Annotated in this window: 56 protein-coding genes and 5 pseudogenes (1 of these 61 only partly in view); 14 read left to right on the forward strand and 47 right to left on the reverse strand. The window is 54.8% G+C overall.

Going from position 1 to position 56,268, the window contains the following annotated elements; genetic code table 11:
- Together BLO51_RS16070 and BLO51_RS16075 are read right to left on the reverse strand one after the other, a co-directional pair.
- Positions 1-328, reverse strand: a pseudogene (locus BLO51_RS16070) (RNA-guided endonuclease TnpB family protein); the annotation flags it as partial.
- Between the two features lie 4 nt (positions 329-332).
- Positions 333-491 (reverse strand): annotated as a pseudogene (locus BLO51_RS16075) (IS200/IS605 family transposase); the annotation flags it as partial.
- 444 nt (positions 492-935) lie between these two features.
- Between BLO51_RS16075 and BLO51_RS16080 the strand changes: the two are divergent.
- A complete protein-coding gene (locus tag BLO51_RS16080; protein WP_143006902.1) occupies positions 936-1,415 on the forward strand; it encodes a GyrI-like domain-containing protein in 480 nt (159 codons plus the stop codon).
- Positions 1,416-1,480: 65 nt separating this feature from the next.
- Here BLO51_RS16080 and BLO51_RS16085 read toward each other — a convergent pair whose 3' ends face one another.
- From BLO51_RS16085 to BLO51_RS16115, 7 genes and pseudogenes are all read right to left on the reverse strand, one after another.
- Positions 1,481-1,927 carry a DUF6376 family protein gene (locus tag BLO51_RS16085; protein WP_090673512.1) on the reverse strand — a complete coding sequence of 149 codons (447 nt, stop codon included), beginning with the start codon at positions 1,925-1,927 and terminating at the stop codon, positions 1,481-1,483.
- A gap of 173 nt (positions 1,928-2,100) precedes the next feature.
- Entirely contained in the window at positions 2,101-2,364 is a 264-nt protein-coding gene (locus BLO51_RS16090) for an acyl carrier protein (protein ID WP_090673514.1), read from the reverse strand.
- The gene (locus BLO51_RS16095) at positions 2,361-3,419 is read right to left on the reverse strand and encodes an HAD-IIIC family phosphatase (RefSeq protein ID WP_090673515.1); all 1,059 of its coding nucleotides are present in this window, start codon (positions 3,417-3,419) and stop codon (positions 2,361-2,363) included. The genes BLO51_RS16090 and BLO51_RS16095 overlap by 4 nt, the downstream gene beginning before the upstream one ends.
- 19 nt (positions 3,420-3,438) lie before the next feature.
- The gene (locus BLO51_RS16100; protein WP_090673517.1) at positions 3,439-3,897 is read right to left on the reverse strand and encodes a GNAT family N-acetyltransferase; all 459 of its coding nucleotides are present in this window, start codon (positions 3,895-3,897) and stop codon (positions 3,439-3,441) included.
- A 42-nt stretch (positions 3,898-3,939) separates the two neighbouring features.
- Complete coding sequence (locus tag BLO51_RS16105; protein WP_090673518.1) at positions 3,940-5,103, reverse strand: bis-aminopropyl spermidine synthase family protein; 1,164 nt, start codon at positions 5,101-5,103, stop codon at positions 3,940-3,942.
- Positions 5,084-5,378, reverse strand: a pseudogene (locus BLO51_RS31210) (endonuclease MutS2); the annotation flags it as partial. The pseudogene BLO51_RS31210 and the gene BLO51_RS16105, both read right to left, overlap by 20 nt.
- Before the next feature lie 463 nt (positions 5,379-5,841).
- Positions 5,842-7,557 (reverse strand): ABC transporter ATP-binding protein, encoded by a 1,716-nt coding sequence (locus BLO51_RS16115; protein ID WP_090673520.1) that lies wholly within the window; start codon positions 7,555-7,557, stop codon positions 5,842-5,844.
- A gap of 283 nt (positions 7,558-7,840) precedes the next feature.
- Between BLO51_RS16115 and BLO51_RS16120 the strand changes: the two genes are divergently transcribed.
- Entirely contained in the window at positions 7,841-8,824 is a 984-nt protein-coding gene (locus BLO51_RS16120; RefSeq protein WP_090673521.1) for an ABC transporter substrate-binding protein, read from the forward strand.
- Positions 8,825-8,947: 123 nt separating this feature from the next.
- The gene (locus tag BLO51_RS16125) at positions 8,948-10,609 is read left to right on the forward strand and encodes an ABC transporter substrate-binding protein (RefSeq protein WP_090673523.1); all 1,662 of its coding nucleotides are present in this window, start codon (positions 8,948-8,950) and stop codon (positions 10,607-10,609) included.
- A gap of 207 nt (positions 10,610-10,816) precedes the next feature.
- On the opposite strand, the gene BLO51_RS16130 is transcribed toward BLO51_RS16125, so the two are convergent.
- The 12 genes from BLO51_RS16130 to BLO51_RS16185 form a co-directional block, all read right to left on the reverse strand.
- Positions 10,817-11,782, reverse strand: coding sequence for a helix-turn-helix transcriptional regulator (locus BLO51_RS16130; protein WP_090673525.1), 966 nt, complete (start codon positions 11,780-11,782; stop codon positions 10,817-10,819).
- Between the two features lie 189 nt (positions 11,783-11,971).
- A complete protein-coding gene (locus tag BLO51_RS16135) occupies positions 11,972-13,708 on the reverse strand; it encodes an ABC transporter ATP-binding protein (RefSeq protein ID WP_090673526.1) in 1,737 nt (578 codons plus the stop codon).
- Positions 13,705-15,510, reverse strand: a complete 1,806-nt coding sequence (locus BLO51_RS16140; protein WP_090673528.1) for an ABC transporter ATP-binding protein — start codon at positions 15,508-15,510, stop codon at positions 13,705-13,707. Before BLO51_RS16140 ends, BLO51_RS16135 begins: the two co-directional genes overlap by 4 nt.
- Positions 15,511-15,637: 127 nt before the next feature.
- Positions 15,638-16,798, reverse strand: a complete 1,161-nt coding sequence (locus BLO51_RS16145; RefSeq protein WP_090673629.1) for a cation:proton antiporter — start codon at positions 16,796-16,798, stop codon at positions 15,638-15,640.
- 255 nt (positions 16,799-17,053) lie between these two features.
- A complete protein-coding gene (locus BLO51_RS16150) occupies positions 17,054-17,956 on the reverse strand; it encodes a Gfo/Idh/MocA family protein (RefSeq protein ID WP_090673529.1) in 903 nt (300 codons plus the stop codon).
- Positions 17,957-17,960: 4 nt separating this feature from the next.
- Positions 17,961-18,845, reverse strand: a complete 885-nt coding sequence (locus BLO51_RS16155) for a sugar phosphate isomerase/epimerase family protein (RefSeq protein WP_090673531.1) — start codon at positions 18,843-18,845, stop codon at positions 17,961-17,963.
- 15 nt (positions 18,846-18,860) lie between these two features.
- A complete protein-coding gene (locus BLO51_RS16160) occupies positions 18,861-19,919 on the reverse strand; it encodes a Gfo/Idh/MocA family protein (RefSeq protein WP_090673532.1) in 1,059 nt (352 codons plus the stop codon).
- Positions 19,920-19,958: 39 nt separating this feature from the next.
- Positions 19,959-20,828 carry a sugar phosphate isomerase/epimerase family protein gene (locus tag BLO51_RS16165; RefSeq protein ID WP_090673534.1) on the reverse strand — a complete coding sequence of 290 codons (870 nt, stop codon included), beginning with the start codon at positions 20,826-20,828 and terminating at the stop codon, positions 19,959-19,961.
- Positions 20,829-20,875: 47 nt separating this feature from the next.
- Complete coding sequence (locus BLO51_RS16170) at positions 20,876-22,225, reverse strand: helix-turn-helix domain-containing protein (RefSeq protein WP_090673535.1); 1,350 nt, start codon at positions 22,223-22,225, stop codon at positions 20,876-20,878.
- A 107-nt stretch (positions 22,226-22,332) separates the two neighbouring features.
- Positions 22,333-23,535 carry a M20 metallopeptidase family protein gene (locus BLO51_RS16175; protein WP_090673537.1) on the reverse strand — a complete coding sequence of 401 codons (1,203 nt, stop codon included), beginning with the start codon at positions 23,533-23,535 and terminating at the stop codon, positions 22,333-22,335.
- Positions 23,536-23,615: 80 nt separating this feature from the next.
- The gene (locus BLO51_RS16180; protein ID WP_090673539.1) at positions 23,616-24,683 is read right to left on the reverse strand and encodes a dihydrodipicolinate synthase family protein; all 1,068 of its coding nucleotides are present in this window, start codon (positions 24,681-24,683) and stop codon (positions 23,616-23,618) included.
- 3 nt (positions 24,684-24,686) lie between these two features.
- Positions 24,687-25,703 (reverse strand): NAD-dependent epimerase/dehydratase family protein, encoded by a 1,017-nt coding sequence (locus tag BLO51_RS16185; RefSeq protein WP_090673540.1) that lies wholly within the window; start codon positions 25,701-25,703, stop codon positions 24,687-24,689.
- Between the two features lie 226 nt (positions 25,704-25,929).
- Here BLO51_RS16185 and BLO51_RS16190 point away from each other — a divergent pair, with 226 nt between their 5' ends.
- On the forward strand, positions 25,930-26,571 hold the full coding sequence (locus tag BLO51_RS16190) for a hypothetical protein (protein WP_090673542.1): 642 nt from the start codon (positions 25,930-25,932) through the stop codon (positions 26,569-26,571).
- A 99-nt stretch (positions 26,572-26,670) separates the two neighbouring features.
- Here BLO51_RS16190 and BLO51_RS16195 read toward each other — a convergent pair whose 3' ends face one another.
- Together BLO51_RS16195 and BLO51_RS16200 are read right to left on the reverse strand one after the other, a co-directional pair.
- Positions 26,671-27,117: a hypothetical protein gene (locus BLO51_RS16195; RefSeq protein WP_090673543.1), complete on the reverse strand. Its 447-nt coding sequence runs from the start codon at positions 27,115-27,117 to the stop codon at positions 26,671-26,673.
- Positions 27,118-27,401: 284 nt separating this feature from the next.
- Positions 27,402-28,721, reverse strand: coding sequence for a Na+/H+ antiporter NhaC family protein (locus BLO51_RS16200; RefSeq protein WP_090673545.1), 1,320 nt, complete (start codon positions 28,719-28,721; stop codon positions 27,402-27,404).
- Between the two features lie 160 nt (positions 28,722-28,881).
- On the opposite strand from BLO51_RS16200, the gene BLO51_RS16205 reads away from it, so the two are divergent.
- A complete protein-coding gene (locus BLO51_RS16205; RefSeq protein ID WP_090673547.1) occupies positions 28,882-30,114 on the forward strand; it encodes a PucR family transcriptional regulator in 1,233 nt (410 codons plus the stop codon).
- A gap of 19 nt (positions 30,115-30,133) precedes the next feature.
- Here BLO51_RS16205 and BLO51_RS16210 read toward each other — a convergent pair whose 3' ends face one another.
- Positions 30,134-31,546: an amino acid permease gene (locus tag BLO51_RS16210; protein WP_090673548.1), complete on the reverse strand. Its 1,413-nt coding sequence runs from the start codon at positions 31,544-31,546 to the stop codon at positions 30,134-30,136.
- Between the two features lie 313 nt (positions 31,547-31,859).
- Here BLO51_RS16210 and ald point away from each other — a divergent pair, with 313 nt between their 5' ends.
- Positions 31,860-32,990 (forward strand): alanine dehydrogenase, encoded by a 1,131-nt coding sequence (gene ald / locus BLO51_RS16215; protein ID WP_090673550.1) that lies wholly within the window; start codon positions 31,860-31,862, stop codon positions 32,988-32,990.
- 248 nt (positions 32,991-33,238) lie between these two features.
- Positions 33,239-34,426 (forward strand): alanine racemase, encoded by a 1,188-nt coding sequence (alr, locus tag BLO51_RS16220; protein ID WP_090673630.1) that lies wholly within the window; start codon positions 33,239-33,241, stop codon positions 34,424-34,426.
- A gap of 61 nt (positions 34,427-34,487) precedes the next feature.
- Here the strand turns inward: alr and BLO51_RS16225 are convergent, their stop codons facing one another.
- The 4 genes from BLO51_RS16225 to BLO51_RS16240 form a co-directional block, all read right to left on the reverse strand.
- Complete coding sequence (locus BLO51_RS16225) at positions 34,488-34,670, reverse strand: hypothetical protein (protein ID WP_090673551.1); 183 nt, start codon at positions 34,668-34,670, stop codon at positions 34,488-34,490.
- A gap of 249 nt (positions 34,671-34,919) precedes the next feature.
- Positions 34,920-36,122, reverse strand: coding sequence for an MFS transporter (locus tag BLO51_RS16230; protein ID WP_090673553.1), 1,203 nt, complete (start codon positions 36,120-36,122; stop codon positions 34,920-34,922).
- Positions 36,123-36,140: 18 nt separating this feature from the next.
- On the reverse strand, positions 36,141-37,310 hold the full coding sequence (locus BLO51_RS16235; RefSeq protein ID WP_090673555.1) for an iron-containing alcohol dehydrogenase: 1,170 nt from the start codon (positions 37,308-37,310) through the stop codon (positions 36,141-36,143).
- A gap of 175 nt (positions 37,311-37,485) precedes the next feature.
- Positions 37,486-37,878: a hypothetical protein gene (locus BLO51_RS16240; RefSeq protein WP_090673556.1), complete on the reverse strand. Its 393-nt coding sequence runs from the start codon at positions 37,876-37,878 to the stop codon at positions 37,486-37,488.
- Between the two features lie 210 nt (positions 37,879-38,088).
- Between BLO51_RS16240 and BLO51_RS16245 the strand changes: the two are divergent.
- Positions 38,089-38,304, forward strand: a pseudogene (locus tag BLO51_RS16245) (SDR family NAD(P)-dependent oxidoreductase); the annotation flags it as partial.
- A gap of 85 nt (positions 38,305-38,389) precedes the next feature.
- Here BLO51_RS16245 and BLO51_RS16250 read toward each other — a convergent pair.
- Positions 38,390-38,878, reverse strand: coding sequence for a hypothetical protein (locus BLO51_RS16250; RefSeq protein ID WP_090673558.1), 489 nt, complete (start codon positions 38,876-38,878; stop codon positions 38,390-38,392).
- Positions 38,879-39,171: 293 nt separating this feature from the next.
- The gene (locus tag BLO51_RS16255) at positions 39,172-39,423 is read right to left on the reverse strand and encodes a hypothetical protein (protein ID WP_425415814.1); all 252 of its coding nucleotides are present in this window, start codon (positions 39,421-39,423) and stop codon (positions 39,172-39,174) included.
- 58 nt (positions 39,424-39,481) lie between these two features.
- On the opposite strand from BLO51_RS16255, the pseudogene BLO51_RS30385 reads away from it, so the two are divergent.
- Positions 39,482-39,890: pseudogene (locus tag BLO51_RS30385) on the forward strand (ISL3 family transposase); the annotation flags it as partial.
- A gap of 69 nt (positions 39,891-39,959) precedes the next feature.
- Here BLO51_RS30385 and BLO51_RS16265 read toward each other — a convergent pair.
- The 4 genes from BLO51_RS16265 to fucU form a co-directional block, all read right to left on the reverse strand.
- A complete protein-coding gene (locus tag BLO51_RS16265) occupies positions 39,960-41,495 on the reverse strand; it encodes a flotillin lipid rafts scaffold protein FloT (protein ID WP_090673561.1) in 1,536 nt (511 codons plus the stop codon).
- Between the two features lie 24 nt (positions 41,496-41,519).
- Positions 41,520-42,053: an NfeD family membrane protein gene (locus tag BLO51_RS16270; protein WP_090673563.1), complete on the reverse strand. Its 534-nt coding sequence runs from the start codon at positions 42,051-42,053 to the stop codon at positions 41,520-41,522.
- Positions 42,054-42,197: 144 nt separating this feature from the next.
- Positions 42,198-43,007 (reverse strand): hypothetical protein, encoded by an 810-nt coding sequence (locus tag BLO51_RS16275; protein WP_090673564.1) that lies wholly within the window; start codon positions 43,005-43,007, stop codon positions 42,198-42,200.
- Positions 43,008-43,091: 84 nt separating this feature from the next.
- Positions 43,092-43,523: an L-fucose mutarotase gene (gene fucU, locus BLO51_RS16280; protein ID WP_090673566.1), complete on the reverse strand. Its 432-nt coding sequence runs from the start codon at positions 43,521-43,523 to the stop codon at positions 43,092-43,094.
- A gap of 248 nt (positions 43,524-43,771) precedes the next feature.
- Here fucU and BLO51_RS16285 point away from each other — a divergent pair, with 248 nt between their 5' ends.
- Positions 43,772-44,758 (forward strand): YpdA family putative bacillithiol disulfide reductase, encoded by a 987-nt coding sequence (locus BLO51_RS16285; protein ID WP_090673568.1) that lies wholly within the window; start codon positions 43,772-43,774, stop codon positions 44,756-44,758.
- A gap of 60 nt (positions 44,759-44,818) precedes the next feature.
- Here the strand turns inward: BLO51_RS16285 and BLO51_RS16290 are convergent, their stop codons facing one another.
- Positions 44,819-45,547 carry a phosphonate ABC transporter ATP-binding protein gene (locus BLO51_RS16290; protein WP_090673569.1) on the reverse strand — a complete coding sequence of 243 codons (729 nt, stop codon included), beginning with the start codon at positions 45,545-45,547 and terminating at the stop codon, positions 44,819-44,821.
- Positions 45,548-45,696: 149 nt separating this feature from the next.
- Between BLO51_RS16290 and BLO51_RS29270 the strand changes: the two genes are divergently transcribed.
- A complete protein-coding gene (locus BLO51_RS29270) occupies positions 45,697-45,867 on the forward strand; it encodes a hypothetical protein (protein ID WP_167670236.1) in 171 nt (56 codons plus the stop codon).
- Between the two features lie 56 nt (positions 45,868-45,923).
- Here BLO51_RS29270 and BLO51_RS29275 read toward each other — a convergent pair whose 3' ends face one another.
- The gene (locus BLO51_RS29275) at positions 45,924-46,070 is read right to left on the reverse strand and encodes a hypothetical protein (RefSeq protein WP_010495361.1); all 147 of its coding nucleotides are present in this window, start codon (positions 46,068-46,070) and stop codon (positions 45,924-45,926) included.
- Positions 46,071-46,256: 186 nt separating this feature from the next.
- Here BLO51_RS29275 and BLO51_RS16295 point away from each other — a divergent pair, with 186 nt between their 5' ends.
- From BLO51_RS16295 to BLO51_RS16305, 3 genes are all read left to right on the forward strand, one after another.
- The gene (locus BLO51_RS16295; protein ID WP_090673571.1) at positions 46,257-46,427 is read left to right on the forward strand and encodes a Spo0E family sporulation regulatory protein-aspartic acid phosphatase; all 171 of its coding nucleotides are present in this window, start codon (positions 46,257-46,259) and stop codon (positions 46,425-46,427) included.
- A gap of 172 nt (positions 46,428-46,599) precedes the next feature.
- The gene (locus tag BLO51_RS16300) at positions 46,600-46,782 is read left to right on the forward strand and encodes a hypothetical protein (RefSeq protein ID WP_090673572.1); all 183 of its coding nucleotides are present in this window, start codon (positions 46,600-46,602) and stop codon (positions 46,780-46,782) included.
- A 129-nt stretch (positions 46,783-46,911) separates the two neighbouring features.
- Positions 46,912-48,087 carry a M20 family metallopeptidase gene (locus BLO51_RS16305; RefSeq protein WP_090673574.1) on the forward strand — a complete coding sequence of 392 codons (1,176 nt, stop codon included), beginning with the start codon at positions 46,912-46,914 and terminating at the stop codon, positions 48,085-48,087.
- Positions 48,088-48,140: 53 nt separating this feature from the next.
- Here BLO51_RS16305 and BLO51_RS16310 read toward each other — a convergent pair whose 3' ends face one another.
- The 11 genes from BLO51_RS16310 to BLO51_RS16355 all read right to left on the reverse strand — a co-directional run.
- The gene (locus tag BLO51_RS16310) at positions 48,141-48,863 is read right to left on the reverse strand and encodes an amino acid ABC transporter ATP-binding protein (protein WP_090673576.1); all 723 of its coding nucleotides are present in this window, start codon (positions 48,861-48,863) and stop codon (positions 48,141-48,143) included.
- On the reverse strand, positions 48,856-49,536 hold the full coding sequence (locus BLO51_RS16315) for an amino acid ABC transporter permease (protein ID WP_090673578.1): 681 nt from the start codon (positions 49,534-49,536) through the stop codon (positions 48,856-48,858). Before BLO51_RS16315 ends, BLO51_RS16310 begins: the two co-directional genes overlap by 8 nt.
- A gap of 113 nt (positions 49,537-49,649) precedes the next feature.
- Positions 49,650-50,513 (reverse strand): transporter substrate-binding domain-containing protein, encoded by an 864-nt coding sequence (locus tag BLO51_RS16320; RefSeq protein WP_090673580.1) that lies wholly within the window; start codon positions 50,511-50,513, stop codon positions 49,650-49,652.
- A 360-nt stretch (positions 50,514-50,873) separates the two neighbouring features.
- Positions 50,874-51,179, reverse strand: a complete 306-nt coding sequence (locus tag BLO51_RS16325) for an RNA-binding protein (protein WP_090673582.1) — start codon at positions 51,177-51,179, stop codon at positions 50,874-50,876.
- Entirely contained in the window at positions 51,166-51,303 is a 138-nt protein-coding gene (locus BLO51_RS29280) for a hypothetical protein (protein WP_167670237.1), read from the reverse strand. Before BLO51_RS29280 ends, BLO51_RS16325 begins: the two co-directional genes overlap by 14 nt.
- 169 nt (positions 51,304-51,472) lie before the next feature.
- Positions 51,473-51,676, reverse strand: a complete 204-nt coding sequence (locus BLO51_RS16330) for a YezD family protein (RefSeq protein WP_090673584.1) — start codon at positions 51,674-51,676, stop codon at positions 51,473-51,475.
- Positions 51,677-51,755: 79 nt separating this feature from the next.
- Positions 51,756-52,589 (reverse strand): alpha/beta hydrolase family protein, encoded by an 834-nt coding sequence (locus tag BLO51_RS16335; RefSeq protein ID WP_090673586.1) that lies wholly within the window; start codon positions 52,587-52,589, stop codon positions 51,756-51,758.
- A gap of 32 nt (positions 52,590-52,621) precedes the next feature.
- Positions 52,622-53,686 carry a sulfate/molybdate ABC transporter ATP-binding protein gene (locus BLO51_RS16340; RefSeq protein WP_090673587.1) on the reverse strand — a complete coding sequence of 355 codons (1,065 nt, stop codon included), beginning with the start codon at positions 53,684-53,686 and terminating at the stop codon, positions 52,622-52,624.
- Positions 53,687-53,688: 2 nt separating this feature from the next.
- Entirely contained in the window at positions 53,689-54,582 is an 894-nt protein-coding gene (gene cysW / locus BLO51_RS16345) for a sulfate ABC transporter permease subunit CysW (RefSeq protein ID WP_090673589.1), read from the reverse strand.
- Between the two features lie 21 nt (positions 54,583-54,603).
- Positions 54,604-55,440 (reverse strand): sulfate ABC transporter permease subunit CysT, encoded by an 837-nt coding sequence (cysT, locus tag BLO51_RS16350; RefSeq protein WP_090673590.1) that lies wholly within the window; start codon positions 55,438-55,440, stop codon positions 54,604-54,606.
- A 21-nt stretch (positions 55,441-55,461) separates the two neighbouring features.
- Positions 55,462-56,268 carry the 3' portion of a sulfate ABC transporter substrate-binding protein gene (locus tag BLO51_RS16355; protein ID WP_090673592.1) on the reverse strand. The gene runs 291 nt beyond the window's last position, so only the last 807 of its 1,098 coding nucleotides appear in the window; its start codon lies beyond the right edge, outside the window — the gene reads right to left on this strand; the stop codon is at positions 55,462-55,464.

A 56,268-nucleotide genomic window follows, 5' to 3' on the forward strand; every position in this document is an offset into this window, starting at 1 on the left:
TTCCGTCTAACATCACAGGAAATGCAACGCTATGGTCCCCAAGCGAATAGTTCTGGTTATTTACGTAGTAGGCTCTACGCTTTAGAACCGGACGTTTTCCTTGCTTTTTCGTCTTGTTATGAATGCTTCGCGCATCTCGAATGGCTTGGTTCTTTACTGCGGATGGAAGTTTGGCATCGACATCCTTGGAGGTGAGCTTTGGAAAGGTGCCCGATGTTTCCGCTTGTTCGGTGAGGAGATTGACCGTTTTGATGTATTCGTCCCCCATCTCCTTCAGCAGGGAAACATCGTTTGGGCATATTCGAATTTGAACGGTTACGGTTTGCATCGCTTCACCCCCTTGTCTTTTGTTCTTCAACATAACGTTGGATGGTTTCGCTCGAAACATTCCCTGCCGTGCTGACAAAATAGGAACGTGTCCAAAGGCTTGGCAGCTGCTTCATGTGCTTAAATTCTTGGCGCAAACATCGCGAAGTTGTACCTTTCAATTTTACCACACAAAATGATAGTTGATGAGTGATACGGTTGTTGTCGTTCTTCTATATTGTTGTCCCATACACCGATTGCATCAGTTAAACATACAACTGCAACAACATGAAGGAATGTAGGACAATGCAGCTTTCTAAAGACAGCCCTTGTCCTAAGCCGACTCATCCCATGCCTAAAGGTAAGGGCTTTCTCGGCTAAGATCTGTAACGCCTGTCTAAAGCAAAAAACCATTGATTCCGGAAAAACCTCGGATTCAATGGTTTGTTTTTTCTGTAAGTTCGAATTGCAAGAGGGACTGGAATACGGTAGACTGTTTCGTGAGTTGAGCTTGTCTCATTTCCGGAGTTTATTTGCGACGTGCTGACGACGGGCATCGCGTGGGGCTTGGCACTAAATAAGGTAAGCATAAAGATACTAATGTACAAAGATGGAGAGTGAGTATAATTTTGAATCATGTCAAACCAATGGTTTATGAAGCAAAAACACTTTATGGTATCAGCCTGAAACACAGTTTAAAGGAAGACCAGACCGAGCATCTTGTGGATGCCATGAAGGCATATGTTAAGCAGTATGCAGAACCGAACTATCTCATTCAAATTTACATTTCAGATGATTTTACCGAAAACACAGATTTTATTACGTTTGTAGGAAGCGATCAAAGTGGACATTCCGACTTGAATGTATTGAATATTCCGAAAGGGGAGTATCTGGTTTTTGAGCATCTTGGCGACGAGTCGGAAATCGATCTGACTCATGCCGAGATCCAGCAATATCTGAAATCTCAACCGATAACCGTGACTTCCAATTTCGATTTTGAAAAATGGGAACCATCGACAGGCAAAATATTTGTATTTATTCCTTTAGACACTGCCGTGATCGAAGCCCCAGATACTATCGATAAAGTGCAACTGTTGGACATACCGTAAAACCCATTCCCCGCTTATACAATAAAGGATGCCTTCACCTCGTGTGAACGGCATCCTTTATTTCTCTATGGAGATAAGCTCTTCACTTTATCCAGGTTTTGAGTGACCTGCTTCAGCGTGTCGATGAATTGGGAATCTTCGATCGCCTTCCAGTCGATAGCACCGTTGTTGATCTGCTCTAGGTAGCCGTTAATCTCCTTCGTCATTGTCTCGTTATAACCGACCAACTGCTTATGAACGTCCTTGGCAAAATCGGGAGCTTGAAGCGTGTTGAATTTTGTAATCCGCTCCTTCATACCGGTTAATTCGTTCTTCAACGTCGTTCTGGCTTCGGGATCGGTGACCGCCTGCCCGGCAAGCGTCGGTAATTGCTCCGCAAACCGCGTCGTATCGTTGATAAAGTTGGTTGCTTCTTCCACATAGTTTAACGAATTGCTTACCTTGTCGACAATCCCGCAGCCTGACAACAGACCGACCGCAAACACAAGCAAAAGCATGACTTTAAGTTTCATACCCGGGCCTCCAACTTTTTTACAAGGTAATACTGCTCCAAGCCGGCTCCGGTTTCAAAAAACTATAAAGATTTCGATTCCTGAACCGGCCGTTAAAGCCCGTTGAGACAGTCACACCAAAAAGCCGACCATCCGTATGGGACATCGGCTCTTCGATGCTCAATGAGTTCTGCCTAATTAAGCCCGCGCGGCAAGTTCGCGCGCTCCACGATAAACGAGACGATATGGTCTACGCTCGATAACGATTCGATCATCAGGTCCTCCTCATCGAATGCTACTTGAAACTCCTGCTCCAGCCAGGCGATCAATCGGACCACCATAACGGAATCCAACACGCCCTGCGGGCCCAACAGCCGCGCAGAACGCTCCACGTCCGACGTACCGAGCAATTGAGCTACGATGGCCGTAACCTTTCGTTCAATTTCTTCACGATTCATTCTAAGGTTCTCCCTTCCGCTTGCTTAAAATGCCCCATCTTCACGCCAATCCAATCCGGTACGCAATAGGAGAGCGGTAACGGCAGAACATAGATCGAATCGTGCTCCCGCCTCTCCTTCCTTGTAAACCCCAAAAGCTGCAAAAGCATCAGCGCGGGCCGGTTGCGCCCTGTGGCCCGGTAGCTGCAAACCGCTTCAAGCATTGCCGGATGCTCCCGCTGCGCCAGCTTCAGCACCGTCCCGAGAAACGCGGTTCCAATGCCGCGCCCTTCAATGCGGCAAGAGATGCAGAACAACCGGATGACCAGCCGTTCCTCCTCATAGTCCAGCATGGCTGCCCCGACAAGGCCGTGGTCGCCGAACCTGTCCTTCAGCTCCGCGACATAAAGCCCCTTCGCCGGCGATTCCAGATAAGAGCGGACGACGTCCTCCGACATCCGCTCCGTGAAATTATTGAATTGATTCGTTCTTGCAGCCAACTCGAAGGCCCGGTCAAGATCCTCCTCGCGTGCAGTGCGTACCTCCAGCTCCATGAAGCAGGAGCGCAAAAAGTCTTCCCGCGTTCCGGCGAACCACTGCTCCGCCGTTTTCCGCTCCAGCCGGGAAAGCATCATCTCGCGTCGTTTCCCCGCCTCCTTCGTCAGCTTCTCGACTTGGAACTCGGGATATCCGGCGAGCTCCAGCGCCTCATGCGCACCGTAGACGGTCAGCTCCGGCAGATACGTTCCCGCCTCATAGCGTTCGAACGGATTGTCATCGATGAACGCTACCGCATCCAGCCCGATATTCAACTCGTTCGCGATCCGTCGGATGCCCTCCGCCTTGGTCCCCCAACCGATCTGGGGATACAGAAAATAACGGCCGATGCCTAGTTCCTCCAATTTCGCCATAGCTAGATCATGGTCGTTCCGGCTCGCTACGCTCTGCAAAATGCCGCGCCCGTCCAACTGCTCCAGCACCTCGCGAATGCCGGGATGCAGCGACACCTCTTCATCGTCGGCCAGCGTTCCGTGCCATAACGTTTCGTCCAAATCCCAAATCAGACATTTGATCATGCTACCTATCCTCCGCAGCCTAAGCTTCCTGATCCTGCACCTTGTACTCCATCGTCAGATGGGTCGGCGCGAAGCCGTAATTTTTATACAGCACGCGCATGGGCAGGTTGCTGACGTGTACGTGTCCGACGATGCGCCGGGCCTCCTGTCTGCCGGCAAACTCCATCCCCGCTTCGAATAAAGCCGTTACCGCCTCCGTACCGCGGCACGATTCGGCAGCGTAGAAGCTTTTGAACTGGATATATTTTTCTTTCGTCACGAAATTCTCTTTGAGCGTCATCCAGAGCCAGCCGGCCACCCGGCCTTCCAGCTCCAGAACGAGCATGCCTTCCCTTTCACGAGGAATCGCTTTTTCCAGCTTGCGCTGGTGGAATTCCAGATCCGTTACCGCCTCGCTGCCAAACGAAATGACGGAAATTTCCTTCTCAAATTCGGCTACCTGAACCAAATCCTCCTGCTTGATCGGTCGGATATTCATCTTGTCTTCTTCTCCTTTTTGAGCCATAAATTCGCCGTATGCTTATACGCTCTTCTTTTCGATCAATTGAAACGTATCGTTCTTACAATGGGGACACCCTTGATTTTTAAGCTGCTCGATCGTAGGCACGTCGCCTTGGAAACCGACCTGGACCGTTCCCCCGCACTGCTTGCAGCGGTAAGTGCGCAGCGTCCGCTTGACTTCGCCCGTATACAGCGCATCCTCGAAAGCGTCGGCGTATTCGGAACGCGTCTGCTCCGTCGTCTTCAGCACGATCATTTGGCTCTGGTTCGCGATCATTTCCGCGCCTTCGTACTCGTTAAAGCGCGGGTACGCCGCGCTGACCATGAGCCCCATCTGCACGAACTCCCGCTGCATCGCCAGCATGAACTCCGGCGACTTATGGGCAAAAGAAAAGAAGATCGGAGCCCCTTTCCTCTTCTTCAAGCCGCTGATGCCGCGGGAAAGAAACAGCGTCATGCCCTGCAGCGTATACGGCGGATCGGTGAAGAAGCAGTCGTATTGTCCCTGCCATTCCTCGGCCAGCGGCTGCCGCAAATCCCAGTGGCGGCATTGGATGGGCAGCCCCCCCCTGGCTGCGGTCTCGCCGATATAGCTCAGGAACCGCTCGTCAATATCGACAACGTCGATCCTCGTCTTCGAATGTCCCGCCGGGAAAAGCTTCCGAAGCAGAAGGCCGATCGACACGCTAACCAGATCGTCGTCGCCGATGCAGAGCACACGCTTTCCAATCAGCGCCTGCTGCTTCAAGCACAGGACGGCCCGGCGCAGACTCGTTTCCACGGTACATTTTGATTGATCGATCTGGACGTCCACCTGCGGCCGCATGCGGAGTAGTTCCTGAAGCTCGCTTAGCACGTCGGCCAGCTCGGCTGTCCAATCCGCATCGCCCGCCATCAGCTTCAGGTACAGACTTTTGTTTATTCCGCCGTATCCCAGCTCTTGCTCAATCCATGCCGTTCCCGCCCTGCTGCAGCGCGTCCCGTTTTCTTGCGTCAGCGCGCCTGCCTTGACAAGCTCTTTCTTGATGGCCGCGGCTACGGGAACGGGCAGCAGCGTCTTGCGAGCCAGCTCCTTGGTCGAGATGCCAGGGCTGAAATAGCATTCTAGCAAAAGCTGCTCGATGACGACGGTGCCTTCTTCCAGACGGACATTCGCGCTGACTTCATCCAAATAATTTTTCATTTCGATCCTCCGATTCGGTTTCGATGGTAACGCCCGATACGTGCTTGCGTCCCATTAATTTGCTTTTTTTGCGGAATTCTTCGTCTCGGACACGGTGTCCAGATCAATTGTCCGGATAGAGCTCCTTGCTCGGTGTCGAGTTTCAGCCGCTCCTGGTTGATTTTGAACTTCTGGTTTTAGACTATCACACCTATATTGCCCCGGGCATCCTCGGTTTCAAACACAATGCCGGTACGGCCCAAATAAGCGATGTACACGCAATCGCCGAGCTGGAAGCTTCCGAACGTTGCAATGCTTTTTCATTCATAGGAGATATCTCCTTGTACGAAAATAAAAAAAGCAGAGAATGAACGTACGTCATTCTCTGCCTTTTTATGTCATGCCTAAGTAAGAGCGCCCGATAAAACAGAAAATCCGCGCTGAACTCAGCACGGATGATAGGCGCAACGATTAGGCATGTACCTATGGCATTGTATGATATCCGTTGTTCTTAATTAATTCCGAGTCTACCATAAACTCATGACAAAATAAACCTTGCGGAACAGCAAAATTCAGCCGTGAATTTCCAGTATCCTCATTATGGAATTGATTAGTTAAGAACGACCGCCGACATCAACATCTCTCCCTAGGCAATAATTAAGCTTACTATATCTTACGTCCCCGGAGAATGTCAAGCGCTGTGAAATTCGCAGTGCATTCCGGATCATTCAAGCCGGTCGATGCCGGTCACCTCAACCCTCATGCCCCGAACTGCGCCCGGTGCAGGCGGCTGTATGCGCCCTCCGCAGCGAGCAGTTGCTCGTGATTGCCCTGCTCGGCAATGCCTTGGTCTGCGACCACCACGATCCGGTCGGCGTTCTTTATCGTCGCCAGCCGATGGGCAATAATCAGCGTCGTCCGTCCTTCCGACAGCTCGGCCAGCGCCTGCTGAATGGCCGCCTCCGTCTCCGTATCGAGCGCCGACGTCGCCTCATCAAGTATGAGGATCGGCGGATTTTTCAGGAACATGCGGGCTATCGAGAGGCGCTGCTTTTGCCCGCCGGACAGCTTCACCCCGCGCTCGCCGATCAGCGTATCAAGCCCCTTGGGCTGGGACAAGATCAGCTCTTCCAGCTGCGCCCGGCGCGCGGCCTCCCAGATTTCCTCATCCGTCGCTCCCAGCTTGCCGTACGCAATATTTTCGCGGATCGTCCCATCGAACAGGAATACGTCCTGCTGCACGATGCCGATGTGCGAGCGCAGCGATTGCAGCGTCATCTGCCGGATATCGATGCCGTCGATCGTAATGCTTCCTTCGTCGACCTCGTAGAACCGGGGCAGCAAGCTGCACAGGGTCGTCTTGCCTGCGCCAGAAGGTCCGACGAGCGCTACGGTTTCCCCTGCGCGAACCGAAAGATGAACGTCCTGCAGCACCTTCTCCTTGTTCTCATAGCCGAACTTCACGCCGTTGAAGCGGATATCCCCCTTCAGTTGCTCAACATGACGCGCATCTGGCGCATCGTCCACATCGGGGGCGGTCTCCAGCAGCTCCAGATACCGTTTGAAGCCCGCAATACCTTTCGGATACGTCTCGATCACCGAGTTGATCTTCTGGATCGGCCCGAGGAAGACGTTGGACAGCATGACGAAAGCGATGAACTCCCCGTACGACATTTTTTTCTGGAGCACAAACCACGTGCCGCAGACGAGCACGAACAACGAAACGAGCTTCATCAAAATATAGCTGAACGACGAATTCCACGCCATGATCCGGTAGGTCAGCAGCTTGGTCATCCGAAACCGGCTGTTGTTCTCCGCGAAGCGGGCGATTTCATGCTTCTCGTTGGAAAACGCCTGCACCACGCGAATGCCGCTGATATTGTTTTCGACCCGGGCGTTGTAGTCTGCGATGTCGGCGAACATGCGCTTAAAGGCGCGCGACATTTTTTGGCTGAAGTACAGAGACAAGTAAATCATCAGCGGGATGATAATAAAGGTCAGCACCGCGAGCTGCCAGTTGATGTTCAGCATAATCCCGAAGGCTCCGGTCAGCGTCATGACGGCAATGAACAAGTCTTCGGGGCCGTGGTGGGCGATCTCCCCAATGTCCATCAAGTCGTTGGTCATCCGGGAGACGAGATGCCCGGTCTTGTTGTTGTCGAAGAAGCGGAACGACAGCTTCTGCACATGGTCGAACAGCTTCTTGCGCATATCTGTTTCGATATTGATGCCCAGCATATGCCCCCAATACGTCACCACGTAGTGCAGCGCAGCGCTGATCGTATAAATGCCGAGCAGGCCGAGGCAGCCCCACAAAATCCACTCCCATTTGCCGCTCGGCAGCAGATCGTCCACCACCCGGTTGACGGCGATCGGGAAAATCAGCTCCAGCAGCGCCGCAATAATCGCGCAGGAGAAATCCAGCAGGAACAACCCTTTGTAGGGTTGATAATAAGCAAAAAAACGCCGAAGCATAGGCAACCCTCTCTCTCGATTCTCTTCTTAATGATATAAATGAGACTCATTCTCATTGCCACACCTCATTGTAGGCGGCGTACCAAGAGATGGCAATGGACAAACGCGACGGTTTTTTTGCACAAAATTAAAAGGGAACTTGTCCGAAGTTTTGTACAAAATGAAGCGGCCGTTTTTCGTTTGTCCATTGAGTACCGAACAGGTTCCTTATATGATGGTTTCTGAAACGATAATGAGAATCATTATCTATAATTCTTACACCCTGTCGAAGGAAGGTAACCTCATGAAAGCGGCAAGAAAAGTCATTCATCTGTTCGTCATCGTCCTAAGCTTGGGAGCGCTGTTGGCTATGGCGGCATGCGGCGCACAAACCGCAGCTCCTCCCGCTTCCGCTGGACAAACCGCTGACTCGCCCGAAGCCAATGCGCCTGATACACGCAAGTATACGGATTATAAAGGCAACGAAGTGCAAATTCCCGTGCAGCCGCAGCGCGTCATTTTTGCGGGAGAGACGTTCGGCGATTTGCTGGTTCTCGGTGTCGACGCCGTCGGCGCGCAGTTGTCTTCGATCAAAGATCATGTCTTCGAAAACCGGGTGAAGTCTATCGAAGATGTCGGCTTCCCGATCAATCTGGAAAAGGTGCTGGAGCTGAAGCCCGACTTGATCCTTGTGGCCAGCACCGACACGAAGCAATACGAGCAGCTTTCCAAAGTCGCTCCTACCGTCATGTTCGATACGTTCGCCCCGTTGGACGAGCGTATTGCGGTGCTGGGGGATTTGCTCGGAAAGCAGCAGAAGGCCAAGCAGTGGCTTGCCGATTTCAACGCGAAAGCGGAGGCCATGTGGAAGCAGCTCCGGGCGGACGGCATGAAGGACGGAGAAACCGCCTCGGTGTTTACGTATTATCCCGGCGACCGGCTGTTTGTCATGGCGCGCGCCGGGCTTCCGCAAATGCTGTATCATCCAAACGGGTTCAAGCCTACCCCGATGATTCAGGACGTGCTAAACGGCAGCAAAGGGTTCATGCATATCTCGCCGGAGCTTCTGCCGCAGTACGCCGGAGACCGGATTTTCATTCTCATTCCGGCCGCCGGTCTGGAGGATGCGCGCAAATCGACGGACGAATTGATGAAAAGTCGCATATGGCTTGATCTGCCTGCCGTCAAGAACGGCCGCGTCTATTCCATCGATATTTCAAAATCCGACAGCGACGCCTCGACGAGGGAATGGATGCTGGAGGAACTGCCTAGAATGCTTCGCAAATAATTTACCAATTTATGCGGGAGGTTCCCGGAAGCTTTTCAAGCTGTTATTGAAAAGCTTCTTTGTTTTTTATACAATAGATTTTAATTGATAATCATTCTCAACCACTGAAGGAGGAATGTGCGATTGGGCTGCGAATCTGCGAACGCCTCTTCCCTGCGCTCTTTGTTGTTTCATCTGTCGGATATCGAGCGAATCCATCGGCCGGTCGGATGGAAATCCGGGAAACAAACGGCCGCTCACCATACGATGCTGATCTTTACCACCGGACAGGGCCGCTTGGATGCGGACGACAGCCGCTATCACTTCACTCCCGACAGGTGCTTCTTATTCGCTCCTGGGGCTTCGTATCGACTGGAGAACGAATATGACGACGCGCTCCGTTTCTACAAGATCACGTTTACGGCCGTTCGGATTGGGAGCTCTTCGCACGAAACGTTTGCCGGAGAGCTTTTTCCGGAGCGCCGCGAGCTGACCGCGTATCCGTTCTCCCGGCTAGTCCGGTTAACGGAAGAGCTGTACGCCGGCCGGCCCGACCCATGCGATATCGCTTGGTTCAAGCAGCAACTGCGGTTTCAGGAGTTGCTGGGCTTTGTCATCGAGCACAATCTCCATTCGGAGCGGCCGCTCAGTCCGACGCAAGCGGTCGAAAGCACGGTCCGGTACATACAGAACCATTACATGGATAACATCACCGTCAAGCAGCTAGCCAGTCAGGCGCAAGTGCCGCACTGGCAGTACACCCCGATTTTCCAAGAGCTGACCGGCAGGAAGCCGCTCGATTATTTGACCGAGCTGCGGATTAACCGCTCCAAGCAATTGCTGCTGGCTTCGACAGCTCCCTTAAGGGAAATTGCCCAACAAGTCGGCTTTCGGGACGAGTACTACTTTAACCGCCGCTTTCGTCAAACGACGGGCATCGCGCCGAAGCAGTATGCCCGTCTGGCGAGCCGTACCGTTCTGGTCAGGGATTGGACGGGGCACGAGGTCGAAATCCCCGAGCAACCGGAGCGGATCATTTATTACGGGGAAACGTTCGGGGATCTGCTGGCGCTAGGCGTTAAAGCGATTGGCGGCGGCATTTCATTTTATAAGCAATCCTTATTCAAGAGCAAGCTGCGGGACGTACACGACATTGGCTTTCCGATGAGGACAGAGGTCCTTGCGGCGCTGAAACCGGATTTGATCATCTTGGCCAGCTCCGACGAAGCGCAGTATGCCCGCATTTCCAAGATCGCTCCCACGCTGACGTTTAATTCGTTTGCGCCGCTCGATCATCGTTTGCGCACGCTCGGCCGTTGGCTCGGGAAAACGCGCGAGGCGGAGCGGTGGCTGAAAGTCTACAACGCCAAAGCGGCCGCCATGTGGCAGCAGCTTCGCTCCACGATTGAACCGGGGGAAACGGCCTCCGTGTTTATTTACGATCATGGCAAGCGCTTATTTGTCATGGGAGCCGTCGGTCTTTCGTCGGCGCTTTATCACCCTTACGGCTTTCGGCCTGCCGGACACATTCAGGAAGTGCTGAATGCGGGACAAGGATTTACGGAAATATCTGAGGCCAGCCTGCCCGCGTATGCCGGGGACCGTATTTTCATGCTGCTTCCCGCTAGCCCCGAGTCGGTACAAGCAGCGGAGAAGCTGATGAGCAGCCCGCTTTGGCGCTGCCTGCCCGCCGTTCGGAACGACCGCGTCCATCTGGTGGATGCGGCGCAGTGGAACTTCGGCGACGCCTTCACCAGAGCGAAGCTGCTTGAAGCGCTGCCCCGCTGGCTTACCAAAACCTCGTAGGATCGGGCAGACGTAAGTGGATTATCGATGCCGGGCATTCAAAACAAAAAAGCGGCGGTACGGAGCGAAAATCAAGCTCCGAACTGCCGCTTCCTCATTATAATGCTCCCGTCGTGTGCTTAATGACCACGTCGATCATACGTTCCCAATCGTCGTTTCTGGTTTACATAATAAATGATGTGAACTGAACACCGCCGCCAAGGTGCGTTAATGTGCGGCATCTCTGACATAGTCGCTTGGATTCACGCCATACGTCTTCTTGAATAAGGCCGCAAAATGGCTGAAATTATTATAGCCTACCAGAGACGCGGCTTGACTGACGTTCAGCGAGCCTTTTTCCAGCAGCAGCCTGGCTTTCTCCATCCGCTGCTGGCGGACGAATTCGAAGACGGTCATCCCGAACACTTCCTTAAAGCCGATCTTCAGTTTGTAGTCGTTGAGGCTGATTTTGCGCGATAAGGCAAGCAGGCTGGGCGGCTGAGCCAGCGTCTGCAGCAAAATATCTCTGGCGCTGTAGATCTTGTCGATATCTTCCGTTTTCAAGCTGGAGCCTTTCCTTGCACGGCCGTCGTTCGCTTCGTAAATAAACGACGCCAGCAGTTCGAGGCACTTTCCTTCCAGAAAAAGCCGCTTAGCCGAGCCGCTGTACGGGCAGCTCTGCAGCTGCTGCACCAGAACTTGAAGCTTGGGACCGATCAAATCTTCAAAGCAGAAGAAAGACTTCTCCATCCTGACACCCAATTCTTGAAAAAGGGGCTGCCAGAGCCGGGCGTCCATACGCAGCTCTGCTTGCACGATCCGTTTATTTTTTCTGTGTTCCATATGGATACGGACATCGTTAAAGTAAACAAGCTGCGCGGAGCCGGACTCGTTCGATATTTCCCTCTGCTGCCCTTCAGCGGACCAGCAGCCGCTGCCCTCGATATTCAGCGCAAGTTCCAGATGCGGATACCGAACGCCCATATCGAAGGTAACGTCCTCTCGCCAGATCATATCGCTCAACTGCAGCTCCATGCCGTCCCGAAGCTGGATGAAGCTAAATTGCCCTTCGCCGTATTCCGGCGCGAGCTTGCCCGTCTGCTCGTACGGCTCCTTCTGCGGAACGGCGTTCAAATAGCCGCATACGTTCGTTGTCATATCGTGAAGCTCGGCAAACTCGGCCTGAATGTTCATCGGTTCCCCCTGGCGAATCTCTACAATGACACAGGATCACACTTGCGTATGTGACATTGATAATCATTTTCATCAAAATACAGTATATCATAACCCACATACGATTCAACAAAAAAAAAATCCAGCACAAGGCTGGATTAGAGATTGCAAAGAGTGGCCGGTCACCGACTGCGGATGCTACGTTGCCGATCAAGAAGAAATACTCCAGCCTCCGGTTTGCTGCTGCAAATTCCAGAGCCGGGCGTATAAACCTTCGCGCTGCAGCAGGTCGTTATGCCGCCCCTGCTCGACCACGCGGCCGCCGTCTAGAACGATGATGTTGTCGGCATTCTTTATCGTTTTCAGACGATGCGCGATGACAATGACTGTCCTTCGTTGAACCAGATGATCGATCGCGCGCTGAATCTCTACCTCGTTTTCCGGGTCCAAGGAAGCCGTCGCCTCGTCCAGCAGGACGATCGGCGCGTTCTTCAGAATCGCCCGCGCGATGGAAATCCGTTGCTTTTCCCCGCCAGATAACGTGCTGCCTCCCTCGCCCACCATCGTATCGTAGCCTTGCGGCAGCTTCATGATAAACTCGTGGCAGCAAGCCAGCTGGGCCGCTTCCTCCACCTCCAGCTGTGTCGCGCCGATCCGCCCGAAGCGGATATTGTTTCCGATCGTATCCTGGAACAGATAGACGTCCTGAAACACCATCGACACCTTGCGGAGCAGTGCTTCCGGGTCCATGCTCCGCATATCCTGCCCTCCGAGCAGCACCGTTCCTTCGACAGGATCGTAGAAGCGTGCTGCCAGCCGAAGAAGCGTGCTCTTTCCGCTTCCCGACGGGCCGACCAGCGCGGTGAACGAACCGGCAGGCATCCGGACGCTGATGTTTTTGAGCGTGGATTGCTCGTTGTAACCGAAGGTGACCTGCCGCAGCTCAACGTCGTGCTCTTCGGGAGGAAGCTCGCTACCCGTCATGCCAGATTCTTTCAGCAATTGGACGATACGTTCGCCGGCCTGCTCGTGATAGCGGAACTCTGCATAGTTCACAAGCGCGGTCGTGAGAGGATCGAAAATCCGCGTTCCGATGAGCAAAAACGTCACAAACGTCATCACGTCAAGCTTGCCGCCCAGCAGCAGATGAACCCCTACGATCACCATCAGGGTCAGCCCGGCGCGAATAAGAGCGATGGCGCTCAGCACGATCGGTCCAAGCAGCCCTTCGATCCGGATGCTGTGCCGCATCAGTTCCTTGAACGATTTTTCCAGCCGGACGAATCGCTCGCCCGTGATATTGTAAGCTTTAATGACCCGGATGCCATTCAAATATTCCTGAAGACGGTTTGCGGCGTCAATCTTGGCCCGCATATGGTTCGCCCCCAGCCTCCGCTGAATGCGGGAGGTGAGCAGAACCAGAACGACCGCCACCGGAAAAGCGGCAAACATGGCGGCCGCCATGCGCCAGTCCAGAATGGAGAGCCCGGCAAGGGCCAGCACCGGCATGACCAAAGCGCCGAGCATCTGCGGTACGAGATGCGAGAGGCCGTGCTCCACCAGCGTAAAATCGCCCATCATCATATTCGCCAAATCGCCGGGGTCGCGTCGGTTCAAGTAGCCGAGGGAAAGCTTCCGCAAATGCTCAGCCAGTTGAGCGCGCCCTTCGGCCGCCGTCTCATAAGCGCCCCGGAACTGGGTGCGGTATGCCGGCATTTCGCAGAAGAACAAAACAATCAGCGCAGCCGCCATGCCTCCGCACACCCACCAAAGCCCCGTTACATCCAGCGGCGCGCCCGGATGAACGAACGGCTCGAAGATCAGCCTCGCGCCTACGACCAGCAAAGCAAAAGGCGCAACCGCCATCAGGTTGGCGAGCGTCGTATACATTACCGGCTTGATCAGCTTTTTCGGCTGGCCCGCCGTAATGTTATGAAGCATACTCATGCCCTCACTCCTCCCGTCTCGATCTGCCATTGTCCCGCATCCGTGTACGCCTTCCACATTCTGGCATACAAGCCGTTCGCGGCAACGAGTCCGTCATGCGTTCCCCGCTCTTCGAGCCGCCCGGCGTTCAGCACGATAATTTGATCGGCATCCCGGATCGAAGAAAGCCGATGCGCGATCACGATAACCGTTTTTCCCTTCATCAGCTGCTTAAGCGCCAGCTGCATCTCATGCTCGTTCTCAGGATCGGCGAAGGCGGTCGCCTCATCCAGCACCAGAATGGGGGCATCCTTCAAAATCGCCCGGGCCACCGCAATCCGCTGCTCCTCGCCGCCCGACAAGTACACGCCGCCTTCCCCGATCAATGTATCGTAGCCTTGGGGCAGCCTGCCGATAAACTCATGGCACTGGGCCGCCTTCGCTGCGGCGTACACTTCCTCCGGCGACGCTTCGGGCCGCCCGACGGCGATATTGTTATAAAGCGTGTCGTAGAACAAGAACGTTTCCTGAAAAACAAAAGCAACGGTGTTCATCAGATCGGCCGAGGCCATCTCGCGGATGTCTACGCCGCCGATGCGGATGCTTCCTTGGCTTACGTCCCAGAACCGGGGAATGAGATTGGCGACAGTGGACTTGCCGGAGCCTGACGGGCCGACCAGCGCCGTTACCTTGCCCTGCCGCGCGTTGAACGAAATATCGGACAGCGCTTCGATTCGGGAAGATCTGCCTTCCGCCCCATAGGAGAAGGAGACGTTATGGAACGTCAAATCGTACGCGTCCGGCTTTTTCAGAGCTTCCGGCTCCCGTACCGGCTCCTCCGCCAAAATACGGTCGATCCGCTCGACCCCCTCGTTAATATTGCGGAGCGAGGAGCTGATATTCATAATTTTGAACATGGGGGCGGAGATGCCCGGAGCCATGATCAGAAAGAACAGCAGAACCGAGGCGAACGCCACGCTCCCCGGGTCCCGGGCCAGCAGATAGACGCCGACCGGCAGTATAAACGCCGCAAACGAGCTGAGAATGACTTTAAAAATGAGATACCCGTTCTGAAATTGGTCCGTATATTTGACGCAATAATCGCGGTAGCGGATCATGTCGTCGTAAAACCTGCGAAACGAATGGACCGTCTGCCCGAACACCTTCACCGCCGGCATCCCGCGCACGTATTGAACCGCCGAGCCGCTCATCCGTTCCAAAGAATCGTGGTACATTTTGACGTGCTCCTTGCCATTTTCTCCCGTCGAGAACAGAATCTGCGCGATGAAAGCGGCTGCAATAGGAACGAGGCAAGCCAGCGCCAGCCATACGTTCAAGGCGAACATTGCGACGATCATCACAAGGGTCGTCACTGCCACATGAATGAGATCCGGGAGCTGATGCGCCACAAAGGTCTCTACTTTTTCCACGTTTTGCTCCAGCGTCTTCTTCACGGCACCGGTCGAGGTGCCGTTCAGCCAGCCCAGCGGCAGCCGTCCGATATGGTTGGACAGCTTGACGCGCAGACCGTACAAAATCCGGAAGGCCGCCATATGGGAGAACATCCCTCCTCCATACATCAGCAGCAGGCTTCCCAGCTGCCCTAGCAGCGCAACGATCCCCCAACGGATCATCCAAGACCCGTCGGCGGAAGCCGGATTCGTCGCATGCTCCAACAGCTCGCGGATAATAAAATATACCGATACGTAAGGAATCAGCATGCAGACCGCGCTCAGTGCCGACAAAATGCCGGAAACGATCAGCAGACCGCGCTTCTCGCCCGCAATCTCGAGCAGTCTTGCGATTCCGTTTTTTTGGTTCACATGTATCCCTCCCCTTCGTTGAACCCATTCATTGATAAACATTATCACCTGGGCTTTTCTTTGTCTCCCGGAGGACGGATTATTTATGCGGTTCTACGGATAAATCGCAAGCCCCCCCCTTATCGCCTCAAGCGGATTGATCTATGTTTTCGCCAGGCGCCTTGGATTCCCTGAAAAACCATTTCATCATCGGAGGCGTCACGAGGGTCGTCACCAAGACAACGACAATGAGGACGGCGAACATCTCTTTGCTCAGTAAACCTGCGTCCAGGCCCATGGCGGCGATGATCAGCGCGACTTCGCCCCGCGATACCATGGCTGCCCCGATCCCCAAGGAAGGTCTCCAGGAAAAGCCGGCAAATTTCGCTCCCAGCGCCGAGCCGACCAGCTTCGTGAGGATCGCTAGAAAGCTTAATACGACGATCAAGCCAAGATTGCCGGCAATTCCTGTGAACTCCGCCGTCACGCCGATGGAAGTAAAGAACACCGGAACGAAGATCGAGTAGCCGATCGTTTCGACCTTCTCGAACACCTCGTGCTTATATTTCGTGACGCTGATCGCCACACCGGCTATATAAGCTCCGATAATGGCGGCAATCCCTGCATATTCGGCCAAGTAGGCGTAAGCAAAGCAGATGATGAGAGCGGCCGATATGACCGCTTCGGTCACACGAAGAGGCGCGAACTTTTTCAGCACCCATGGAACGACCTTCCAAGCCATGAGAATCGCCCCGGCGAAAAAGATTACTTTTTTCAGGACAACGACACCCAGATTCACGTCTCCCCCTGCAAAGCTCATCACAAACGCCAGCGCAATGATAACCAGTACGTCATCAATGACCGCGGCGCCCAGAATCGTCGCCCCCGCCCGGGACTTCAGCTTTCCCATTTCCTTCAGCGCCTGCACCGAAATGCTGACGCTGGTGGCCGACAGCAGCAATCCCAGGAATACGGCCTGGATCGTTGGTAGCCCCATGACTTGCCCAGCCAAAAACCCTGCGACCAGCGGCACGACAATCCCCGCGACTCCCACATAAGCGGAAGGCTTCCCTGTATGCTTGAATTCCTCGACATCAGTTTCCAGTCCGGCAATAAACATCAGCAGAATCACGCCGATTTGACTGATTTCCGTTAAAATGTCGGTATTCGTGACGAGTCCGAGCACCGTCGGTCCCAAGACGATCCCGATCAGCAGCTTCCCGAGCACGGAAGGCTGTCCTAATTTAACGCTGAGGTCTCCTGCAATTTTGGAAGCAAGTAAAATGATAGCCAGTTGAAAAATAAGCATTATGACCGACCGCCCCTTCTGTTTGTTCATCGTGCTTATCCTGTGGGTATTCAGGTAAAAACATACAAAAAGAAGCCTATCGACCATAGCTGCTAGAATAAACATAGCAAAGCTAAGGTGACAGGCTCCTCCAGGTATGGCGTATTTGATTTTCCAAAGGATAGCTAACGTTACGATACTTATACGTAAGGATGCGATCCCGGTTTCAAAAATGGTGCAAGAAAAATCGTCGTGGGGTGATAACGCCCCCTGCGGCTATAGCTTGACCCGCTGCCCTGTCGCCCGGCTTTCGTTGGCTGCTTCGAGGAAACGGATGATCTCCAGCGTCTCCGTCAGCGGAAGGCCCGCTTCTCCCAGCCAGAACATCTTCATGACCTCGACCAGCAAGCTGGCGTAAAACGGTCTGCTGTCCTTGGACACATCGACAAGGCGCGGTCCTTCTCCGGTATGCAGCGTGACGCCGAAGCTTTGATCCGGCCGTCGGCTCCCCCGTACCGTGCCGATCCGCCCGTCCTGCCAGACGCCCGTAATGACGTCAAAATCGTCGTTCGCCGCCACGGCCACTTCCCGGCAGCCTGTGCCCATGGCGCGGTACAGCAGCTCGACCGTATGAATCCCGTACCAGTAGTACCCCGGCTGTGTCGGTTCGAGATACATCGGTCCGAAGGCATCGGCTCCCGTAATAACTCCGTCCGCTTTAGCCAGAGCGCTGACCAGCCCTTCGGCGTACCGCAGCGCGGAAGCGCTCATGACCGGAATATCGTATTGCTGCGCAAGCTCGGCGATTTCATACGCCTCCCGCGAGCTCAACGCAAGCGGCTTGTCGATAAATACCGGCTTGCCGTAAGGCGCGATGGCGCGAAACTGCTCCAGGTGCACCCGTCCGTCGGCCGATTCGAGCAGCAGCGCATCGACCGATTCCGCTACGGCTTCCGGCGTTTCCATGATGGACACGCCGTATTGCTCCCGCAGCTCTTGCGTAAAGCCACCGACCCGGTCGATGCTGAGCGGGAAGTCGGCGGAACCGCCCGGATAAGCGGCAATCACCCGTCCTCCCGGCACATGGTTGGCATCCGACGGGTCGTTCAGCAGCTTCGTAAACGCCGTTACGTGCGACGTATCGAGCCCGATGATGCCGATGCGCAGCGTCGCATCCATGCGTCTAGCCCCGCTTCCGGTAAGCTTCGATGAATTGAATCGCTTTGCGGATATCTTCCTCCGGCTGCTCGCCAACCTCGCGTTCGATCGTCAGATAGCCCGTATACCCGATGTCTTGCAGCGCTTGGAAGTACGCGTCGAAATCGACGGCTCCCTCGCCGGGAGGCAGCTCCCGGAAAAACTCTCCCGCGGTCACCATCCGCGCGATCTCCTCATGATCCATCGGCTTGAATCCGAGAGAGCCGTAGATGACACGAGGGTCCGCTTCGCGCACCCGGAGCCCGTCCTTCACGTGCGTATGGACGATATAGTCCTTCAGCGTGTGCACGCCTTTAGCCGGGTCGTCGCCGGTCACCATGACCATGTTCGCCGGGTCGAAGTTGACCGACATTCCTTTGGAGCCAAGGCTGTCCAGGAAGCTTTTCAAATGTGCGGCTGTCTCGGGGCCGGTCTCGATGGCAAAATAACCGCCGACGGACGAAGCATAACGGGCCAGTTGACCGCAAGCGTCCTGCATCTCGGCATAGATCGGATCGGCCGGGTCGGCCGGTACCAGCCCGATATGCGTCGTCACGATATTCGTGCCCAAATCAAGCGCCAAGTCGAGAATCCGCTTCGACTTTTCGATTTTGGCCGGGTTCGCTTCCTTGTCTTGGAAGCCGTGTCCGCCCAAATCGCCGCACAAAGCGGAAATTTCCAGTCCGATCGAATCGAGGTAAGCCTTGAGGTCTTTCCGAGCGGCTGCGTCCAGGTTCGCCGGGTCCATTTCCCCTTTGGTGGCCCAAATCTGCACGCCGTCGGCGCCAAGCTCCTTAGACTTTTGCAGCCCCGCACGCAGCGGCAGCTTGAAGCTGTCCGAGATGACTCCGATTTTGTTCGTCAATGCCATGACCGTTTCTCCTCCCTATAGTTCGATTTCGCGCCCTTGAGCGGCCGATTCGTAAATGGCGCACAGTATTTTCATCACTTCGACGCCGTCCTCCACCGGACTCCGAGTTTCCGTTCGTCCGAGCGAGCTGTCGATAAAATAATTGATCTCCTGTTGAAACCCGGCGACAAAATCGAACGAAGGATGGTCTACCTGCGGCGCGACGTTTAGAATCGTATCATGCTTCTCGGCGATGATCGCAAGCTCCGGCTCCAGCTCCGCTCCGCCCTTGTCCCCGTACAGCTTGACGGACAGCTCGTCCTTCTTCGCATGCAGTGTGAAGCTGACATCGACCATAAGACTCGCCCCGTTCTCGAAGCGGATGAGCGCATTAGCCATGTCCTCCACCGTGTTGAGCGCCCCGTTGTAATCCGCTGCTTTGTAGTATGTGAGGTGCTCCACGTTTGAGCGATTGCCGAGGCGATTATACGTATTGGCCGAAACCGACTTGACCTTCGGCTTGCCCATCAGGTACCAGCAAATATCGATAATATGCACGCCAAGGTCGATGAGCGGCCCGCCGCCGGAGCGCTTGATATCCGAGAACCAGCCGCCCGGGTTGCCGAGACGGCGCAGACAAGAGGCTTTGGCGTAATAAATCTCGCCCAGATCGCCCGCATCGATAAATTTTTTCAAAATTTCCGTATTGCTGGCGTACCGGCGCACGAAGCCGACCTGCAGCAGCTTGCCCGTCCGCCGTACCGTTTCTTCGACTTTCAAAGCTTCGGCCACCGTCTGACACAGCGGCTTCTCCACCAGCACGTGCTTGCCCGCTTCGAGCGCCGCGATGCTGATCTCGGCATGGGAGTTGTTCCAAGTACAGATGCTGACGCCGTGAATGTCGGGCAGCGCCAGCAGCTCGCGGTAATCGGTGAACACTTTGGAGGCGCCGTACGCTTCAGCCTTCGCTTGTGCCCGTTCCTCGTTCAAATCGCAAACGGCATAAATCTCCACTTCAGGATGATGGCTGTAGGCTGTAAAATGCTGCTCCGAAATGGAGCCCGCTCCGATTATTCCGATTTTGATTTTGCTCATCGTTGCCTTGTTCCTCCTGCTTCTCCTGTTGTTTTCGGTTTACACTATGGCTTCCTGCCACAACCGCCGGACGTTATCCATCGCGATTCTCGAACCGGTCCTCGGGTCCTCCATGCCTTCGAACTCAACGGACAAATAGCCGTCGTACCCCGAAGCCTTCAACACCCGGATAACCTCCGGCATATCGATGTCGCCTTGTCCGACGATGGCGCCCCGCAGGAAGTTGCCGTGGGTCGACTTGAACCAGCCTTCGCCCGGATTGCGGTACGACGGACGGCGGTAAAAGTCTTTCAAATGCACCATGGACGCAAACGGAATGTTATTCAAAACGGCGCTGACCGGATCTTCGTCCACACACAGGAAATTGCCGATATCCAGCGTCGTCTTGAAGTTGGCGCGATCCACCTCATGCACGAGCCGGAGCACCCGGTCGCTCGCTTGCAAGTAGAAACCGTGGTTTTCCACGCTTGTAACGATATCGAACTGCGCTGCGTAGTCGGCGATGCGGCGGCACGCTTCGACAAGTCGGGGCAAGTCCGCTTCGAACTGGCGGATCGTCGTTTCGGGAATCGGACGCGACGCGACGTCGTGACGCATCCGCTTCACTCCAAGATCGCGGGCGATGTCGACCTGGCGCATCGTCTTCTCAATCTCCAGCTCGTAGGCTTCCGGCGTGGCCTGCACGAAATTCGCGCCGACCGCGTAGCCTGAAATATCAAGTCCCGCTTGGTCTGCGGTCTTGCGGATATCTTCAATCAGCCCTGGATTGTTCGTCAAGTCGTACCCGATCGGCACGATCTCCACATGCTCGCCTCCATTGTCGGCAATCCAGCGGATAGCTTCCGTTACGGTCAATTCTTTCTTATCGATAGCCTGGAATAAACTATAGGTGCTTAATCCCAATTTCATGTGTACATCCTCCTCAGACAAGTCCGATATAAACGACAAGCATGCTTTTAACGGCGCAGCAGGTCGTCCAGGAAGGAAAACCGGTAAATTTGCTTCGGCCTGCCCTTCGCTCTGCCCCGTTCCTCTCCGGCCACCTCGACCAGTCCCGCGTCCATCCACTGCGTCAGCAGCCGATGGGTGCTGCGGACGGTCACGCCGAGAACCGACGCCAGCTCGTGAACGTTGTAATCCGTCTTGCCCGTACGGGTGAGCTGGGCAATCACCCGGCTCAAATACGTCTGGGTGAAGCCCGCTTCCTCCGCCTTTCGAATCAAGACGGCGTCCAGCAGCGTTAGCTCGGCGCCGAGCGGCTCGGCCATTTCCAGCGGACCGATGACGCTCTCGTCTTCGCGGACGATGAAACTGATGCAGCCGCCTGCGTCTTTGGCCCGTCGCAGCGCCATCCGGGCATGCGAGCCCGCTTCGTGGGCGGACCGGCCGAAGCCGATGCCGATGCTCAGCGAAAGCGAGAAGGCGTCCTGCGCCATTTTGGCCAGCGGGATATATTTATATCCGCCCGTATGGCGCTCGAACGTCCCCCGCGTCGTGACGAACAAATATTCGTCGCCGCCCAGCGGGGTCAAATGTCCTTCGAGCGTTTCGGCATACTCGAGCATCATCCGGTGAATATCCAGCTTCAGCCGTTGCACATCATGCTCCGACTTTCGGAGATCGGCCGCTTTGCGGAACCCGTCCACGTCGATCAAGCCCACCACAATTTGCGATTCCTTGCTGCGGCGGGATTCCGTCGACAACAGCGCCCGCTCGAGCGCAACGATGATATCCTGCTCGGTCGGCAGCACCCATTCGTTCGGCACGCCAAGCTCGCTCAGCTTCACCGATACGGAACGGAGCGCGGTCAAGGCAATCGCCGTGTTCCCCTGAGCATGTTGCTCCGCATGAAAACGAACCATCGCTTCCGTATTCGCAGGATCGCCGCTATAGAACGTCAGTTCAGGCAGCGATTGGCCCAGCTCGCGGAATGTCTTCACGAACGGCTGGCGGGTCAGCGTATCGACCGACATGGCGCCGAGCCGCCCCATCCGCTCCGCACGAAACAACGACCGGTACAGTCCCGAGCCGTTCAGCGGAACAAAATGAGCGGGTACGCGCAGCTGGACGCGATCGAGGCATACCTGGTATGGATGAGGCCCCGAATATAAGATCACTTCGACGCGGTCCATAAGGTCCCGGGTCCATTGAACCGCTTCCTCCAGATTCGCGTACGCCCCGGTGACGGGGACGAAGGACGGAAACGATTTCATCGCTTGCAGCATGACGGGAATCATCGGCTCCGGTCCGATCAGCGCTATCGGAATCCCTTTTTCTACAGTGGACGGACGATCAGTCCCGAACATGACAACACCGCCTTACCCATGCTTGTGTTCAATCTATCTCCATTATACCTGACAAGAGGAATCTGCCAATTGCAAAAAGGTGACGTTTTCAGCGTATCGCTTCTTCGCTATGCCTGCCCCGCCGCCAGACGCTCCAAAGCAATGGCGGCGAGCGCCGCCGCCCCGACCGGGAGACACGCTTCGTTAAGCGTAAACCGGGGATGGTGCAGCCCGAAAGCCTGCTCCGCTCCCGTCTCGGGACCTGAGCCGAGCCAAAAAAAGCAGCCCGGCACCTGCTGCAAATAGGCGGAAAAGTCCTCGCCCGCCATCGTCGGCTCCGCCTGTACCCGCCGCTCGCGCCCCAGAAGCCTGTCCATGGCTCGCTCAGCGTGGGCCAGACAATCGTGGTGGCTGACAAGAACCGGATTCTGCGGAATGTAACGGAGCTCGGCCCGGCAGCGATAGCCTTCGGCGATCCGCGTCACGAGCCGTTCCAGCCGCTCCCGCATCCCTATTTGCACTTCCGGCGCAAACGTCCGTACCGTCCCGGTCAGACGAGCCCGGTGCGGGATGACGTTGTTCGCTTCCCCGGCCTGCAGGCTGCCGATGGTCACGACGGCAGGGGCGAACGGCGAAAGCTCGCGGCTTACTGCGGTTTGCAGCGCTAGAACGATGGCCGAAGCCGCAACGATCGGATCGATGCACTGGTCAGGGATGGCACCGTGCCCCCCTTTGCCCTCGATGTCGATCTCGATGCGGTCGACAGAGCCCATAAGCGCCCCGGCGCGAGTCGCTAGCTTGCCCGCCGAAAGGGTCGGCAAATTGTGCAGCCCGTAAATTTCCGAGACGCCGTCCAGCGCGCCGTCCGCGATCATCGCTTTGGCGCCTGCGTTGATCTCCTCCGCCGCTTGGAACAGAAACCGCACGCTGCCGTTCAACTGTTCCCGGCGCTCCGTGAGCAGCCGGGCCGCGCCGAGCAAAATCGTCGTATGCCCATCATGGCCGCAGGCGTGCATGATGCCCGGGCGGCGCGAGGCGAACGGGAGGCCGGTCTCTTCCGTCACCGGCAGCGCATCCATGTCGGCACGCAGCGCAATGACGGGCCCCGGTCCGATGCCGTGAAGCTCGGCCGTCACGCCGTAGCCGCCGACGCCGGTCCGCACTTCAAGCCCGAGCCCGGTCAACTGCTCCGCCACCTTGCGGGACGTTTCCCGCTCGTCCAGACTCAGCTCGGGCTCGGCGTGAAGGTCGCGGCGAAATGCCACCAGCGAGTCCGCAAGCCGTTCCGCCGACGCCAACAGCCCATGGCTATCCTCAACGTTCGATTTCATTCGTTCATCCTCTTCCCCTGGAAACTATATCTTTTGAAGCGCCTCATGCGCGGCTCCTGCTTAAGCGCGGGCCTGGAAACTCAAGCCATCCAGGATGCCAAATGCTCGCGGACGAACGCGTCGTCGTTCAATTCCGGGTAGTCCCTGTACATCCGGTCGATCTCCTCCGCCTGTCCCGGAGACAGCGTTTCGTGAGGATTCAGGCACCAGATGCCTTTCATCAGACCTTGACGACGAAGCACCTCGTGGATGCCCGGGATGCAGCCGGCAAACCCATGCGCCGGATCGAAAAATGCCGCGTTCGTATCCGTAACGGCCACGTTCCGGGTCAACCACTCGCTGCCGATCGTCCCCGATTGCCGCACTTGCTTGATTTCCTCCAGCAGCTCGACTGCTTTGTGCGTCCAAACCGCCCAATGCCCGAGCAGCCCGCCGACGATCCGTTTTTCCACGGGCTTGCCATCCACCATAAAGCGGTAGACGGTCAGCAGATCGTTCACGATGTTATCGTCGTTGCCGGTGTACAACGCAATCTCGTCGCGCCGCGGCGAGTAGCAGACGGCCCGCGCCACGTCGATCGTTTGGTACCGGTTGAACGGCGCCATTTTGATCGCTACGATGCCGGGAATGGTGGCGAACTCCTTCCAAAAGTCAAAGCTGAATACCTTTCCACCTACGGACGGTTGCAAATAAAAGCCAATAACCGGCATCTTTTCGGCGACCCGCGCCGTGCGTTCGAGGATTTGCGCCTCGCTCAAGCTTTGCAGTCCGCCCATGCTCAGCAGCCCTGCGTCATATCCGAGTCCGACCGCCGTGTCCGCTTCGTTCAGCGCCTGCTCGGTCGGGCCGCAAATGCCGGCGATTTTCAGGAACGGACGCGTGATGTTGGCCCGGTCGACCTCCTCGGAGGCCATCCGCAGCACCTTCTCGAACAGATTGAATTGCGGCTCGCGGATTTCAAACTGCGTCGAGTGCACGCCCACCGCGACGCCTCCGGCGCCGGAGGCGGCATAATAGCGGGTTAAAGCGCGCTGACTGCGCTCGTCAAGCCGTCGCTGTTCGTCCAGCGCCAGCGGATGAGCCGGAATGACCAGCCCTTCGTGCAGCGCCCGGGATTGTTCGGGAGATAACTGTTTTCTGCCGCCCATACGTTAAAATTTCCCCTCTCTTTCCTGAAAATGCGTCGGCTTGTTAATCGTCTGGCCTTCGTGCAGCACCCATTCGGCCACCCAATCGATCATTTGCAAAAGCGATACCCGCGGATACCCGAACAGCTGCATGCATTTCGACGCATTGCTAAGCAGCGCCGTTTCCGCCTCCTGTCCGGTGAACACCGGTTCCGTTCCGAGCCGCTTGGCGAGCTCTGTAGCCGCATACCGGATCGACACCGTCTCCGGACCGGTCACGTTCAACAGCTCCGCCCCCGGCTTGCAGACCAGCAGCGAACGAATCGCAATTTCGTTGGCGTCGCCCTGCCAAATGCAGTTGAAATGCCCCATGGACACGTCGATCGGACGGCCTTCCTTCACCGATTTTGCAATTTCCAGCAACACCCCGTACCGCAGATCGATCGCATAATTGAGACGGTAGATGGAGATCGGCGTTCCGTATTGATGGGAAAAATGCTCGAACACCCGCTCCCGCCCGAGACACGACTGCCCGTACTCGCCGACCGGCGACGGAGCCATCGATTCGCTCGCTCCGCCCTGTAGGACAGGAGTCAACGGATAGACGTTGCCGGTGGAGAATACCACGATCCGTGAATCGCGGAACTTCTCCGCCACGCGGCCCGGCAAATAAGCGTTCATCGCCCATGTAAAATACTCTTTGCCCGTGGTGCCGAATTTCGTTCCAGCCATATAAATGACGTTTTTCACATCAGGCAGCTTCTGAAGCTGCTCATCGTTCAGCAGATCGCACGCAATCGTTTCGACGCCGAAGCTCTCCAGCTCTTCCTTCAGCCCTTTTTCTGAAAATCTCGACACGCCGTATACTTTGCGGTCGACCCCCGATTCCCGGATCGCGTTGATTGCCAGCTTGGCCAGACTCGGCCCCATTTTGCCGCCCACCCCGAGCAGCATGATGTCTCCCTCCAGCGACTTCATCTCCTGCACTAAAGCAGGCGACGGTTCGGCAAGCTTATGCTCCAGTTCCTCCACACTTCTCATCGATCAAGACAGCTCCCTTCATTCGTTTGATAACGTTTTCAATATGATCATAGCGCTAACCGGTATTTAAAGACAAATCTTTAAATTGTCTTTAAATCAAATTGGCAATGCCCAAACGTTGCGCGCAGCTGGACGGTTATGGGTATTGGGCCAATACCCATGATATGGTATATTAGTTATGGCAAGGGAATCTCGCCGTACTAACGTTTTGGGAGGTCTTATCCGGATGAAAATAAAAGTAGTTCTCGCCTGTCTGTTTGCGCTTGCCTTTGCGGCCGCGATCTGGAATGACGCACAGAAGAAGCAGCCTGCGATGCCGGTCAATACAAGCACGGATTCAAATGCTTCACCAGATGATAAAGCAAACACGATAAGCTATGTTCCGATAACGGATGACGAATACGCGTCAATCCGAAGCGCAGCAGGCACGGACAGTTTATTCATCTATAAGTTTCAAACGGATGACGAGAATATCAACCAGATTGATTGCTGGATGGAGCATTACGTGAACGGAGCGTTTAAGGAGACGCTGGCATCGATGGGGACGAGTATTAGGCCCAACAAGCACGAAAATAAGCTGTACTGGAGCCTGACCAGTGTAAACGATAAGGAGCAAATGTGGATTGTTTCGGTGCGGGACGAAGGCGGCTCCTCCTCCAGTAAGGGCTCCATAGCTAAAGGAGCTTATCTTTCGTCAACGTGGGGCTCGATTATCGGCAGCGAAAAGATCATACCCGAGGAGCCCATTACATTAGGCGCGATCGTACGCAAGAAGGAGCAGGGTCTGACGAGTTTCGTACCAGACCCTGGCAAATTAATCAACGCATTCGACGAAGTTTATCTGCTGAAATGCCGTTTTAAACCTTAAACCAGTTGTGTATCCCCAAGCCCGAGCCGCACTCTTCCATTCGCAGAGATAGCGACTCGGGCAAGCTCTACCGCGAACAGCATTGCCGGGCATCACAAGTCACCCTTCCTCCTCAAGCTTCGGCTCCCGGAATGCGCCATAGCTTTCCAAGTATTCGAAAAAGGCCTCATCCCCATTGCCTTCCAACAGGTTCAGAAACGCATACGAAATCGTTTCGATCCACTCCTCTAACCGGCACACATCCTCTTCCACGATCAAATCGTTAGAACGGAGCATGCCGTCCGAATGAACGCCCCACGCCCGGCTTAAGTGGCACATCCCCCATACGGCGGTGACAAGATCCCGATCCAGATGCGGAGTCTCCGGCCCCAGCTTCTTTTGCAGAATGGACAGAGCATACATGATCTCGTGAAAGTTCTCTTCGATCAAGCCGCGGTACGGGCGCAGCGACATCAGAAATCCGGTTTGACCCTTCGGATGGTCGATCGCCTCATCAATTGAGAAACTGTGCAGCATCAGCAGCCGCTTTGCTTCTTCTTCCGTCATGGTTTCCCTCCCACTATTCTTTTCTTTTCAGCGAACCCGTTACTTCACTTCTTCATGGAGAGACGAAATTCCTTGTAAGACATCCAATGAGGTTCTCTTTTGCCTTACGAGCAGTTTTTATTGGCTAGTATCAGGATGCTTTTAACCAAATTATGAGCAATAAGAAGGAACCGGGCGGAGACTTAACGAATCTTATGTAAAGAAACTGCTATTTTTTAACTTTCTAGGAGTGATCGTATATGGTGCACCTCTCGCAAGATTTGTAACTAAAAAAGCCTGATGTCTCAGGCTTGAACGCGGACTTTCGCACGATCCAGATAAGCGGAATATAAATAAGTGCAGAGCGGCAGACTCCATAAAAAAATCGCAAAGGGCAAATACTGCTCCACCGGCACGCCGACAAACGTGCTGCACAGCACGGCCAGCAAATTCCACGGTACGGCCGCGGCCAGAACGGCGCTCGTATCGGCGATGACACGCGAGAGGTGCGCGGAGCTGAACCGACGGCTCCATAGCGGTAAAATGTTGCGGCCGGACATGATGATCGGCAGCGTCTGCGTGCAGGAGATCAGACAGAGGACGAAGCCGAACGCTCCCGTGCGCCATGTGGCGGAAGCGAGCGAAGGCATGGCCCCCATCATCCGCTCGATGTATGCGCTGATCATGTTCGACCGCTCCAGAATGCCGTTGAACGCCCCGGCCAGCACAATAAGCGAGACGAGGCTGATCATGCTCAGCAATCCCTTGCCTTCGACAATCGAATGCTCCGCCCCGCTCCACATCGCTTTCAGCCAATCGGCCGGCCCTACCCCTTTTTGCAGGCTTCCTATTATAATAGCGGCGGCAATGGATAACAGAAATCCGTATTTCGTCTTCAGCCGCAGCACGATTGAGCCGAGAAGCACAAGAATCGGGATCAGGAGTACGAGCGATTCACCGAGATTGGAAGGAATGAGGTTGGCCGGTTGCTCCACCGGACCGTGCGCCGTCCGCAGATCGAGCCACCCGTAAAAGGCCAGCGAGGCGAGCACGGCAATCGCCGAGGTCGGAGCCATCGCCCGCCATTGCCGCGGGACGGACGTCTCGGTCGAAGCTGCGATCAACTGGTGCGCACTGGAAAACGGCGACGTTCGGTCGCCGACAAAGATGCCGGAGACGACGGCCCCGGCGGCGTATGGCAGCGGAACACCCACATGGAGCGCCATCCCGATGAGCGGAACGCCAACCGCGCTGAGCGTCCCGGTCGAGGTCCCGAGAATCATCGACACGAACGCGCAGATCAGAAACGAAAAGGTCAGCGCATACTGCGGCTGCACGACGGCAAGCGCCCATTGAATCAGTTCGTCCATCGTCCCGCTGACCGCCCAGCAAGGAAGAATCATGCCGACGAGCAGCAGCAGCCAGACGACCTCCTTGGTACGGCGAACGCCTTCCAGTATCCCGGCGCCAAGCTCCTTGCCTCCAATTCCGCTGCGGAGCGATATCAGAATAAGAGCCAGCAGCCCTGCCGAAAAGCCGAAGACGACCGGAATTTGGGCCATATAGGCCGCAGTGATGCCAAGTACGGTAATTCCTACAATGATTACAAGCTGACGGAACGACATCGAAAATCCCTTTCCATTTCTATGAGAATATGCGTTCGTCCATTATATCACGATAGAGTTAAATTTTGATCCCCTTCGGGGGATTCCCATGACAAAAAAATTTGTTTATAGTTAAAATGGTACCGCTGCCATCCGAAACTTTAAAAAGGAGAAATGAAGCATGACCGCCGAAAAAGGGCCCTTCGATCAGCATTTCGACAGTCTGGAAACGTTAGCCGAAACCATTAGCGAGGTGCTTCGCTGCCCGGTTACGATTGAAGACGCCAATCATCGGCTTGTCGCCTACAGCGCGCACGATCGTCAGACGGACGAAGCCCGCATCGCAACCATCATCGGCCGGCGGGTACCCGAGAAGGTGGTGCAAAGCTTGTGGAGGCAAGGGGCTATTCCGCAGCTTATGAAGTCCGACGAGCCGGTCAGGATCGCCTCCATTACGGATGTCGGTCTTGGGGACCGTGTCGCCGTCGCCATTCGCAAAGACGAGGAAGTTCTTGGATATATTTGGGCGCTCGAGGTGCAGCAGCCCATCGACGATAACTGCATGCAGCAATTAAAAAAGGCCGCGCAAACGGCCAAACAAAAGCTGCTGCAGATTCAAACGCGCAAACGCAAGCAGGAGGAAGGCTATCAGGAGTTTTTCTGGCAGCTGCTTACGGGACATCTGACCACCGAAGAAGCCGTCCGGGACAAAGCGGCTCAAATCCAATTGACGCTGCCTCCCGCCTTTTACGTCATGGTGTTCGAATTTCCGGAATCGATCGATGATCATCGGCTCCAGCAAATCCGCTATCTGATGTCGGTGACGCAGCGCATCTCCGTCGTATGCCATGCGTCGGATCATCATCATTTCATTCTGCTCGCTTCTCCTTCCAAATCGACGTCTTGGAAAGAGCATGCCAGCGGCTTTATCAATCATTTTGCCAAGCAGATGCAGGACCGGTTTCGCGTGTCCGCGATGGCCTCCGCCTGCGGCTCTCTGTACGAAGATTACGGCAAGGTCGAGACAAGCTACCGCGAAGCGCTCACGCTGCTGCGCCTGAAGAAGCTGTTCCCGAATCAAACAAATATTCACCACTACGAAGATCTGGGCTTTTACCGGTTCCTGCCCCCCATTTACGAATACAAGAAGTCCCATCGGATGGTGAACCGCCACTTGCAGCGGCTTAAAGAATACGACCGGGACCATCATACGAATCTGTTGGATACGCTGGAGACGTTTCTGACGCACGACAGCAATGCCAAGGAGGCTGCTGCCGCGCTTCATATCCATACGAATACGATGAACTATCGTCTGTCCCGGATTGCCGAAATCGGCGAGATCGACTTAAAAAGCATGGACCAGAAGGTAGCGCTTTACATCGATCTGAAGACCAATAAGCTCATGTCCTCCTGATCCATGCCGTTTGATTTGCCTATACCTGCGTCGCGCCGTCGTCTACGCGTCTTTCCACGCCGTTCGTTCCGGCAGGAGAGGCGCTTTTTTTCTTTTTCACGAAATAAACCACGAGCAGGATCGCATACCATACCGGGCCGACCACCAGCGCAATCCGGGTATCCGGAGAGTAAGCCATAATCCCGATCACGAACACGAGGAATGCCAGCACGACGTAAGAGCTGTAAGGCGCAAACGGCATTTTGTAAATCAACTTAGCGGCTTGATCGGCCGAAAGCTTCTTGCGGAAGCGGATTTGCGAGATCAGAATGACCGCCCATACCCAAATGACCGCAAACGTAGCGATGCTAGTAACCATGGTAAACGCTTTTTCCGGAACGATGTAATTGAGCACGACGCCGATCAACAGGAAGAATGCGGATACAATAATCGCACGGGACGGAACGCCGGAACGGGATACCTTCTCAAAGCCTGCAGGCGCTTCTCCCTGCTGCGCCAAGTTGTACAGCATGCGGCCGTTGCTGAAAATGCCGCTGTTGCAGGACGAAAGCGCGGCAGTCAGCACGACGAAGTTAATGATACCTGCGGCGTAAGGAATGCCCAGCTTCTCGAAGGTCATCACAAACGGGCTGCCCTTAAGGCCGATTTCCGTCCACGGATAGATCGACATGATGACGAACAGCGCGCCGACATAGAAGATGAGAATGCGCCAGAACACGTTGTCGATTGCTCTTGTGAGCGCTTTCGTAGGGTCCTTGACTTCACCGGCCGTAACCCCGATCATTTCGATTCCGAGATAGGCGAACATGATCATCTGCATCGCTAGCAGCACGCCCGACCAGCCGTTCGCAAAAAAGCCTCCGTGACTCCATAGGTTGCTGATTCCGATGGCGACACCGCCATTCCCCAGACCGAATACGATCATGCCTACGCCGACGACGATCATGAAGATGATCGTGATGATTTTAATGAGCGCGAACCAAAACTCCAGCTCGCCGTAAACTTTAACGGCAATCAGGTTAACCAGGCTCATAATGACCAGCGCGGCGAGCGCCCAAATCCACCTCGGCACCCCCGGATACCAATACTCCATATAAATCCCGACGGCGGTAATTTCGGCCATACACGTAACGACCCAAATAAACCAATAGTTCCATCCCGTCAAAAAGCCGAATACCGGACTCATATATTCCCGGGCATAGCGGCTGAACGAACCGGCCACCGGCTGCTGAACGGCCATCTCCCCCAGCGCCCGCATAATGAAGAATATCGCCAGCCCGCCGATCATGTAGCCAATCAGTATCGCAGGCCCGGCTACCTTAATTGCCGATGCGGACCCAAGAAACAAGCCGACGCCGATTGCCGCGCCAAGCGACATTAGTGTAATATGCTTTTGCTCCAGTCCCCGCTTTAATTCATTGTTGTTTTTCACAAAAAATCTCCTCCGATAGTTAATTTCCGGAACTACAGTATGCGCTTACATTCGCTTTTGTGACGAATTGATGTCTAAATCGTAGCACACTCGTTCCCGTCTGCATTTGTCTTGTTACTCAAAAATGGTCGAACCCATTTGTGATATTACACAAAAAGGCCCGTCCCACCTGCGGAAACGCTTACGTTTTGTGAAAAAACACAAAAGCATCCAATTCTTTTCAGCTCGTTTCACGAAGAAAAACGCCGGATTTGTTCGATATACTCAGCTTACCGAAACAATCCAACCACATTTTTCAAGGGAGATGGCAATCATGATTATCGGCGTGCCAAAAGAAATTAAAAACAATGAAAACCGCGTGGCCATTACGCCTGCCGGCGTGTCCACAGTTGTACAGTCGGGCCATGGCGTGTATATTGAAAAAGGAGCAGGCCTTGGCAGCGGCTTTACGGACGAGCAATATGCGGCAGCCGGAGCCTTGATCGCCGATGCCGCGCAAGAGGTTTGGGAAAAATCCCAAATGATCATGAAGGTCAAAGAACCGCTTCCTTCCGAATACGGTTATTTCCGGGAAGGTCTGATCTTGTTCACCTACCTGCACCTGGCCGCCGATGCGGAATTGGCCGCGGCCCTGACGAAATCGGGTGTCATTTCCATTGCGTACGAAACGGTTGAAGTCAACCGTACGCTCCCGCTTTTGACTCCGATGAGCGAGGTTGCAGGCCGGATGGCGACGCAAATCGGTGCGCAGTTTCTGGAGAAGCCGTATGGTGGAAAAGGCGTGCTGCTCGCCGGCGTGCCCGGAGTACAGCGGGCCAAAGTCACGGTCATCGGCGGGGGCGTAGTCGGCACGAACGCAGCGAAAATCGCTGTCGGTTTAGGCGCGGATGTGACGGTAATCGATTTAAGCGCAGACCGGCTCCGTCAGCTTGACGATCAGTTCGGTCCGCAAATTCAAACGCTCATGTCCAACCCATATAATATCGCCCAAGCGGTGCGTCAATCCGATCTCGTCATCGGAGCGGTGCTCATTCCAGGAGCCAAAGCGCCTAAGCTGGTTAGCGAAGATATGGTTCGCAGCATGTCGCCAGGCTCCGTTGTTGTCGATGTTGCCATCGATCAGGGCGGAATCTTCGCCACGGTTGACCGGATCACGACCCACGATGCGCCTACGTATGTCAAGCACGGCGTGGTCCACTATGCGGTAGCCAATATGCCGGGGGCGGTTCCGAACACCTCCACCATCGCACTGACGAACGTAACGATTCCGTACGCCCTGCAAATCGCGAACAAAGGCGTGAAGGAAGCGATCGCCGACAGCCCGGCCTTGGCCAAAGGTCTCACCACGGCAGGCGGCGCCATCACGTACGAAGCGGTTGCAAAAGATCTGAATTACGACTATGTGCCTGCGCACAAAGCACTGGAAACCGTATCTAGTCGATAACTAAGAAAAACTCCCCCGTCATCGGGGGAGATTATTGTTTATTCCGCAAATCATAAGAAAAGCTTCTTATCGAAGCCTTTTCGAGGAAGATACATTCGTGTTTTAGCGGAAACTTTACTTGCGATATAGAATTTAATCAGCTCCGCTGATAACTTATAAATTCTATATCTACTACGAAGGAGCAGCACAACATGCACACAAGGAACGATAGGAATGTGAAACCGCACGAAGAGCTTCCCTGTTCGATTATGACCGAACCAGACTACGTGGATTGGGACGGCAGCTTCAGCCACCGTCCGACATTGGCCGAAATCTCGCTGGATGCCATCGCCTCGAACGCGGCGTACTTCAAGTCGCTTCTCCAGCCCGGCTGCCAGTGGATGGCAGTGGTCAAAGCGAACGGGTACGGCCACGGCGCGGTGGAAACCGCAAAGGCGACACTGAGCGCCGGCGCGGACCGTCTTGGAGTCGCTTTTCTGGATGAGGCGCTCCGCCTGCGGTCGGCCGGCATTGCCGCCCCGATCCTTGTGCTCGGCTATACGCCCCCGGAAGCGATCCGGGAGGCCGTGGCCGCCGACGTGACGCTGACGGTGTTTACCGGCGAGACAATTGAAACGGTGATGCGCGAAGCGGAGAGCTTAGGCCGGACAGCCCGGATTCATCTCAAGATCGAAACCGGGATGAACCGGCTCGGGGTTACGTCCGCGGAAGCCGCGCTGCGGCTTGCCCGACGTGCAAACGAGAGCCCCTATGTGACGCTGGAGGGCGTATTTACTCATTTTGCCAATGCAGACCATCCGAGCCCGGCTTACACGGAGCTGCAATTTGCCCGGTTTCTCGAATTTCGCGGCGCTTTTGAGGAAGCCGGTATCTCCGTTCCTGTCTGGCATTGCTGCAACACCGCCGCAACCATTGCTTCTCCGCATATGCATTTGGATATGGTTCGTGTCGGGATCGGTCTGTACGGCTTGAAGCCGTCGATAAGAGGCGCTATCGCGGGCGCTCCCCTCAAGCCGGCCATGCGGCTCAAATCGCAAATCGTATCGCTCAAGGACGTCCCAGCGTTAGAGCCGGTCAGCTATGGGTGCACGTTTGCCTCCGATAAAGATACCAGAATAGCCATTGTGCCGATCGGATACGCGGACGGTATGCCGCGGGCGCTTTCCAACAAGGGAACTGCGACGGTGCGCGGGCAGTCTGCGCCGATATCCGGAACGATTTGTATGGATCAGTTGATGCTCGATGTTACCGCTATTCCGGACGCGAAGCCCGGCGACGAAGTCTTGCTTTTCGGCACGCCGGAAGACAAAGTGACCGCCGCCGATGTGGCAAGCCATGCGCATACAATCCATTACGAGATCGTATGCGGTATCAGCGCCCGGGTTCCCCGGGTTTATGTGAAGGAGGGCCGGACGGTTTCTACGTGCTTTATATAACAGGACGGCAAAACAACGGGCAGGGTCTCCCCTGCCCGTTTCGTTGTTGCTCAGGCTCGCTTTAGGTCAGGCAAAAACCGTCGATCCGTTGTCCGTTAATAATCCGGAGCTTTCTGGTTTGCGAGCAAGACGACACGACTTTGAACACGCATTTCCGTTCGGACAACGGTTTGATACAGCGGTTCTGAACTTTGGCCGCCAGCACGAAGTCGGCCAAAGGCGTTGCATCTACGGTAACCAGCACTTGATTAACCTTAACGATACGCGCTTCGCCGCCGTAACCTTCCCTTTTCGCACGGAACGACTACAAACACAAGCCATAGAATCACCTCTTCTGGAAGTTTCGCATGATTAGTAGATGCACGGCTTGCATAAGAAGTATGGTTACTTGTCCGGATGCCCATAGTATATTTATAAAAGACGCTTGGTGGTCCAGCTGCTTGAATCGGTTGAGCATGAAAAAAAGCACCGTTTCCGGTGCTTTGTATACGCGCTATCTGCTAAGCGACGACCGCGAAGCGTCCGACCGCTGACGGCGGGGCCTGAACCAGAACAAGGTCAAGCCCACGGCGCTCGCCCCGATTACCCCAGCCAAATAAAATCCGCTCTTGAGTCCCGCCCACTCGTTCAAGCCGCCGGCCAAGAACGGCCCCGCAAACATGCCGATCGCATAGACTGCCTGGTACAGCCCCATCGCTGTAGCCCTCTTTTGTTCCGGGATGTGCTGTATCGAGAGTCCCAAGAGCAGCGGGAAATGCAGTCCTTGGAAAAACCCGTTAACCGCCTGCGTCAGCAGCAGCAGCCCGAAACCGGACACCAGTGAAGTTGCCGCCGAGCACACGGCGCTGACCGCAAAGCCGAGCAGCACGACGTTCCACGCTCCGAAGCGCGGGGCAAATACTTTGCCGGTCATAAACGAGCTGACGGCGTGCGGAATCATGAAAGCAAATACAAGCAGTGTCAGCCCGGCCTCGTCCGCCCCCAGCGATAAAGCGTACGAGGGCGTAAAACCGAACATCGTAATAAACAAGACACTGTGCGCCAAAATGGACAACGAAGAAACCTTGAGCAGCAGCTTATCCTTCATCACCGGCGCGAGATCGGTGAAACGCATCGGCGACCGGTCGCCGCTTTCCTTCGGTTCTTTCAGCAGGAAAGCAAGCGCCAGCCCGGCCAGTCCGATGACCGCCCCGGTCCAGAATGCGGCGTTCCATCCGCCCCATTTGACCAAGTAGCCGCTCATGCTCATGCCGAAAAGCTGCCCGGCGACGGTGAGCAGGCTGATCGTGCCCATCGCCCGGGTCGCTTGTTCGCCGCGGTATAATCCGGCATACATGACGGTAAACGCAACCCAGGTCGAGGCGCCTACCCCCGACAGCACGCGGCCGGCGAACGCCCAGCCAAGCTGCTCGCCCAAGGCGAAGCATAGGCAGCTGGCCGCGGTACACAGCATGCCGAGCACAATGAACGGCTTCCGGCTCTTAAAACGGTCGGACGTGATCCCGAGCGGCAGACGCAGCACGATCTGCGTCAACCCGTAGCTGCCGAGCACGATCCCGGCCATGGTATAGGAGGCGCCCAGATGATCAAGGTATGGCGACAGGATCGGCACGTAGACATAGAGCGAGCACCAATATAACAAGGTGACCAGCACAAAGATCGTATGATTCATTCGCTCTGCGGTTGTCGATTTCATGATGAGTTTTCTTCCCTCTTATAAGCTTAGCTGCAGAATAGCCTTGACATCGTCCTCATGCAGCACCTTGAACGATCCGATCGGGCCGAACTTAACGGCTTCCTTTGCCATTCGGCCGATTTCGCTGTCCCCGATACCGAGATCGGCCAAACGAGCAGGCGCGCCGATGCGCGTAAAATAATCTCTCGTCGCCTGAATGCCGGCCAACGCGATTTCTTCTTCGCTTTTGCCTGCGGGATCGATGTTCCACACCCGGACAGCAACCTGCACGAACCGTTCCGGACGGCTGCGGTATACATACTTCATCCAGTTCGGAAACAAAATGGAAAGTCCCGCCGCATGCGCAATATCATAGATTGCGCTCACTTCGTGCTCGATAGCGTGCGTCGCCCAGTCGGTCTGCACGCCGACGCTGATCATGCCACCGTTCAGTGCATACGTGCCGCAAAGCATCAGGTTCGCGCGAGCCTCGTATTGCTCCGGCTCGGCCAAAGCCCGTTCGCCGTTCTCAATAATCGTTTGCAGGATCGACTCGCAAAGCCGCTCTTGCAGAGGTGTATCCGGCGTGAGGCTGAAGTATTGCTCGAAGACGTGCGACATCATGTCCACGACCCCATTCACCGTTTGATCTGCGGGCACCGTGTACGTCAGCGTTGGGTCCAGAATGGAAAATTGGGGATAAGCGTAAATGCTGGCGAACGATTTCTTCAGCTTTTCTTCCCAGTTGGTGATGACGGCGTTGCCGTTCATTTCGGAGCCCGTTGCTGATAAGGTTAACACCGTACCGAGCGGCAGCGCCGCCGTAATTTTCGCTTTCCGCATCAGAAAATCCCAGACGTCTCCCTCATAAGGCACGCCGACGGCGACGGCTTTGGCTGCGTCGATTACGCTGCCTCCACCTACGGCCAGAATCAAATCGACGCCTTCCGCGCGGCACAGCTCGATTCCCTTGCGCACTGTCGTAACCCGGGGATTCGGCTCAACGCCGGGCAGTTCGACGGTTCGGACACCCGCGTTGGCAAGCTGCGTGAGGACGCGATCGTACAGGCCGGTCTTTTTAATGCTTCCGCCGCCATAAACGAGCAGTACCGTTTTGCTGCCGCAGGACGCAACTTGCTCGCCCAGCCGCTCCAGCTTGCCCGCACCGAACAAGATTTTGGTAGGATTATGAAAATCAAACGAATTCATCGTCTTTCCTCCTTCGTTACTCATGCGTTCAATATATTATACTAGGTACCGAACCATAGTACTAGCATGGGAACTTTTTACAAGACATGCTCGCAGCCGTTTCGCAATTTTCGCCGCACAAAAAGCCCTGCTGCCAGCATGGCGCTGCAAGAGGGCCGGGAATGGTAAAAATCTGTCAAGAAATACTTTTGAGGCCGCCGTATTGAGAAATCGCGAGCAACAAATCACGCAATATCGGCAAGACGAACTGCGCGCCATCAAGCCGAAATATGCCGCTGCGGTTATGCACCGTCGCTTCCTTCACATACAGGCAGTAATGCGGCATTCCGGAGTGCATGCTGACGGATTCGCTTCCGGAGGCACCCCTCTTTTGGAACGTAATCGGACGAGCGCCGGACGGCGGCTCGTACGGCAAAATGCTGATAATATCTTCAAGCCTGATATGATAATTGGCATGCGGCTTTTGGAAAACGAGTTCTTGGGTCGAGACCGTGAGTCCGAAATCCCTCTTTTTATGAGAAATTTTCAGTTCCCCCTCCAGCCCCTTGATCTTAATAAATTCGTTCATGCTCTCTCTCCCTCCCAGAGCCGTAGGCAGTCTGTTCGGTGGGTTGCCTCGAACGTTCCGATCCGAACGGAGCTTAGACCTTGAAGCGAGCATACCATAAAAGGATAACCCGCGCCACCTGTCCCGTCCGGTCGGATGCTGCCAACATATTCTTCGGAGTTTTTGGCAAAATAACGCTATTGCCGAATATTTCAAGACAAAGGGGCGAAGCCGGAGGATTGCGACCATACGCTGTTCGTCAATCTGAAAGGGACGTTTCTGTGCGTTAAATTTGCGATTCCTCATATGAAGCAAAAGGCCGGCAGCATCATCATTACCAGCTCGATCATCGAGATCATGGAGTTGTACAGCTACCGCTTTTCGTTTGTTTGTCCGAAACCCGCTTGTAGCTATAACGCAAAAGCAAGCAGAAATCGTCTGGTGTAGACGACGATCTGCTTGCTTCTTAGGGATGGAAAACTTTTCACTGTTTCATTTCATATACCTTGATTTTTTTAGTGTGCGTTCGTTTTTAGTTATAAACGGTCAAAAGTATATTACTCTCAAAAGCATAAAGTATTTCTTTAAATTTATTCTTCTTGGCATCATACGTTCCGATTACTTGCACTTCTTCAGATTTTGCATCCAGCTTTTTTAGCTTTTGAAGGATCTGCTTCCGATCCTTTTCATCGATTTCATTGATTGGGAGCGTTGCGCGAGCCCCAGCTACTGTACCTGTTTCAGTGTCAAAGTGGATTTTATATTTTCCGTCTACCGATTTAACCGCTACAAAATCTCCAAATTCCACCTCGCCAACATCCTGCAACTTTATCTCTTTCCCCGCAAACTGTTTCATCACTTTCTGTAGCTTTGAGGCCATCTCTTTGTCAATCTTAACCTTCTTAACCTCCGGCTGCTTCTGCTCTTGTGCAGCCGCAACTCCTGCAGGAAGCGGCCCTGCCACGGTAACCAACATACTGGATACGATCATAGACGCCATAATTGCTTTTTTTAATTTCATGATAAATCCTCCTATGTAATTAATTGGATAAAAATTCAATCATACTCATTTTAGAAAAGGAATTGGTTTTCTTAAGCTTCCTTTAAAGATTTCGCCTCTGCCACAAAGTTCACCGATGAACCCAGTAATATAACACTGATTAATGTTGCATGGCTACTTTTGATATTACGTTCATTTTGTATAGCTCCTCCCATATGATTATAACTACGTTTGTAGTCTATGGTTATATACTACAGTTGTAGTTGTATATTGTCAACACCTTTGTTACAAAAAAAATTTTCATCCTACTATGCCTAAATGCCAGGATTCAGTTTGCCCCTCTCCGCATCAACATGCTCCCGATTAACTTTGAAGTAGGTACCTTGCTCCTCAAAATCAAAATAATGCTTGTCATCCGGCATCAAAACACACCGGGTCAGTTTTATTATATTGTCTTCATTGAACGTGCTATCGGTAAAGTATATCTGAACGGCCCTCTTTCTCTGGAGCGCCTCATTCAGATTTTTTAATGCAGAGCGGCCTTCTTTAAGAATGACAATAAGCATGCCGAAAGAAAAACCGACCTCTTCGTCCTCTATATCCAGGAAAACTTCGTCGACGAGCACTGCAGAGTCGCTAGGTGAAGAAAGTAAAAAACGGTTGGAATCGCTGCTGAACTACTCCCCTCTGCTTCGAAGCGTGTGGGAGTGGAAAGAAGCATTCACGACATGGTATGACTGCTCGCCGAACTTGGCCATTGCCAGACTGGGATTTTATAGAGGACGAAGAGGAACGTTGGTGTGAGCAAGGTGATCGAATCGACCACACCGCGGTCCGAAGCGCCCTCAAGACGATGTGCAATTGGAAAGTGGAGATCGTGAACTACCATCATTGCTGCTGGACAAACGCAACAGTAGAAGGTCGACACAATCGTATAAAAGCTTTTCAGCGCCGCCATTACTTCACACGAAATCGCAGTCGCTATAAAGCAGGCATTCTCATCGAATGTAACCGCCACCGGATGTTGGGCTAGCAGTCAAGCACTGATTTTGAGGTTGAGCCATAATTAATCTCATTTATTTTTTTCGAAAAGAAATATGCCTTACGCTTCCGGCTTTGCATTCGAATCGACGGGAGGGGCCGGGACTAGAGCCGGTTGATTCGCCACGGAATTCTGTTGACTCGTGCGATTCGTCAAGCCTTTCACCAGCTTCTCCAGGTCCAGTCCGCTGACGCTCTTCAGCATTTCCGGCGCCGTCGCCATCAACTGTGTCACATAGTTGCTAATCCGCGCCGCGCCTTCGCCGTGACCGGTATCGACAACCGTAAGCTTGTCGATCGACTTGATCGGCTCGGCTACCTTGCCCGCCAGCTCCGGGAGCATCTTGACGATGATATCGAGGACAGCCGCTTCGCCGAACTTTTCGAACGCCTCCGCGAGCTTCTGCTTCGCTTCCGCTTCGGCCAAGCCGCGCAGCCGGATCACCTCCGCCTCCGCCGTCCCTTTGGCCCGCTCGGCATCCGCGATCGCCAGACCTTCCAGCCGCTTCTGCTCCGCCTGCGCTCTCGCCTCCGCTTCGATGCGGTATTGCATGGCGTCCGCTTGCGTGATCTGCTTCGCCTTCTCCGCTTCCGCCGCCTGAACGACCGCATACCGGTCGGCGTCCGCCTTCTTCTTCACCTCGGCGTCATACTGCTTCTCGCGGCGTAAAATCTCCTTCGCTTCGAGGTCGATTTCGCGCTCCTTCCGCACGAGCTCCACGCGCATTTGCTCCTCGACGACGCTTTGCTTCGAACGCGCCTCCTGCACGTGGTAGGCCTGATCCGCTTCCGCACGGGCCATATCCTGATCCTTCTTGAAGGCAGCTACCTTCAGTTCCTTCTCCTTCGAAGCCTCGGCGATATTCGTGTCCCGCAGCAGCTCGGCCTTTTGCCCTTCCTCCTCGGCGCGCGCCTTCTGAATCCGCGCATCGCGGAGCGCTTCCGCTTCGGCGATTTCCGCATCGCGCTTCACCGCGGCGATCCGCGGCTTACCAAGCGCATCCAGGTAGCCCTGCTTGTCGCGTACATCCTTGATCGTGAAGGAAACGATCTGCAGCCCCATTTTTTTCAAATCCTTGGCTGCGACGCCCTGGACCTCCTGCGCAAAGCGGTCCCGGTTCCGGTATACTTCCTCCACCGTCATCGAGCCGAGAATGGCCCGCAAATGGCCTTCCAATACTTCCTGCGCCTCTCCTTTAAGCGCTTCCGTAGGCTTGCCCATAAACTGCTCCGCAGCCGTAGCGATATCCTCGACGGCCCCGCCGATCTTAATGATCGCCACGCCGTCGGCAAGCACCGGCACCCCTTGCTCCGTATACACTTCGGGAGTCGAGACATCGAGCTTATGCGACAGCAGTGACAAAAACTCGGCCCGTTGGAATACGGGAAGAATGAACGAACCGCCGCCGCGCACGATTTTGATTTTGCGTCCGTTGTCGTCCGTCAGGACGTTTCTGCTGCCGAGAAACGAACCGGTCACGATCATCGCTTCGTCCGGGCTGACCGTTTTGTACCGCGCCCAGAATGCCAGGCCCAACACTACGATGACGGCAACGACAATCACGGGAACCAACAAGGCATCACTTATTCCATCCATCTGCACCGCTCCTTCGATAAGTAATTAATGATTGGAGTCCAGACAAGACACAAGCAGTGCGCCGTCCTTCACTTCCACCGTCACAACCTTAAGACCTGCCGCAATCTCCGTCCCGTCGAAGCTTTCCGCAATTTGATTCGTCACACCGCCGCCGATCCGCATCACAACCTCGCCGCTGCCCCGCGCGGGAATCGGCACGGTCACTTCGCCGATGCGGCCGACCAAATCCTGCATCGAGAATGCGACCGAATTTTCGGTTTTCTCCATCGGCTTTACGTAGACAAAATAAATCAGAACGGCAGATGCAGCGGCAGCCAGCAGGGATAGGACAAAGACCGCCCCCGCTACCAAAGAAGTATAGCCCGTCAGCAGCACCCCGGCCCCGCCAAGCACCGTAATCGCAGTGAAGAGCACCATCGGCTGCAGCCAGTGAAGCACGTCGCCGGACATGAAATCGAACATTCCGTCCAGCGCGTTGCTGAGCAAGTCGCCGAGCAGCACCGTCACCAAGGCGAATAAGACGCCGGTAATCAACAGCCCCCAATACACTCCAAGCATGTCCTTCCCTCCTGACCGTCTAGGGTTATGCACTCATGACGTAATACGCATCATACGCGTAAAAGTTTCGCTTTTTTTCCTCCATTTTCCTTATTTTGAAAATAAAAATCAAGGCCGCAGGAATCGTCATTCCCACGGCCTTCTTTACTTCGACTTGAGCGCTAGCATCTGATAGACCTCCCGGGAATCTCCCTTAAGCCGGACTTGTCCGTTCTGCATCTGCGAGGAGCCGTCGCCGTCCAGAAAAATGCCGTCGACCAGTTGTCCCGGCGCAGTCGTCTCAAGCACCGCCCGGCGGAATTGCTCGACGGTGCACGGCTTGTCCGACACGAGAAGCCACAGGTTCTGCTGCCGGTCGAATACGGCTCCCGAGCGCAGCCTCGGCTCGTCAAACGCCGGCATGTCCTCCTTCTTCGCCTGCTCGATCCAGCGCTCCTCCGCCCCGAGAGACATGCTGACCCCGCCTTGCGCCCAGTAGCGGTTCGGATCGGTCATTCGCAGCTCCCCTGCCTCCTGCGCCACCTGGACGGAGAACGACCGCGTCACTTCGTCCCAGACAAGCGTCCCTTTCGGATAATCGATGTTGTACCAGCCGGAGCCGTAGTCGTGGGATTCGCCCTTCAGCGGCTTGCCGTTGACAACGGCGATGCTGAGCAGGTCGCCGTTCCAGAAAAAGCCTCCGTTAATCCCGTAATCCGGCGTCGCGGTCACGTTGGTCACGATGTGCTTCAGCTCGATATTGTCGGGAGCCGTCCGCATCGCATGCAGCTTCACTCCGTTCGCCGCCGCAAACGTGGTGTAGGTATAATGGACGGGAACCGGCTTTTCCCGGGGGGTTGTCCAATAGGCAGACAAAATGACGGCAATTAAATTGCCAAGCAAAAATCCCGCAAGCAAAAGCTGAAGCTGACGTTCGTTTCCGCGGGCCAGACGGTTTCTCAGAACGGCTATCATCGGCACATCCCCATTTCATCTGAAATCATAGTCATAGATTCGTAGTCTTAATCTATGAGATTCAGGGAAGGATTATGATTGGCGTTACGGCTTGACGACGCCTTTTTTGAGCACGATGTTCGCATACTGCGCCCCTTCGCCCGTCGCAACGACGGCATACGCTTGTTTGGCGCGCTCATAGAACGCGAACCGCTCCACAAATGCGGGCTCGGCGAATTCCGGCGCGTGCTTCTTGACAATCGCGCGATATTCGTCCCAGATGACTGGCTTCACCGGATCGCCGGGAACGACGGCCATCAAGGCGACCGAATGCTCCGCATACGTATCCAATGGAAAAAAGGTTAATATTCCGTCGAGCAGTTGGGGAATGTCATGTCCGTCACAGCGCACCAGACGCTGCGCATGGCTCGCCGCCGGAAAATTGCCGTCGGCCAGCACCAGTTCATCGCCGTGTCCCATTTCCATCATAATTTTTAACAATTCGGGAGAAAGAATCGAAGGAATGCCTTTTAACATGTCCGTACCTCCAAGGGGCTAGTCTTGCGCCGCCGTATCGCAGCGTTCAAGCTTATCCTAGGGCAGCAGGCCAGTTTTTGTCAACGGTTCGGGGTTCAGGTAGGTCGATTAAAAGTCCGGCGCACAGCCTAGGGGCTCCCGGGGAAACAAAGCGATGGCATCCGTCGGCCCGATAAGGTACTATGGGTAGAGAATCAACAGGATTCTCTCTCTATCCATACATTTGAAAAAGCGGGTGAAGCATTCCAATGGAAGAAGTCGTCATTATCGGGGCTGGCCCTTGCGGCTTGTCCGCGGCCCTGGAGCTGCAGAAGATCGGCATCGATCCTCTTATTATCGAAAAAGAGTGCGTCGTGCATTCGATATACTTATATCCGACGTATATGCAGTTTTTCAGCACGCCGGAGCTGCTTGAGATCGGCGGATACCCGTTCTCGACGCCTAACGATAAGCCTTATCGGCTGGAAGCTTTGAATTATTACCGGAATGTAGCGGCCCGCAGCGGCGTGCGCATTCGTCCCTACCATACGGCAACCCATTTGGCGGTACAGCCGGGGGGAACCTTCGAGCTGACGGTACAGAATCGTTTCGGCGCAGCTTCTACGATAGCCGCGCGTTATGTCATTGTCGCGACCGGCTATTTCTCGCAGCCGAATATGCTCGGCATCCCGGGAGAGGAATTAAGCAAGGTGGCGCATTACTTCTGCGAAGCCCATCCGTATACCGGCACGAAGGTCGCGATCATCGGCGGAAGCAACTCCGCGATCGATGCCGCAATGGAGTTGCTGCGGGCAGGCGCCGAGGTGACCGTCGTTTACCGGGGCGAAACCTACTCGCCGGTCATTAAGCCGTGGGTTAAGCCGATCTTCGAAAGCATGGTCAACAAGGGCCGCATTCGGATGCTGTTTCAATCCCGGGTCGTCCGCATCACGGAAACGTCCGTCACCGTATCTCGCGAAGGACGCGAAGAGGAATTCGATAATGACTTCGTCTTGGCGCTGACCGGCTTCCGCCCGGACCGCAGTCTGTTAGCGGGAGCCGGAGCCGTCGTGTCGGAAGCAGACGGGATTCCCCAGTACGATCCGGCTACGATGGAAACGACGGTTCCCGGGCTGTTCGTCGCCGGTGTCATCGCTTCGGGCGCGAACGCCAACGAGGTGTTTATCGAAACCGGCCGTTTGCACGGCGGATTCATTGCAAATCGCATCGCCGCTTGCAATCCTGCGGTTAACTAAAGAAAGATCGGCCCGGACATTAATGTCAAGGTCGACCTTTTTTTATATGTAACGATTCCATTAAAAAATAAGTTCCTTCTCCCGCTGCGTCAACCGCCGGCCCGCAATATCCACCACAAGCTTCCCGTCGGACAGTCCCCAAATGCGCGACCCGAATTTTTCGGCAAGCTCCACCTGATGAAGACTGCAAAACACGAGAAGCTTATGCTTCTGACAGATGGACTTGAAATCTTGCATGACGAGGCTCGCCGCCTCCGGGTCCAAGCCGGACACCGGCTCGTCCGCGAATATCACCTTGGCTCCCTTGATCAGCGCCTTGCAGATTGCGACGCGCTGCTTCTCCCCGCCGCTCAGCTTCTCCACCGGCTCGTGCGCTTTGTCGAGCAGTCCCACTTTATCGAGGTAATCCATCGCTTCCATGTGGTCGTCTTCCGAAACGGAATTCGTTAGAAAGCGCCACCACGATTTTTTAAACAGCAGCGCGCTGAGCACATTTTTCAAAGCCGTCTTTTTCAAATTCAAGCTCGGCTTTTCCTCCAAATAGGCCCACTGCTTGTTCAGTCGGAACTTCTCCCAGGCGCCGGTGCCCGAAATATCCTTACCGTCGTAAATATACTGGCCGTCGTTCCATTTTTCCTTCAGCATCAAGCACCGGAAAAAGGTCGTTTTGCCGCTCCCGCTTGCGCCGAGCAGCGCCACCAGTTCCCCTTCGTCCGCCTGAAAGCTGATGCGGTCGAGTACCCGCTGCCCGGATGGGAACGATTTGGTTAGATTGCGTACGATGATCATCCGTCCGATGTCTCCTTTGTTCGAGCCAAAGCAATAGCAGGCTTGTTGTGTCTTGGTATAAATATAACATGTTCTGCCACATAAAAACCATAAAGGAGCACATCCTATTAGATGCTTATCCCGTAGATCCTGAAGAGGAGGAACAACGCGTGAAGCACCAATTGGTCAAGCTCGTCTCCGAGCAAGCGGGCATTACCGAAGGGCAGGCGGACAAAACGGTCGAAGCGGTCGTCGGCTATTTCAAAACCCGCATCCCGGACGAAATGAACGATAAAATCGCCAATCTGGCTATCGGGCACAATAACGACGCCGAGGCTTAGCAGACACGGAAAAACGGTAAAACTGCCCGCTCTCCGGGGTTTTACCGTTTTTGTATTTACTGCGGATTCGTTTCCTTCGGGATTTCATTCAAATTCGGAGGGCGGTCCGCCACCTTACCCGCATGCATGACCGCCTCTTCTTCCGTAAATTTGTTCTCCTTGAAATTCGGATTGTTTTTCGTATTCGCCTTGGCGCTGTCCATGTTCGGCTCACCTCCCGTCGACCGTAATATACCTCTTCCCGAAGGGGATTATACGGTCCGACGGTTTCCTTAAAAAAAATTTAAGAATAGACTCGACAACGATTTACATATTTTACAACTGGATTGAATTATAATAGACTAATAGTGGACTTACTATTTTCACATCGTTAGGATGGGGTCTGAAAAATGGAAGAAGCGGAATTGAGACGACATTTGGAGCGAATGCAGATGCAGCTTCGCTTGCTTGTGGAGGAAAAAGGAAGTTTTGTCGATCCCCGGGTAGTAGAGCTCAGTCAAAAAATAGATCGTCTTGTCTTGTCCATCCAACGTCTTCGGATGCAGGAACGGATAAAATAACCGAGGCCGGACGGGCCTCTTTTTTGTGCCCTGCCCTTGCAATATGTTACATGATATGTTATATTGAAACCAAGGAAGATCAAGGCTTTTTCCGAAAATATACACTCAAGTCCCCTGCTAAATACAGCTTATTGATGCACTCTCAAATCCTAATGAGAAGGAGCGATGCACCATGAGTTACGAAGTACGCGAGCCGCAGGAGCAAAAAATTTCCGTCGAGCTGACCATAAACGAGGCTTTGGCATTGACCGGCGTTCGATTCTGGCAAAATCATAAACTGGAAGTCGATGCGATGCAAAAAATTAAAAAGCAGCTCGAAGAGCAAATCATCGACAAGCGCCGCAACATGCAATAACCGAACCTAAATTATGAAACGACACCCGGACCCCGTTTCTGCAAGCCCTTGCAGCGGGGTCTTTCTTTGTTTGCTCCGCTTTTTTCGTTATAATAAGTTCAAGTTACAAAGAAGTAAAGGAGAATGAATATGAAACAACAAATTGCCTCGACCATCGACCTGCATGCCCCATCGTTCACGGACATTTCCCGGTTTATCGGCGAGAACCCCGAGCTGGGCCACGAGGAATGGAAGGCGTCGGCGCGCCTGATCGAAGCGTTGAAAGAGCATGGCTTTACGGTGCAAGCCCCTTACGCCGGGCTGCCTACGGCGTTTCTGGGGACGTACGCCGCAAGCAAGCCAGGACCGACTATCGCCTTCCTGTGCGAGTACGATGCGCTGCCGGAGCTGGGACATGCATGCGGACATCATTTGATCGGCGTCATGAGCCTTGCGGCAGCCGTCGGATTGAAAGCCGTTATCGACCAACTCGGCGGAACGATTCGGGTATACGGTACTCCGGCAGAGGAAACGAAAGGCGCGAAGGTCGATATGGCGGCCGCCGGTCTGTTCGACGACGTCGACTTCGCCTTGATGGCCCACCCGTACTACACGTACGAGAAATCGGGCAGCTCGCTGGCTATGGATGCGCTGGAGTTCGAGTTTTTCGGCAAGGCGGCTCATGCCGCGGCAAGCCCGCATGAAGGCGTCAACGCGCTGGATGCGGTGCTGCTTCTGTTCCAATCGATCGGCGCACTGAGGCAGCAGCTCCACAGCCATGCACGGATTCACGGTATCATCACTGAGGGCGGTAAAGCCCCGAACATTATTCCGGATTACGCGGCTGCGCAATTTTATATCCGATCCGCCAGCCGCCCCTACACGAACGAAACCGTGCAAAAGGTGATCCGCTGCGCGGAAGGCGCCGCTCTGCAAACTGGTTGTACGATGAAATGGTCTAATTACGAGTACTCCTATGACGAACTGATTACGAATACTCATTTGTCGGACACGTTTACCCGCAATCTCGCCGGTCTGGGCATCCCGGAAGACGAGATCGAATACGGCAAGGACCATGGCTCGCTCGATCTTGGGAACGTATCTCGGCATTGCCCGGCGGTTCACCCGTACGTCAAGGTCGTTGACGAAAAGCATTTGCTGCATACGAAGGAATTCCGCGATCTGGCCATGCAGCCCCGAGCCTTCGAAGGCATGCTGCTCGGCGCCAAAGCGTTGGCGTTCACCGCCTACGATGTAGTGGCTGACCCTGCCCTGCTGCAGTCGATCCGCGACGAATTCGAACGCAGCGTGAGCGCTGCCGAATAAACGCCAAAAAGCCGCGACCCGGTTTCGAACCGGATGTTCGCGGCTTACTTTTTTTAGAGCACCTTGGCCAAAAATTCTTTCGTCCGCGGATGCTGCGGGTTCGAAAAGATGTCGTCCGGATTGCCCTGCTCGACGATTTTTCCGCCGTCCATGAAGATGAGACGCTTGCCGACTTCCCGGGCAAAGCCCATCTCATGCGTGACGACGACCATCGTCATGCCTTCGGCTGCCAGCTCCTTCATGACGTCCAGCACCTCGCCAACCATCTCCGGATCGAGCGCCGAGGTCGGCTCGTCGAACAGCATGACGGCCGGCGACATGGCGAGCGCCCTAGCAATAGCGATCCGCTGCTTCTGTCCACCGGACAGCTGCGACGGGTAGCTGGACGACTTGTCCGCTAGACCAATGCGCCGCAGAAGCTGCTGCGCGATCTTGTCGGCCTCCGGCTTGCTGACGCTTTTCAGCTTCTGGGGCGCCAGCGTGATGTTTTCCTGGACGGTCATATGCGGGAACAGGTTAAACTGCTGGAACACCATGCCCATCCGCTGCCGCAGTTGGTTGATATCGTGCTTGCCGCGCAGCAGCGACATGCCGTCGAATTCGATGTCTCCCCCCGTCGGCTCCTCCAGGAGGTTCAAGCAGCGCAGAAACGTGCTTTTGCCCGAGCCGCTCGGTCCGATGACGACGACGACCTCGCCTTTCGCGATCTCAATATCGATTCCGTTCAACACAAGGTTGGACCCGAACGACTTCTGTAAACCGGTTACTTTAATCAGAGGACTTCATCCTCCTTTCCGCGACGCCGAGCAGCTTGGTCAGCGTAAACGTCATGATGAAGTAGATGATTGCCGCCAGGATGAGCGGCTCGAACGGCTGGAACGTATTGCCCCGCACCGTGTCGGCTTTGTACATCAGCTCGCCGATCCCGATGACGGAGACGATGGACGTTTCCTTGATCACCACAATGAATTCGTTGCCAAGCGCCGGGAGAATGTTGCGCAGCGCCTGCGGCAAAATGATAAAGCGCATGGCCATCGCGTGCGGCATCCCGAGAGAGCGGGCCGCTTCCATTTGTCCCTTGTCGATCGACTGAATGCCCGCGCGGAACGTCTCCGCCACATACGCAGCGCTGTTGATGGACAGTGCGATGATCGCCGCCATCATATCGGGAAACGATGAACCGAGTCCCGGCACCTCGGGAAAGTGAATACCCAGCTTCGGAAGCCCGTAATAAAAAATGTACAGCTGCACCAGCATCGGCGTCCCGCGGATGAATTCGATATACGAAACCGCGAACGCTTTAAGCAGCCAAATGCGGGACATGCGCATCAGGGCAATGACCATGCCGAGCAGCACTCCGAAAATGACGGTGAAGATGGTCAAAATGAGCGTCATCTTCGCTCCGTCGATAAAAAACATGTAATACTTGGATAAAAATGAAAAATCCATTCGCTTCCCCCTTCCTGTCAAATAAGTGTATAACTGAACAAAAACCCGCCGGAGAATTCCGCTCAGGTTTTTGTTCGGTATGCTGTAAGGAACGGATGGTTCCGTCCTCTTGCTTATTGCGTATCGACTTGCTCGTTCGCTTCGGCTACCATTTTATCGATGGACTTGGCGCTCATCAGGCGGTCCAACGTTTTGTTCATCGCTTCCACGAGCTCAGGGTTGCCTTTTTTCAAGGCAATTGCCGACCCGCTGTCTTCCGTACTCAGCTTAATGTCCGCAAGCATCAAATCTTTGTTTTTGCTCAAGAAAGCTTCGGCTACCGGCTGCTCAACGACGAGAGCTTCGACTTTCTTGTTTTTCAGCTCCAGCATCAAATCGGCAATTTTGGGAAGTGCCTTCAGCTCGGAGCCCGGCATTTGTTCTTTAATGATTTTTTCTTGCGTCGCTCCCTTTTGGCCGGCGACTTTTTTGCCTTTCAGATCGGCGATGGACTTGTATTTATCCTTGTCCTCCGCGCGGACGGCCACACGTTGGATAGCCGTGTAGTAGATGTTGGTGAAATCCACGTTTTTCTTGCGATCTTCCGTCGGTGTCATGCCGGCAATAACGAAGTCAACGTTACCGGAATCCAAAGCGGCGAGCAGACCATCTAGTTTCATATCTTTGATTTCCAGCGTAACGCCGAGGTCTTTGGCAATCTCTTTGGCGATCTCGATATCGAAGCCGATGATTGCATCCTTCTTGTTGATTTCCTTGTGGAACTCATACGGCGGATAGTCGGCGCTCGTGCCTAATACGATTTTGCCCGCTTTTTTAATTTGCTCAAGCTTGGAGTCCTTGGACGCTGAAGTTGTTGCTGCCTTATCTCCCCCAGTCGCCGGTTTGTCGGCGGTCGTAGCTGCAGGCTTCGTACCACATGCGGATACGATCAGCGTAAAGCAGAGGAGCATGAAGATAATGGCTTTGTTTTTAGTCACTGGTCAAATCTCCTTTCTCATTAACCAGTACATTATATAATAGACCTCTCGCTTTTACAATGACACATACGTTCCAGTGATCAATAAAATATGGAATAAAACTCTGAAATATGTAATAAAATAACATTTACATGTCGACCGGACCGCCGGAGGCTTTTTTCATTCCAAAGACCTAACCCTCTCTCCCGGAAAGGTGGTTCGACAGGCTTGAAAGCGAAAAAAACTTGGGATCTGGCAGCGGTCTACCGTACTCGCCGGGGTCCTCGTTGCGCTGTTCGCGATTAAGCCCGCGCAAGTGGAGGTTGCAACGGCAAAAAGCCGTTGAGTCTTGCTCAACGGCCGGGGGCGCAGGGATAACGCTTATCCAACGAGCTTGGGCTTCGTCATAAAATCGAACAGTTGCTTGGTCAAGCCGCCCTTGCCGAATTTCAAATACGTTCCTTTCGTCCGGTCCGGCGGCTGCAGCGAGGCCAGAAAGGCTAGGACGGCCTGGCGGCGCTGGACGATGTCTCGCACGCCGAAACGGTACAGACACTCGTCAATCGTATTGTAAATGCCCCGATTGAGGCCATAGCGTTCAAAGCAATGCGTTACGAACCGGTGATCGGGAAGCTGAAGCACGTCAGCCTCATCGAACTGCCCGGATACAGAGCTATGGGTAAGCATTCGCATTCACTCCTTGTTTTTTCCTTAAATGATGAACGAATAGTCCGGGCTCAGCGCCGGAACGCCATAGCAGCACCGCCAGCAAAGCCAGCGAGAACGGCCTCTCCCCCAGCTTACGTCTCATACGACGGCGCCCTGGCCGGATTCAATCGATTGGATAACGAGTTTAGCCATGTTCGTACACTCCTTTTATTCATTTTGAAGCGAAAAAAAAGAAAGAGACCTCCGGCGAACGCGCGGCAATGTGCCATGCAGTTCGGGAGGTCTCCAGCGGTTCGGTGGACCAGTTCGCATCAGGGGGTGCGCTTATGTTGTTTTTGTTCAGGCAGATGGCGCTGGGATGCCGAATCCGATTCAAAACGTTTGCGTTCCGTACGTTCGATTTGCACGATTCGTCCGTCATGCACGACGATCTGCACCGTACCGTATTCGAGTCCGTTGACACTTTGAAGGATGCGTTTCGTCCAAAGTTCATCCACATCGAGCGGCTTAGTCATCCTAATCCCTCCGACATCTAAAGTTTTATATTCCTATGTGTTAAGTTGGTTTTGTATGTTAAAAAAATTCGCTCTCCCGTTAAATCGTCCAATCGTACCACTCGTTTTTGCGTTTGTCGATATACAGCAGCCAATCCCTTGTTTTGGTCAACAACTGCTCTTTGGCCAGACTGCCCGAATACGTATGATTCGCCTGGAAAATAATTTCTTTCTCACACTGCCCCTGACTGCGCAGCCAGAACAGCTTCTGGTACAGAAAGCAGTAATCGACGGGAATCACGTCATCTGCCGTACCGTGGACGAGCAGGACGTCGCCGTTAAATTTGCGAAGCTGCTCAAACGGCTGGTGCTGCGACAACGATTCGAAAAAGACCGGCTGCAGCGCATAACCGAGATGATCCGCCGAGCCGCATTGAACGGCCGTCTCGTACGTCTTCTTCCCGGTGATGTTCACGATGTCGTTAAACGGATACGCGACGGCCGACCAGAGTACGAGTGATTTCACCCGTTTGTCCCGGGCGGCGGTCAGGATGGCGACGGCTCCGCCGAGGCTGTGTCCGAGCAGCACGACCCGCTGCGGGTCGACGCAGTCGATATCGAGCGCGTAATCGAGGACGGTGCGCGTCTGGTCGATCAACGCGTTCAAGCCCCCGGCGCCGTAATCGCCCGTGCTCTCGCCGCAGCCGCCGTAGTCGAATCGGAGCACCATATAGCCGTGACGGGCAAATTCCCGCGCCGCCAAGACGAACAAGCGGTCGACGCCGATTCGCGTGCCGACGAACCCGTGGCATATGATGATGATCGGATAACGGCCCGACCCGCAGCCCTTTCCGCCCTCCTCTTCCGCCAGCGGATAATGGAGGTTTGCCGCCAACTCGTATGGTTCGCTTCGTATCGTAATATGATGTTCCATCATCGACTCCCCCTTTCTGCGACCTCATTCAATTAAATGTGCACCGGCATCGGGTCGGATTTCAGCGTGTTTTCCAACGTGAGATGTTCGTCTTCGTTGAACAGGTACAAACGGTGAATCAACACGCTCACCCGGTCTCCGGCATGAAGCTGCGGCAGCTCCAAAGAGCGATAAGCGAACAGCTTCTCGCTGCCGAGCGTCACTTCGATCTGCCAATTCGTTCCGCGGAAGTAGACGTTCTTGACGACGCCCTGCTCGGCTGCGGACGGATAAGGCAGCTCGCCGGGCAAGCCGACCTCGATAAACTCGGGGCGAATAATCGCTTTTGCGCCTTCGATCGCCCCGGCAGCCGGGAAACCTTTGAGCGTCGTGGCGTCTCCAATCTGATTCGATTCGCCGATGAAATTCGCCACAAACGGCGTTTCCGGCTGCTTGTAAATTTCAATCGGCGTGCCCTGCTGCTCCAGCCGGCCTTGGTTGATGATCATGATCTGATCGGCCACCTCGACGGCTTCCTCTTGGTCGTGCGTGACGAAGATGGTGGTAATGCCGACACGGTCGATCATCTCCTTCAGCCAGGTGCGCAGCTCTTTGCGTACCTTGGCGTCGATGGCCGCAAACGGCTCATCCAGCAGCAGCAGTTGCGGCTCGGGCGCGATGGCGCGGGCAAAGGCGACACGCTGCCGCTGTCCGCCGGAAAGCTGGTGCGGCAGCCGCTTCTCAAGCCCTCCCAAGCCGGTAAGCTCGATCAGCTCCTGCACGCGCTGCTTGATCTGGGCCTTGCTGCGCTTCTGAACCGTCAGCCCGAAGGCAATATTGTCGAACACGCTCATGTGGCGGAACAGCGCGTAGCTCTGGAACACGAAGCCGATGCCGCGCGCTTGCGGCGGAAGCGAGTTGACCTTTTGCCCGTGAAAGAGGATGTCGCCCGAATCCGGCTCCTCCAATCCGGCGAGCATACGAAGGATTGTCGTTTTCCCGCCACCGCTCGGTCCGAGCAGACCGATCAGCTTCCCTTTTTCAATCTCGAAGCTGACGTCTTTGGTCGCCTGAAAGCTGCCGAAGCTTTTCGTCAAATGTTTGGCCACGATATGCATGATCAGGTCTCCCCTTCCCGGCTAAGCTGCTGTTGATGGTGCTTCCACTCGATGACACTTTTGACGATCAAGGTGATCACCGCAAGCAGGACGAGCAAAGATGCCATGGCAAACGCGCCGGCAAAATTATATTCGTTGTATAAAATCTGAATGTGCAGCGGCATCGTATTGGTCGATCCGCGAATGTGGCCGGAGACGACCGATACCGCGCCGAATTCGCCCATGGCGCGGGCGTTGCTCAGGATGACTCCGTACAGCAGCCCCCATTTGATGTTAGGCAGCGTGATTTTCCAGAAGATGCGCCACCCCTTGGCGCCTAGCGTTACGGCCGCCTCTTCCTCCAGCGTCCCTTGAGCCTGCATCAGCGGCAGCAGTTCCCGGGCGACGAACGGGAAGGTGACGAATACTGTGGCGAGTACGATGCCCGGCAGCGCGAAAATGATCTTGAGATCGTTCTCCTGTAGCCACGGGCCGAACCAGCCTTTCGCGCCGAACAGCAGGATGAAGATCAGGCCCGAGATCACTGGGGACACCGCAAACGGCAGGTCGATAAGCGTGATCAGCAGGTTTTTTCCTTTAAATTGGAATTTCGTGATCGCCCATGCCGCCGCCAGTCCGAACAGCAGGTTAAGCGGCACCGTGATGACGGCAACGAGCAGCGTCAGGCGAATGGCGTCCGCCGCATCGGGCTCGATCAGCGAAGCCGCATACACCTCCCAGCCTTTGCGGAACGCTTCAACAAAGATGCTGACCAAAGGCAGAATGAGTAAAAATCCCAAAAATAGCAAAGCGACGGTAATGAGCGCCCATTTCACGATCCGGGGCTCGGTAATGTGACGCGGACGTTCGGCGGCGGCCGAACCCGATTTCACCGCGGTAGCTACGTAACCGGCCATAGCCTTCCTCCCCTCCCCGGCTTATGCCGATGTGACATGGCGGTTCGCCCGCCATTGCAGCAAATTGATGACGAGCAGCGTCACGAAGGAAATGACCAGCATGACCAAAGCGATTGCCGTCGCGCCGGCGTAATCATACTGCTCCAGCTTCGTCATGATCAGGAGCGGCGCGATTTCGGTCTTCATCGGCATGTTGCCGGAGATGAACACAACCGAACCGTACTCCCCCACCGCACGGGCAAACGCCAGCGTAAAGCCGGTCAGCAGCGCAGGCAGCAGCTCGGGGAACAGGATGCGGACGAACGTCTTCCAGCGGCTCGCGCCGAGGCTCACCGCCGCTTCCTCGACCTCCTTCTCCAACTCTTCCATCACTGGCTGAAGCGTCCGGACGACGAAAGGAATGCCGATGAACGTCAGTGCAAGCATGATACCGAGCGGCGTAAAGGCGACTTTAATCCCCAACGGCTCCAGCAGCTTGCCGACCCAGCCGTTCTGCGAATAGATGGTCGTGAGGGCAATCCCGGCGACGGCCGTCGGCAGCGCAAAGGGCAAATCGACGAGCGCGTCGACGATTTTTTTGCCCGGAAACGAGTACCGGACCAGCACCCAAGCGACGATAAAGCCGAAGACCGAATTCACGAGCGCAGCGCCGAACGCCGTGCCGAAGCTGATCTTATAGGAAGCGATGACCCGGGGATCGGTAATCGTATGCCAGAAAGCCTCCCAGCCCATCCCGGAGCTTTTAATGAAGATAGCCGACAAAGGGAAGAGAACGATTAAACTCAAGTACAATACAGTAAAACCCATCGATAAACCGAATCCGGGTAAAATACTGCGCTTTTTCCAAGCTTTCGCCATCGTCTATTCTCTCCCTGTCTGTTACGGTTTGTAGATTTGGTCGAATACGCCGCCGTCGCTAAAATGCGTCTTTTGCGTTTTCGCCCAGCCGCCGAACGGCTCGTCATCGATAGTAAACAGGTTTAATTTGGAGAACTGGTTCTCGTACTTCTTCGCGACCGACTCCAGACGCGGACGGTAATAGTTTTTGGCCGCAATCTCCTGCCCTTCCTCCGAGTACAAGTAGTCCAGATACGCCTGTGCTACTTCACGGCTGCCTTTCTTGTCGACCACTTTGTCGACGACGGCGACCGGAGGCTCGGCAAGCACGCTGATCGAAGGCGTGACGATCTCGAATTTGTCTTTGCCAAACTCGTTGATGGACAGATAAGCTTCGTTCTCCCAGGCGATCAGCACATCGCCGATGCCGCGCTGGACGAAGGTCGTTGTCGCATCGCGCGCGCCGGAATCGAGCACCGGCACATTTTTGAACAACTGCTGCACGAATTCTTTCGCCTTTCCTTCGTCTTTATTGTTCTTCTGGTAGGCGTAGCCCCAAGCGGCCACATAGTTCCAGCGGGCGCCGCCGGACGTTTTCGGGTTCGGCGTAATGACTTGCACGCCCGGCTTGATCAGATCGTCCCAATCCTTGATGCCCTTCGGATTGCCTTTCTTCACGAGGAAGACGATGGTCGAAGTATACGGGGAGCTGTTGTTTTTCAGCTTCTTTTGCCAATCCGCTTGAATCAATCCCGCTTGTTGAATCGCGTCGATGTCGTAGGCCAGCGCAAGCGTCACCACATCCGCCTCCAGCCCGTCGATGACCGAACGTCCCTGTTTGCCGGAGCC

Origin of the sequence: Paenibacillus tianmuensis, from assembly GCF_900100345.1 — a bacterium.
Lineage (GTDB): Bacteria > Bacillota > Bacilli > Paenibacillales > NBRC-103111 > Paenibacillus_G > Paenibacillus_G tianmuensis.

Coding starts and splice junctions, on each gene's coding strand:
- BLO51_RS16195 (WP_090673543.1), bottom strand. CDS start 27,117: ATGACGGAAGAAGAAGCAAAGCGGCTGCTGATGCTGCACAGTTTCTCA.
- cysT (WP_090673590.1), bottom strand. CDS start 55,440: ATGGCGAAAGCTTGGAAAAAGCGCAGTATTTTACCCGGATTCGGTTTA.
- BLO51_RS16105 (WP_090673518.1), bottom strand. CDS start 5,103: ATGAAAAATTATTTGGATGAAGTCAGCGCGAATGTCCGTCTGGAAGAA.
- cysW (WP_090673589.1), bottom strand. CDS start 54,582: ATGGCCGGTTACGTAGCTACCGCGGTGAAATCGGGTTCGGCCGCCGCC.
- fucU (WP_090673566.1), bottom strand. CDS start 43,523: ATGTTAAAAGGCATTCCTTCGATTCTTTCTCCCGAATTGTTAAAAATT.
- BLO51_RS16235 (WP_090673555.1), bottom strand. CDS start 37,310: ATGAATTCGTTTGATTTTCATAATCCTACCAAAATCTTGTTCGGTGCG.
- BLO51_RS16085 (WP_090673512.1), bottom strand. CDS start 1,927: ATGAAACTTAAAGTCATGCTTTTGCTTGTGTTTGCGGTCGGTCTGTTG.
- BLO51_RS16165 (WP_090673534.1), bottom strand. CDS start 20,828: ATGAAATTGGGATTAAGCACCTATAGTTTATTCCAGGCTATCGATAAG.
- BLO51_RS16295 (WP_090673571.1), top strand. CDS start 46,257: ATGGAAGAAGCGGAATTGAGACGACATTTGGAGCGAATGCAGATGCAG.
- BLO51_RS16160 (WP_090673532.1), bottom strand. CDS start 19,919: ATGAGCAAAATCAAAATCGGAATAATCGGAGCGGGCTCCATTTCGGAG.
- BLO51_RS29275 (WP_010495361.1), bottom strand. CDS start 46,070: ATGGACAGCGCCAAGGCGAATACGAAAAACAATCCGAATTTCAAGGAG.
- BLO51_RS16290 (WP_090673569.1), bottom strand. CDS start 45,547: ATGATCATCGTACGCAATCTAACCAAATCGTTCCCATCCGGGCAGCGG.
- BLO51_RS16175 (WP_090673537.1), bottom strand. CDS start 23,535: ATGAAATCGAACGTTGAGGATAGCCATGGGCTGTTGGCGTCGGCGGAA.
- BLO51_RS16100 (WP_090673517.1), bottom strand. CDS start 3,897: ATGAATATCCGACCGATCAAGCAGGAGGATTTGGTTCAGGTAGCCGAA.
- alr (WP_090673630.1), top strand. CDS start 33,239: ATGACCGAACCAGACTACGTGGATTGGGACGGCAGCTTCAGCCACCGT.
- BLO51_RS16330 (WP_090673584.1), bottom strand. CDS start 51,676: ATGACTAAGCCGCTCGATGTGGATGAACTTTGGACGAAACGCATCCTT.
- BLO51_RS16325 (WP_090673582.1), bottom strand. CDS start 51,179: ATGCTTACCCATAGCTCTGTATCCGGGCAGTTCGATGAGGCTGACGTG.
- BLO51_RS16275 (WP_090673564.1), bottom strand. CDS start 43,007: ATGATAGCCGTTCTGAGAAACCGTCTGGCCCGCGGAAACGAACGTCAG.
- BLO51_RS16090 (WP_090673514.1), bottom strand. CDS start 2,364: ATGAATCGTGAAGAAATTGAACGAAAGGTTACGGCCATCGTAGCTCAA.
- BLO51_RS16240 (WP_090673556.1), bottom strand. CDS start 37,878: ATGAACGAATTTATTAAGATCAAGGGGCTGGAGGGGGAACTGAAAATT.
- BLO51_RS16150 (WP_090673529.1), bottom strand. CDS start 17,956: ATGGATGCGACGCTGCGCATCGGCATCATCGGGCTCGATACGTCGCAC.
- ald (WP_090673550.1), top strand. CDS start 31,860: ATGATTATCGGCGTGCCAAAAGAAATTAAAAACAATGAAAACCGCGTG.
- BLO51_RS16265 (WP_090673561.1), bottom strand. CDS start 41,495: ATGGATGGAATAAGTGATGCCTTGTTGGTTCCCGTGATTGTCGTTGCC.
- BLO51_RS16300 (WP_090673572.1), top strand. CDS start 46,600: ATGAGTTACGAAGTACGCGAGCCGCAGGAGCAAAAAATTTCCGTCGAG.
- BLO51_RS29280 (WP_167670237.1), bottom strand. CDS start 51,303: ATGAGACGTAAGCTGGGGGAGAGGCCGTTCTCGCTGGCTTTGCTGGCG.
- BLO51_RS16315 (WP_090673578.1), bottom strand. CDS start 49,536: ATGGATTTTTCATTTTTATCCAAGTATTACATGTTTTTTATCGACGGA.
- BLO51_RS16205 (WP_090673547.1), top strand. CDS start 28,882: ATGACCGCCGAAAAAGGGCCCTTCGATCAGCATTTCGACAGTCTGGAA.
- BLO51_RS16180 (WP_090673539.1), bottom strand. CDS start 24,683: ATGGGCGGCAGAAAACAGTTATCTCCCGAACAATCCCGGGCGCTGCAC.
- BLO51_RS16170 (WP_090673535.1), bottom strand. CDS start 22,225: ATGTTCGGGACTGATCGTCCGTCCACTGTAGAAAAAGGGATTCCGATA.
- BLO51_RS16190 (WP_090673542.1), top strand. CDS start 25,930: ATGAAAATAAAAGTAGTTCTCGCCTGTCTGTTTGCGCTTGCCTTTGCG.
- BLO51_RS16230 (WP_090673553.1), bottom strand. CDS start 36,122: ATGAAATCGACAACCGCAGAGCGAATGAATCATACGATCTTTGTGCTG.
- BLO51_RS16115 (WP_090673520.1), bottom strand. CDS start 7,557: ATGCTTCGGCGTTTTTTTGCTTATTATCAACCCTACAAAGGGTTGTTC.
- BLO51_RS16305 (WP_090673574.1), top strand. CDS start 46,912: ATGAAACAACAAATTGCCTCGACCATCGACCTGCATGCCCCATCGTTC.
- BLO51_RS16185 (WP_090673540.1), bottom strand. CDS start 25,703: ATGAGAAGTGTGGAGGAACTGGAGCATAAGCTTGCCGAACCGTCGCCT.
- BLO51_RS16250 (WP_090673558.1), bottom strand. CDS start 38,878: ATGAAATTAAAAAAAGCAATTATGGCGTCTATGATCGTATCCAGTATG.
- BLO51_RS16340 (WP_090673587.1), bottom strand. CDS start 53,686: ATGCATATCGTGGCCAAACATTTGACGAAAAGCTTCGGCAGCTTTCAG.
- BLO51_RS16120 (WP_090673521.1), top strand. CDS start 7,841: ATGAAAGCGGCAAGAAAAGTCATTCATCTGTTCGTCATCGTCCTAAGC.
- BLO51_RS16155 (WP_090673531.1), bottom strand. CDS start 18,845: ATGGCATTGACGAACAAAATCGGAGTCATCTCGGACAGCTTCAAGCTG.
- BLO51_RS16130 (WP_090673525.1), bottom strand. CDS start 11,782: ATGAACATTCAGGCCGAGTTTGCCGAGCTTCACGATATGACAACGAAC.
- BLO51_RS16095 (WP_090673515.1), bottom strand. CDS start 3,419: ATGATCAAATGTCTGATTTGGGATTTGGACGAAACGTTATGGCACGGA.
- BLO51_RS16335 (WP_090673586.1), bottom strand. CDS start 52,589: ATGGAACATCATATTACGATACGAAGCGAACCATACGAGTTGGCGGCA.
- BLO51_RS16145 (WP_090673629.1), bottom strand. CDS start 16,798: ATGCTTATTTTTCAACTGGCTATCATTTTACTTGCTTCCAAAATTGCA.
- BLO51_RS16200 (WP_090673545.1), bottom strand. CDS start 28,721: ATGTCGTTCCGTCAGCTTGTAATCATTGTAGGAATTACCGTACTTGGC.
- BLO51_RS16270 (WP_090673563.1), bottom strand. CDS start 42,053: ATGCTTGGAGTGTATTGGGGGCTGTTGATTACCGGCGTCTTATTCGCC.
- BLO51_RS16135 (WP_090673526.1), bottom strand. CDS start 13,708: ATGAGTATGCTTCATAACATTACGGCGGGCCAGCCGAAAAAGCTGATC.
- BLO51_RS16285 (WP_090673568.1), top strand. CDS start 43,772: ATGGAAGAAGTCGTCATTATCGGGGCTGGCCCTTGCGGCTTGTCCGCG.
- BLO51_RS16255 (WP_425415814.1), bottom strand. CDS start 39,423: ATGCTTATTGTCATTCTTAAAGAAGGCCGCTCTGCATTAAAAAATCTG.